General features: G+C 71.5%; 51 protein-coding genes and 2 pseudogenes. 20 read left to right on the top strand and 33 right to left on the bottom strand.

Features of this window, described 5'->3' with window-relative positions; translation table 11 throughout:
• Positions 1-78: 78 nt before the first annotated feature.
• The 3 genes from ACFYWX_RS45175 to ACFYWX_RS45165 form a co-directional block, all read right to left on the bottom strand.
• The gene (locus ACFYWX_RS45175) at positions 79-852 is read right to left on the bottom strand and encodes a class I SAM-dependent methyltransferase (RefSeq protein ID WP_389431274.1); all 774 of its coding nucleotides are present in this window, start codon (positions 850-852) and stop codon (positions 79-81) included.
• A gap of 67 nt (positions 853-919) precedes the next feature.
• A complete protein-coding gene (locus ACFYWX_RS45170) occupies positions 920-1,438 on the bottom strand; it encodes an EamA/RhaT family transporter (RefSeq protein WP_389431273.1) in 519 nt (172 codons plus the stop codon).
• 167 nt (positions 1,439-1,605) lie between these two features.
• Positions 1,606-1,920, bottom strand: a complete 315-nt coding sequence (locus ACFYWX_RS45165; protein WP_389431272.1) for an SH3 domain-containing protein — start codon at positions 1,918-1,920, stop codon at positions 1,606-1,608.
• 184 nt (positions 1,921-2,104) lie between these two features.
• Between ACFYWX_RS45165 and ACFYWX_RS45160 the strand changes: the two genes are divergently transcribed.
• On the top strand, positions 2,105-4,201 hold the full coding sequence (locus ACFYWX_RS45160; protein ID WP_389431271.1) for a PQQ-binding-like beta-propeller repeat protein: 2,097 nt from the start codon (positions 2,105-2,107) through the stop codon (positions 4,199-4,201).
• A gap of 119 nt (positions 4,202-4,320) precedes the next feature.
• Here the strand turns inward: ACFYWX_RS45160 and ilvD are convergent, their stop codons facing one another.
• The 4 genes from ilvD to ACFYWX_RS45140 form a co-directional block, all read right to left on the bottom strand.
• On the bottom strand, positions 4,321-6,174 hold the full coding sequence (gene ilvD / locus ACFYWX_RS45155; RefSeq protein WP_389431269.1) for a dihydroxy-acid dehydratase: 1,854 nt from the start codon (positions 6,172-6,174) through the stop codon (positions 4,321-4,323).
• Between the two features lie 154 nt (positions 6,175-6,328).
• Positions 6,329-6,934: a TetR family transcriptional regulator gene (locus ACFYWX_RS45150; protein WP_389431268.1), complete on the bottom strand. Its 606-nt coding sequence runs from the start codon at positions 6,932-6,934 to the stop codon at positions 6,329-6,331.
• Positions 6,931-7,755: a sugar phosphate isomerase/epimerase family protein gene (locus ACFYWX_RS45145; protein WP_389431266.1), complete on the bottom strand. Its 825-nt coding sequence runs from the start codon at positions 7,753-7,755 to the stop codon at positions 6,931-6,933. The genes ACFYWX_RS45150 and ACFYWX_RS45145 overlap by 4 nt, the downstream gene beginning before the upstream one ends.
• A 96-nt stretch (positions 7,756-7,851) precedes the next feature.
• Positions 7,852-8,784: a Ppx/GppA family phosphatase gene (locus ACFYWX_RS45140; RefSeq protein WP_389431264.1), complete on the bottom strand. Its 933-nt coding sequence runs from the start codon at positions 8,782-8,784 to the stop codon at positions 7,852-7,854.
• 72 nt (positions 8,785-8,856) lie between these two features.
• Here ACFYWX_RS45140 and ACFYWX_RS45135 point away from each other — a divergent pair, with 72 nt between their 5' ends.
• A complete protein-coding gene (locus ACFYWX_RS45135; RefSeq protein ID WP_389431262.1) occupies positions 8,857-9,726 on the top strand; it encodes a hypothetical protein in 870 nt (289 codons plus the stop codon).
• Between the two features lie 84 nt (positions 9,727-9,810).
• Here the strand turns inward: ACFYWX_RS45135 and ACFYWX_RS45130 are convergent, their stop codons facing one another.
• Complete coding sequence (locus tag ACFYWX_RS45130; RefSeq protein WP_389431261.1) at positions 9,811-11,514, bottom strand: hypothetical protein; 1,704 nt, start codon at positions 11,512-11,514, stop codon at positions 9,811-9,813.
• A gap of 185 nt (positions 11,515-11,699) precedes the next feature.
• Here ACFYWX_RS45130 and radA point away from each other — a divergent pair, with 185 nt between their 5' ends.
• Positions 11,700-13,109 (top strand): DNA repair protein RadA, encoded by a 1,410-nt coding sequence (gene radA, locus ACFYWX_RS45125; RefSeq protein ID WP_389431259.1) that lies wholly within the window; start codon positions 11,700-11,702, stop codon positions 13,107-13,109.
• An 81-nt stretch (positions 13,110-13,190) separates the two neighbouring features.
• Positions 13,191-14,315 carry a DNA integrity scanning diadenylate cyclase DisA gene (disA, locus tag ACFYWX_RS45120; RefSeq protein WP_389431258.1) on the top strand — a complete coding sequence of 375 codons (1,125 nt, stop codon included), beginning with the start codon at positions 13,191-13,193 and terminating at the stop codon, positions 14,313-14,315.
• Positions 14,316-14,410: 95 nt separating this feature from the next.
• On the opposite strand, the gene ACFYWX_RS45115 is transcribed toward disA, so the two are convergent.
• The gene (locus ACFYWX_RS45115) at positions 14,411-15,274 is read right to left on the bottom strand and encodes a hypothetical protein (RefSeq protein ID WP_389431256.1); all 864 of its coding nucleotides are present in this window, start codon (positions 15,272-15,274) and stop codon (positions 14,411-14,413) included.
• 174 nt (positions 15,275-15,448) lie between these two features.
• On the opposite strand from ACFYWX_RS45115, the gene ACFYWX_RS45110 reads away from it, so the two are divergent.
• Positions 15,449-16,090 carry a phosphatase PAP2 family protein gene (locus ACFYWX_RS45110; RefSeq protein WP_389431254.1) on the top strand — a complete coding sequence of 214 codons (642 nt, stop codon included), beginning with the start codon at positions 15,449-15,451 and terminating at the stop codon, positions 16,088-16,090.
• Between the two features lie 34 nt (positions 16,091-16,124).
• Here the strand turns inward: ACFYWX_RS45110 and ACFYWX_RS45105 are convergent, their stop codons facing one another.
• Both ACFYWX_RS45105 and ACFYWX_RS45100 read right to left on the bottom strand, forming a co-directional pair.
• Positions 16,125-16,778 carry a response regulator gene (locus ACFYWX_RS45105; RefSeq protein WP_389431253.1) on the bottom strand — a complete coding sequence of 218 codons (654 nt, stop codon included), beginning with the start codon at positions 16,776-16,778 and terminating at the stop codon, positions 16,125-16,127.
• Positions 16,775-18,478, bottom strand: coding sequence for a sensor histidine kinase (locus ACFYWX_RS45100; RefSeq protein ID WP_389431252.1), 1,704 nt, complete (start codon positions 18,476-18,478; stop codon positions 16,775-16,777). The genes ACFYWX_RS45105 and ACFYWX_RS45100 overlap by 4 nt, the downstream gene beginning before the upstream one ends.
• Before the next feature lie 38 nt (positions 18,479-18,516).
• On the opposite strand from ACFYWX_RS45100, the gene ACFYWX_RS45095 reads away from it, so the two are divergent.
• From ACFYWX_RS45095 to cseC, 5 genes are all read left to right on the top strand, one after another.
• Positions 18,517-19,470, top strand: coding sequence for an A/G-specific adenine glycosylase (locus tag ACFYWX_RS45095; RefSeq protein ID WP_389431250.1), 954 nt, complete (start codon positions 18,517-18,519; stop codon positions 19,468-19,470).
• Between the two features lie 324 nt (positions 19,471-19,794).
• On the top strand, positions 19,795-20,337 hold the full coding sequence (locus ACFYWX_RS45090) for a SigE family RNA polymerase sigma factor (protein WP_069773156.1): 543 nt from the start codon (positions 19,795-19,797) through the stop codon (positions 20,335-20,337).
• Positions 20,322-20,990 carry a hypothetical protein gene (locus tag ACFYWX_RS45085; protein WP_389431248.1) on the top strand — a complete coding sequence of 223 codons (669 nt, stop codon included), beginning with the start codon at positions 20,322-20,324 and terminating at the stop codon, positions 20,988-20,990. Before ACFYWX_RS45090 ends, ACFYWX_RS45085 begins: the two co-directional genes overlap by 16 nt.
• Before the next feature lie 112 nt (positions 20,991-21,102).
• Entirely contained in the window at positions 21,103-21,807 is a 705-nt protein-coding gene (gene cseB / locus ACFYWX_RS45080; RefSeq protein WP_389431247.1) for a two-component system response regulator CseB, read from the top strand.
• 10 nt (positions 21,808-21,817) lie between these two features.
• The gene (gene cseC, locus ACFYWX_RS45075) at positions 21,818-23,170 is read left to right on the top strand and encodes a two-component system sensor histidine kinase CseC (RefSeq protein WP_389431245.1); all 1,353 of its coding nucleotides are present in this window, start codon (positions 21,818-21,820) and stop codon (positions 23,168-23,170) included.
• Positions 23,171-23,188: 18 nt separating this feature from the next.
• Here cseC and ACFYWX_RS45070 read toward each other — a convergent pair whose 3' ends face one another.
• The 3 genes from ACFYWX_RS45070 to ACFYWX_RS45060 form a co-directional block, all read right to left on the bottom strand.
• The gene (locus ACFYWX_RS45070) at positions 23,189-23,623 is read right to left on the bottom strand and encodes a VOC family protein (RefSeq protein WP_389431244.1); all 435 of its coding nucleotides are present in this window, start codon (positions 23,621-23,623) and stop codon (positions 23,189-23,191) included.
• Positions 23,620-24,108 (bottom strand): helix-turn-helix transcriptional regulator, encoded by a 489-nt coding sequence (locus tag ACFYWX_RS45065; protein ID WP_389431242.1) that lies wholly within the window; start codon positions 24,106-24,108, stop codon positions 23,620-23,622. The genes ACFYWX_RS45070 and ACFYWX_RS45065 overlap by 4 nt, the downstream gene beginning before the upstream one ends.
• A 107-nt stretch (positions 24,109-24,215) precedes the next feature.
• Positions 24,216-25,814 (bottom strand): MDR family MFS transporter, encoded by a 1,599-nt coding sequence (locus tag ACFYWX_RS45060; protein ID WP_389431241.1) that lies wholly within the window; start codon positions 25,812-25,814, stop codon positions 24,216-24,218.
• 126 nt (positions 25,815-25,940) lie between these two features.
• Here ACFYWX_RS45060 and ACFYWX_RS45055 point away from each other — a divergent pair, with 126 nt between their 5' ends.
• On the top strand, positions 25,941-26,528 hold the full coding sequence (locus tag ACFYWX_RS45055; protein ID WP_389431240.1) for a TetR/AcrR family transcriptional regulator: 588 nt from the start codon (positions 25,941-25,943) through the stop codon (positions 26,526-26,528).
• Positions 26,529-26,539: 11 nt separating this feature from the next.
• Here the strand turns inward: ACFYWX_RS45055 and ACFYWX_RS45050 are convergent, their stop codons facing one another.
• On the bottom strand, positions 26,540-27,112 hold the full coding sequence (locus ACFYWX_RS45050) for a M23 family metallopeptidase (RefSeq protein WP_389431238.1): 573 nt from the start codon (positions 27,110-27,112) through the stop codon (positions 26,540-26,542).
• Between the two features lie 379 nt (positions 27,113-27,491).
• On the opposite strand from ACFYWX_RS45050, the gene ACFYWX_RS45045 reads away from it, so the two are divergent.
• Positions 27,492-30,506, top strand: a complete 3,015-nt coding sequence (locus ACFYWX_RS45045) for an NACHT domain-containing protein (RefSeq protein ID WP_389431237.1) — start codon at positions 27,492-27,494, stop codon at positions 30,504-30,506.
• 172 nt (positions 30,507-30,678) lie between these two features.
• A complete protein-coding gene (locus ACFYWX_RS45040) occupies positions 30,679-31,323 on the top strand; it encodes an HAD family acid phosphatase (RefSeq protein ID WP_389431236.1) in 645 nt (214 codons plus the stop codon).
• A gap of 63 nt (positions 31,324-31,386) precedes the next feature.
• On the opposite strand, the gene ACFYWX_RS45035 is transcribed toward ACFYWX_RS45040, so the two are convergent.
• Positions 31,387-33,912: an ATP-dependent Clp protease ATP-binding subunit gene (locus tag ACFYWX_RS45035; protein ID WP_389431235.1), complete on the bottom strand. Its 2,526-nt coding sequence runs from the start codon at positions 33,910-33,912 to the stop codon at positions 31,387-31,389.
• 431 nt (positions 33,913-34,343) lie between these two features.
• On the opposite strand from ACFYWX_RS45035, the gene ACFYWX_RS45030 reads away from it, so the two are divergent.
• On the top strand, positions 34,344-34,961 hold the full coding sequence (locus ACFYWX_RS45030; protein WP_389431234.1) for an SCO3374 family protein: 618 nt from the start codon (positions 34,344-34,346) through the stop codon (positions 34,959-34,961).
• Here the strand turns inward: ACFYWX_RS45030 and ACFYWX_RS45025 are convergent.
• The 11 genes and pseudogenes from ACFYWX_RS45025 to ACFYWX_RS44975 all read right to left on the bottom strand — a co-directional run bounded on the left by ACFYWX_RS45025 (position 34,940) and on the right by ACFYWX_RS44975 (position 43,464).
• Positions 34,940-35,275: an Lsr2 family protein gene (locus tag ACFYWX_RS45025; protein ID WP_389431233.1), complete on the bottom strand. Its 336-nt coding sequence runs from the start codon at positions 35,273-35,275 to the stop codon at positions 34,940-34,942. The genes ACFYWX_RS45030 and ACFYWX_RS45025 overlap by 22 nt on opposite strands.
• Positions 35,276-35,502: 227 nt before the next feature.
• Positions 35,503-36,036, bottom strand: a complete 534-nt coding sequence (locus tag ACFYWX_RS45020) for an amino-acid N-acetyltransferase (protein ID WP_389431232.1) — start codon at positions 36,034-36,036, stop codon at positions 35,503-35,505.
• Positions 36,037-36,045: 9 nt separating this feature from the next.
• Positions 36,046-36,471, bottom strand: coding sequence for a BlaI/MecI/CopY family transcriptional regulator (locus ACFYWX_RS45015; protein ID WP_389431231.1), 426 nt, complete (start codon positions 36,469-36,471; stop codon positions 36,046-36,048).
• Between the two features lie 156 nt (positions 36,472-36,627).
• Positions 36,628-36,807: a hypothetical protein gene (locus ACFYWX_RS45010; protein ID WP_389431230.1), complete on the bottom strand. Its 180-nt coding sequence runs from the start codon at positions 36,805-36,807 to the stop codon at positions 36,628-36,630.
• Between the two features lie 53 nt (positions 36,808-36,860).
• Positions 36,861-37,067 carry a hypothetical protein gene (locus ACFYWX_RS45005; protein ID WP_389431229.1) on the bottom strand — a complete coding sequence of 69 codons (207 nt, stop codon included), beginning with the start codon at positions 37,065-37,067 and terminating at the stop codon, positions 36,861-36,863.
• A gap of 1 nt (position 37,068) precedes the next feature.
• Positions 37,069-37,823 (bottom strand): annotated as a pseudogene (locus tag ACFYWX_RS45000) (hypothetical protein).
• A 183-nt stretch (positions 37,824-38,006) separates the two neighbouring features.
• Entirely contained in the window at positions 38,007-38,804 is a 798-nt protein-coding gene (locus ACFYWX_RS44995; RefSeq protein WP_389431227.1) for a type III pantothenate kinase, read from the bottom strand.
• A 16-nt stretch (positions 38,805-38,820) separates the two neighbouring features.
• On the bottom strand, positions 38,821-39,807 hold the full coding sequence (gene nadC / locus ACFYWX_RS44990) for a carboxylating nicotinate-nucleotide diphosphorylase (RefSeq protein ID WP_389431281.1): 987 nt from the start codon (positions 39,805-39,807) through the stop codon (positions 38,821-38,823).
• Between the two features lie 5 nt (positions 39,808-39,812).
• Entirely contained in the window at positions 39,813-41,540 is a 1,728-nt protein-coding gene (locus tag ACFYWX_RS44985; RefSeq protein ID WP_389431226.1) for an L-aspartate oxidase, read from the bottom strand.
• On the bottom strand, positions 41,537-42,538 hold the full coding sequence (gene panC, locus ACFYWX_RS44980) for a pantoate--beta-alanine ligase (protein WP_389431225.1): 1,002 nt from the start codon (positions 42,536-42,538) through the stop codon (positions 41,537-41,539). Before panC ends, ACFYWX_RS44985 begins: the two co-directional genes overlap by 4 nt.
• Positions 42,535-43,464, bottom strand: coding sequence for a Rossmann-like and DUF2520 domain-containing protein (locus ACFYWX_RS44975; RefSeq protein ID WP_389431224.1), 930 nt, complete (start codon positions 43,462-43,464; stop codon positions 42,535-42,537). The genes panC and ACFYWX_RS44975 overlap by 4 nt, the downstream gene beginning before the upstream one ends.
• Before the next feature lie 199 nt (positions 43,465-43,663).
• Here ACFYWX_RS44975 and ACFYWX_RS44970 point away from each other — a divergent pair, with 199 nt between their 5' ends.
• Entirely contained in the window at positions 43,664-44,881 is a 1,218-nt protein-coding gene (locus ACFYWX_RS44970; protein WP_389431222.1) for a threonine aldolase family protein, read from the top strand.
• Here ACFYWX_RS44970 and ACFYWX_RS44965 read toward each other — a convergent pair.
• Positions 44,871-45,086: a hypothetical protein gene (locus ACFYWX_RS44965; RefSeq protein ID WP_389431221.1), complete on the bottom strand. Its 216-nt coding sequence runs from the start codon at positions 45,084-45,086 to the stop codon at positions 44,871-44,873. The two genes, ACFYWX_RS44970 and ACFYWX_RS44965, sit on opposite strands and share 11 nt — an antisense overlap.
• A gap of 148 nt (positions 45,087-45,234) precedes the next feature.
• Here ACFYWX_RS44965 and ACFYWX_RS44960 point away from each other — a divergent pair, with 148 nt between their 5' ends.
• Entirely contained in the window at positions 45,235-46,341 is a 1,107-nt protein-coding gene (locus tag ACFYWX_RS44960) for a DUF5937 family protein (protein WP_389431220.1), read from the top strand.
• Positions 46,342-46,356: 15 nt separating this feature from the next.
• On the opposite strand, the gene ACFYWX_RS44955 is transcribed toward ACFYWX_RS44960, so the two are convergent.
• Positions 46,357-47,028 (bottom strand): response regulator, encoded by a 672-nt coding sequence (locus tag ACFYWX_RS44955; protein ID WP_389431219.1) that lies wholly within the window; start codon positions 47,026-47,028, stop codon positions 46,357-46,359.
• An 81-nt stretch (positions 47,029-47,109) separates the two neighbouring features.
• Positions 47,110-48,312, bottom strand: coding sequence for a sensor histidine kinase (locus ACFYWX_RS44950; RefSeq protein WP_389431218.1), 1,203 nt, complete (start codon positions 48,310-48,312; stop codon positions 47,110-47,112).
• 118 nt (positions 48,313-48,430) lie between these two features.
• Between ACFYWX_RS44950 and ACFYWX_RS44945 the strand changes: the two genes are divergently transcribed.
• Positions 48,431-49,429, top strand: a complete 999-nt coding sequence (locus ACFYWX_RS44945) for an SAM-dependent methyltransferase (protein ID WP_389431217.1) — start codon at positions 48,431-48,433, stop codon at positions 49,427-49,429.
• A gap of 26 nt (positions 49,430-49,455) precedes the next feature.
• Here the strand turns inward: ACFYWX_RS44945 and ACFYWX_RS44940 are convergent, their stop codons facing one another.
• On the bottom strand, positions 49,456-50,607 hold the full coding sequence (locus ACFYWX_RS44940; protein WP_389431215.1) for an NADH-quinone oxidoreductase subunit D: 1,152 nt from the start codon (positions 50,605-50,607) through the stop codon (positions 49,456-49,458).
• 31 nt (positions 50,608-50,638) lie between these two features.
• Between ACFYWX_RS44940 and ACFYWX_RS44935 the strand changes: the two genes are divergently transcribed.
• Both ACFYWX_RS44935 and ACFYWX_RS44930 read left to right on the top strand, forming a co-directional pair.
• Entirely contained in the window at positions 50,639-51,184 is a 546-nt protein-coding gene (locus tag ACFYWX_RS44935; RefSeq protein WP_389431214.1) for a PH domain-containing protein, read from the top strand.
• Positions 51,181-52,518, top strand: coding sequence for a PH domain-containing protein (locus ACFYWX_RS44930; RefSeq protein ID WP_389431212.1), 1,338 nt, complete (start codon positions 51,181-51,183; stop codon positions 52,516-52,518). The genes ACFYWX_RS44935 and ACFYWX_RS44930 overlap by 4 nt, the downstream gene beginning before the upstream one ends.
• A gap of 56 nt (positions 52,519-52,574) precedes the next feature.
• Here ACFYWX_RS44930 and ACFYWX_RS44925 read toward each other — a convergent pair whose 3' ends face one another.
• Together ACFYWX_RS44925 and ACFYWX_RS44920 are read right to left on the bottom strand one after the other, a co-directional pair.
• Positions 52,575-53,885, bottom strand: coding sequence for a hypothetical protein (locus tag ACFYWX_RS44925; protein ID WP_389431210.1), 1,311 nt, complete (start codon positions 53,883-53,885; stop codon positions 52,575-52,577).
• Positions 53,886-54,030: 145 nt separating this feature from the next.
• The gene (locus ACFYWX_RS44920) at positions 54,031-55,158 is read right to left on the bottom strand and encodes an alpha/beta hydrolase (protein WP_389431209.1); all 1,128 of its coding nucleotides are present in this window, start codon (positions 55,156-55,158) and stop codon (positions 54,031-54,033) included.
• A 219-nt stretch (positions 55,159-55,377) separates the two neighbouring features.
• Between ACFYWX_RS44920 and ACFYWX_RS44915 the strand changes: the two are divergent.
• Positions 55,378-55,790: pseudogene (locus tag ACFYWX_RS44915) on the top strand (hypothetical protein); the annotation flags it as partial.

The raw sequence follows: 55,790 nt of genomic DNA, 5'->3' as shown, positions 1-55,790 counted from the left end.
GGAGCTGGGCGGGCTGCGGCGTGTCGGCCACGCCTGCGCGGCGGCCCTGGAGGGGCGGGCCGCCGCGCGGCGCGGGCGTCAGGGGGTGGCGACGATCAGCAGGACGTCGTAGACCTCCTCGACCATGCCTTCGGGGAAGAGCTTCAGGAGGTGCTCGCGCTCCCGGGCGAGGAAGCCCTTCGTCGCCTTCTCGCCCTGCACCAGGAAGATCGAGTGGCTGCCTATGTTGGCGAGGTGTGTGTCGAGGGGGATGGTGCGGCTCCAGCGGACGACGCGGTGCTGGTGGGCGGGGACGGTCGGCGCGCCCTCGAAGGCGAGCGCCGTCCTGCTCGCGGACGCGCCCTGCTTGTTGCCGTGCTCGCCGTCGAAGTGGTGCCTGATGCGGTCCGCCTGCTCGCTGATCCACGGCACGTCGACCGGGTCCACGTTCCACCACAGGGCCAGCGCGCCGCCCGGACGCAGGACCCGCCGCGCCTCCGGCAGCGAGCGGGACGGGTCGGTCCAGTGCCAGGCCTGGGCGTAGGTGAGGAAGTCGGCGGAGGCGGTGGCGAGCGGGAGGGCGTTGCCGTCGCCGCGGACGAGCGGTACGTGCGGGAGGGTGCAGTGCAGTTGGGCCGCCATGCCGTCACGGGGCTCCACGGCGATCACGTCGGCGCCGCGGGCGTGCAGCAGGGCGGTCGCGATGCCCGTACCGGCGCCGATGTCCGCGACGCGGGCGCCTGTGAGGGGGCGGCCGGCCAGGTCCTCGATCGCGTCGAAGAGGGCGGACGGGTAGGAGGGGCGGTTCGCGGCGTACTGCGCCGCGGCGGCGTTGAAGGAGTGGGCGCGGGTGGTGTGGGAGGTGGCCGTCATGGGGCCATGGTGGCGCGGGTGGGCGGGCCCGGGGGTGGGATTTTGGTGAGAAGAGCGGGCGCGGGGGCTAGGACTGGCGGCGGCGCTTCTTCGACGGGTTGCCCGAGCGGCGGGTGGAGCGGCGGTCGTACTCCTTGCGTGCCGTCTCGTACTCCTCGCGGTGCAGCTTCTCGCCGGGGGCCTCGGTGAGGGAGCGGAAGAAGTAGGCGAGGAGCGAGCCGACGAAGCCGATGGCCAGCAGGCCGCGCAGGGAGGCCTGGCGGTCGGGGTCGGGGCGCTTGCCGAAGCCGCCCCAGGTGTGGCCGAAGGCGAGGGCGCTGCAGACGGCGAACATCACGACGACGAGGAGGGTGACGAAGCTGCCGGTGTCCGCGATGCGCAGGCCGTCGAGGGCGAGGCGCAGGACGAGGCAGGACGCGACGGCCGCGGCGAGGGAACCCGCCGCCACGCCGGCACGGCGGGCGGCGTAGCCGTTGTCGTGGTTCACCCACGTGGTGCCGAAGAAGCGCAGGGGCTCGGGGCGGGGGCCGGTGGGGGCGGCCGGGGAGCCCGGGCGGGTGTCCGGCGTGCCGGTTTCGTCGCTCACGGGTCGATTATGACTCTGGTGTGCGAACCGCCGTGGCGCAGGCTCCCGTGGACGGCTCTCATGTGCGAACCGCCGTGGCGCAGGCTCCCGTGGACGGCTCTCATGTGCGAACCGCCGTGGCGCAGGCTCCCGTGCCGACCCGGGATGCCTGCGCCCGCGTGGGTGCGTCAGCCGCAGCGCGATGTCACGTAGCCGTCGGCGCCCGTCTTCACGTACGCGTCGGAGACGAACTCGCCGTTGCCGATGTTGTCCCAGATGTTCGAGGTGCCGTACGGGCCGGTGACGCTCGAGCCCGGGGTCTGGCAGTAGATCGGGACGTAGGCGCCCTCGGCGAGGGTGCGGACGAGGCTGTAACCGGTGCCGGGGCCGCTGCGGACGTTGAGGCGGACGCCTGGGGCCACCGGGTAGTAGTGGACGGCCGCAGCCGTGACCGCCGTCGCGCCCTCGGCCCCTTCTCTCTCTTCCACATGGTCGACAGACATGAGAAAACCTCCCCCGTTGAGCCCCATGACCGACATGGGGTCCCGTTGATTCCCCTGAAACACGACATGAAACACATGTGCGCAACTCGTACGCGGAGGCTAGCAAGTCGCCTCGGTCTCATACGAGTCATCGACTAGGCTCCGTGCGTCGCGCGGGCGGACGAACAGCACGGGGGTGGGTCCCATGGCGCCACGGCAGGACACTGGAGCGGGCGCGGAAGCGGAACTTCCCGAATACGCCGGTCACTACCACCTGGAGTCATGTCTGGGCTCCGGTGGCATGGGCATCGTCCACCTGGCCCGCAGCACGTCGGGCATGAAGCTCGCGGTGAAGGTCGTACACGCCCAGTTCGCCAAGGACCCAGAGTTCAGGGGGCGGTTCCGGCAGGAGGTGGGCGCCGCGCGGAGGGTCAGCGGGGCCTTCACCGCGCCCGTCGTCGACGCCGACCCGGAGGCCGAACGGCCCTGGATGGCCACGCTGTTCATCCCGGGGCCGACCCTCTCCGAGCATGTGAAGCGGAACGGGCCCATGGCACCCGCCCAGTTGCGTCGGCTGATGGCCGGGCTGGCGGAGGCGCTGCGCGACATCCACCGGGTCGGTGTCGTGCACCGGGATCTGAAGCCCAGCAACGTACTGCTCGCCGATGACGGGCCAAAGGTCATCGACTTCGGTATCTCGCGGCCGAAGGACAGTGAACTGCGCACGGAGACCGGGAAGTTGATCGGTACTCCGCCCTTCATGGCACCGGAGCAGTTCCGGCGGCCGAGGGAGGTCGGATCGGCCGCCGACATCTTCGCGCTCGGGTCGGTGCTGGTGCACGCGGCGACGGGACGTGGGCCGTTCGACTCCGACAGCCCGTACGTCGTCGCCTACCAGGTCGTGCACGACGAGCCGGACCTCACCGGCGTCCCGGAGAGCCTCGCGCCGCTGGTACTGCGCTGCCTCGCCAAGGAGCCCGAGGACCGGCCCACGCCGGACGAGCTGATGCGCGAACTGCGGTCGGTGGCGGCCTCGTACGACACGCAGGCGTTCATACCGGGGCAGCGGTCCCTCGAGACCGACGTGCCGGAGCCGCCGGAGCCCGAGGAACCGCGCCGTGCTTCCGGCGGGTGGCTGCGCAGGAAGGCGGTGCTCACCGCCGGTGCCGTGGTGCTCGTCGTGGGCGGTGTGCTGGGCTCGGTGCAGTGGTTCGGCGGGGAGACGAGCGAGCCGAAGCCCGCCGCGCCCAAGGCCGTGCCGGCCGCGTTCCAGGCCTGGGAGGCGAAACCGGTCTCCACGGCCGCGGGTGTGCGGCAGTGCTCCCACGGCGCCGGGAAGCTGATGTGCGCCCAGCCCGGGCTCGTCTTCGCGCTCGACCCGGCCGACGGTTCCCTGCTGTGGAAGCACTCCGTCGCCACGAACCGCTGGAGCGGGCCGCCGGTCCTCGCGGGCGGGCTCGTACAGCCGTCGGTGGACCACGGGCAACGGCTGGAGGCGCTCGATCCGGCGTCGGGCAAGCCGCGGTGGCAGCGGAAGGTGCCCACGTACAGCGCATTGCGGCCGGTCGGCAGCGTGCTGCTGGTCACCGGTGCCGACGGGATCGTCACCGGCGTGGACGCCGCCTCCGGCGACACCAAGTGGAAGCGGACGCTGCCGGGGCAGAGCTCGCCGTCCTTCGCCTCCTTCGCCGGGGACCCCCTCGCCTACGCGGCGAGCGCCACCGCCGACGGGAAGCGGACGCGGGTCACCGCGGTGGACCCGGCCACCGGGGACGTGCGCTGGGAGGCGCTGCTCAAGGGGACGCTGGAGCCGGTCGGGTCGCAGGGCGGGTCGGTGTTCTTCCTGTCCGTCGACAACGTCTACTCACGTGCGCAGGCCGTCGTGCGCTACACCCCGGCGACGAAGGCCTCGCGCCGGGTGAAGCTGCCGGTCCCCCGCCAGGACGCCCAGGTGAGCGTGCGTGGGAACGTGGTGCACATCCTGGCGATGGGCGGCTCGCTGGAGGCCGTGGACGTCGACGCGGGCAAGCAGCTGTGGCATCTGGAGACGTCCGTGAGCCGTGGCTCGGCCCCGGTCGCCGACGCCGCGCACGTGTACGTCACGGCGGCCGACGGGCGGCTGCTCGCCGTCGACGCCCGCACCGGGAGGCTCGTCGGGCAGACGCCGCCCCGGCTGGGCACCGACGCCGACTGGGTCGCGGCCACGCTGCCCGTGCCGGTGCTCGCCGGGGGGCGCGTCTTCGCGAGCGCGCCGGACGGCACGGTGTTCGGGGTGGACGGGCGGGATCCGGCGGGGTGGTGACACGGGACCCGGCGGGGTGGTGAAACGGGGCCCGGCGGGGTGGTGGCATACGTGAGGGCCGCCCCGGTGGGGACGGGGCCCTCAGCCATGCGTAGGTGTCTCAGCTATGCGTAGGTGTCTCAGCCCAGCTTGCTGACGTCCCGCACCGCGCCCTTGTCCGCGCTGGTCGCCATCGCGGCGTAGGCGCGCAGGGCGGCGGAGACCTTGCGGTCGCGGTTCTTCGGGGCGTAGACCCCGTTCAGCGCCTCCTCGCGGCGGGCCAGTTCGGCGTCGTCGACGAGCAGCTCGATCGTACGGTTGGGGATGTCGATGCGGATGCGGTCGCCGTCCTCGACGAGGGCGATGGTGCCGCCGCCGGCCGCCTCGGGCGAGGCGTGGCCGATGGAGAGGCCGGACGTGCCGCCGGAGAAGCGGCCGTCGGTGATCAGCGCGCAGCTCTTGCCGAGGCCGCGGCCCTTCAGGTACGAGGTCGGGTAGAGCATCTCCTGCATGCCGGGGCCGCCCTTGGGGCCCTCGTAGCGGATGACGACGACGTCGCCTTCCTTGATCTCCTTCAGCAGGATCTTCTCGACGGCCTCCTCCTGCGACTCGCAGACGACCGCCGGACCCTCGAAGGTCCAGATCGACTCGTCGACGCCGGCCGTCTTCACCACACAGCCGTCGACCGCCAGGTTGCCCTTGAGGACCGCGAGGCCGCCGTCCTTGGAGTACGCGTGTTCGGCGGAGCGGATGCAGCCGCCCTCGGCGTCCTCGTCGAGAGCCTCCCACCGCTCGGACTGGGAGAAGGCCTCGGCGGAGCGCACGCAGCCCGGGGCCGCGTGCCACAGCTCGACGGCCTTGGGTGACGGGGAGCCACCGCGCACGTCCCACGTCTTCAGCCAGTCGGCCAGGGACGGGCTGTGGACGGAGTGCACGTCCTCGTTGAGCAGGCCCGCGCGGTGCAGCTCGCCGAGGAGGGCGGGGATGCCGCCGGCGCGGTGCACGTCCTCCATGTAGTACGTGCGGTCCTTCGCGACGTTCGGCGCCACCTTGGCCAGGCAGGGCACGCGGCGCGAGACCTCGTTGATCTCCTCCAGGCCGAACGGGACGCCCGCCTCCTGGGCCGCGGCCAGCAGGTGCAGGATCGTGTTGGTCGAGCCGCCCATCGCGATGTCGAGGGCCATCGCGTTCTCGAAGGCCGCGAAGGTGGCGACGTTGCGCGGCAGGACCGTCTCGTCGTCCTGCTCGTAGTAGCGGCGGGTGATGTCCATGACCGTGTTGGCGGCGTCGACGTACAGCTGCTTGCGGGCCGTGTGGGTGGCCAGGACCGAGCCGTTGCCGGGGAGGGAGAGGCCGATGGCCTCGGTGAGGCAGTTCATCGAGTTGGCGGTGAACATGCCCGAACACGAGCCGCAGGTCGGACAGGCGTTCTCCTCGATACGGAGGATGTCCTCGTCCGAGATCTTTTCGTTCACGGCCTCGGACATCGCGTCGACCAGGTCGAGCGTGCGGACCGTGCCGTCGACCAGTGTGGCCCGGCCGGACTCCATCGGGCCGCCGGAGACGAAGACCGTCGGGATGTTCAGACGCAGGGCCGCGTTCAGCATGCCCGGGGTGATCTTGTCGCAGTTGGAGATGCAGATCAGGGCGTCGGCGCAGTGGGCCTCGACCATGTACTCCACGCTGTCCGCGATCAGGTCGCGGGAGGGCAGGGAGTAGAGCATGCCGCCGTGGCCCATGGCGATGCCGTCGTCGACGGCGATCGTGTTGAACTCGCGCGGGATGCCGCCGGCCTCGACGATCGCCTCGCTGACGATCCGGCCGACCGGCTGGAGGTGGGTGTGGCCCGGCACGAACTCGGTGAAGCTGTTGGCGACCGCGATGATCGGCTTGCGGCCGATGTCCGCACCGGGTACACCGGAGGCGCGCATAAGGGCGCGGGCGCCCGCCATGTTGCGGCCGTGGGTGACTGTGCGGGACCTCAGCTCGGGCATCGTCGCTCGCTCCTTCAAGGACTGCAGAGACTGCGATCAGAGAATTCTGACTGGTACTGAGCCTACGCCGGTCATCCAGAGGGCGGACAGGTTGTCCGGAATGCGGGATGTACGTCTCACCCTCGGAAGTGCGTTCCACCGTGGCCCGCTGGGCTCAAGGCGCGGTCAGGTGCCCCTGGACCACCGGTGCCACCCGCGCGACGATCTGCTCCAGGTCCGCCGACGCCAGCGGCTCCACCTTGATCACGTACCGCAGCATCGCGCACCCCACGAGCTGCGCGGCCGCGAGCTCGGCGCGCAGCTCCGCGTCGGGGAGGTCGAGCTGGGCGGCGATGCGGCGCAGCAGCTGCGCGGAGATCAGCCGGCGGAAGACGGCGGCCGCGGTCTCGTTGTTCACCGCGGAGCGGACGATCGCCAGCAGTGGCTTACGGGTGGTGGGGTTCTCCCAGACGCCGAAGACGAAGCGGGTGAGCCGCTCCCCGACCCCGTCCAGCGGACCGTCGGCGACCGCCTCGGGCGCGTTGAGGGCTGGCGCGAAGGCGACCTCGATGGCGGCCTCGAAGACCTGCTCCTTGGTACCGAAGTAGTGGTGGACCAGTGCGGAGTCCACCTCGGCCGCCTTGGCGATGCCACGCACGGACGTCTTGTCGTAGCCGCGCTCGGCGAACTCCTCGCGGGCCGCGGTCAGGATGCGGTCGCGGGTGTCGCCGGCCTCCGTACGCGGCGGGCGGCCACGGCGCCTGGCGGTGGCCCCGGTCATCGCCGCGGCACCTTCGCTCCGGCCGCCAGATGCAGGCGGGTGAAGGCCAGGGCCTCGGCGAGGTCGGCCTCGCGCTCCGCGCTCGACATGGCGCGGCGGGTGTTGACCTCGATGACGACGTGACCGTCGAAACCGGTCACGGCGAGACGTTCCAGCAGCTCCGCGCAAGGCTGGTTGCCGCGGCCGGGGACGAGGTGCTCGTCCTTCGCCGACCCCTTGCCGTCCGCGAGGTGCACGTGGCCGAGGCGGTCGCCCATGCGGTCGACCATCTGGAGGGCGTCGGTGCGGGCCGTGGAGGAGTGGCTGAGGTCGATCGTGAAGTGCCGGTAGTCGTCCTTCGTCACGTCCCAGTCGGGTGCGTAGGCGAGCATCTCGCGGTCGCGGTAGCGCCAGGGGTACATGTTCTCGACGGCGAACCGTACGTCCGTCTCGTTCGCCATCCGCCAGATCCCGGCGACGAAGTCACGCGCGTACTGGCGCTGCCAGCGGAACGGAGGGTGCACGACGACCGTGGACGCGCCGAGCTTCTCCGCCGCCGCCCGGGCGCGCTGGAGCTTGACCCACGGGTCGGTGGACCACACGCGCTGGGTGATGAGCAGGCAGGGGGCGTGCACGGCGAGGATCGGGACCTGGTGGTAGTCGCTGAGTCTGCGCAGCGCGTCGATGTCCTGGCTGACCGGGTCGTTCCACACCATGATCTCGACACCGTCGTATCCCAGGCGCGCGGCGATCTCGAAGGCCGTCGCCGTCGACTCCGGATAGACGGAAGCCGTCGACAGGGCGACCTTCGCATCCGGGACGCGGACCACTGGTTCTGCCACGAGGGACAGGGTACGGGGTGCGACCGGGGTGAAGCCGGGCTCCGATGGGCCGTTGTGGCCTTCGTCATGGTCGGCGACATTTCGCCGAACCGGTGTCTACACCGAGCCCATGTGATCAAGTCGCCGCAGGATCACGCCCTCGCGCAGGGCCCACGGGCAGATCTCCAGTGTCTCGACGCCGAAGAGGTCCATCGCGCCCTCGGCCACCAGGGCGCCCGCGAGGAGCTGGCCCGCGCGGCCCTCCGAGACCCCGGGCAGTTCCGCGCGCTGGGCGGCCGTCATGGCGGACAGGCGCGGCACCCAGGCCTCCAGGGACTCCCGCTTGAGATCGCGCTGGACGTAGAGGCCCTCGGTGGAGCGGGCGGCGCCGGCGAGGCGGGCGAGCTGCTTGAAGGTCTTCGACGTGGCGACGACGTGGTCGGGGGCGCCGAAGCGGCTGAACTCGCCGACCGTACGAGCGATCTCGGTGCGCGTGTGCCGGCGCAGCGCCCGTATGTCCTCGGGGTCGGGCGGGTCGCCGGGCAGCCAGCCGGCCGTGAGCCGGCCCGCGCCCAGGGGCAGGGAGACCGCGGTGTCGGGCTCCTCGTCGATGCCGTACGCGATCTCCAGGGAGCCGCCGCCGATGTCCAGGACCAGCAGTTTCCCGACCGACCAGCCGAACCAGCGGCGGGCGGCGAGAAAGGTGAGCCGGGCCTCCTCGGCGCCGGTGAGGACCTGGAGCTCGACACCGGTCTCGGCCTGCACGCGCGCGAGGACGTCGTCGGCGTTGCTGGCCTCGCGCACGGCGGAGGTCGCGAACGGCAGCAGGTCCTCGACGCCCTTGTCCTCGGCGGCCTGGAGCGCCTCGTGGACGACCGAGACCAGCTTGTCGACCCCCTCGGGGCCGATCGCCCCGTCCTCGTCGAGGAGTTGGGCGAGGCGCAGTTCCGCCTTGTGCGAGTGTGCGGGCAGCGGGCGTGCGCCTGGGTGTGCGTCCACCACCAGCAGATGCATCGTGTTCGATCCCACGTCGAGGACACCGAGTCTCATGGAGGGAAACGCTACTGCCCAGGAGGCCGTGGGCCGTCCCCGAAGCGGCCTCTGTCGTCTTACCCTGGACGGGTGCCAAAGACGAAAAAGGCGAAAACCGACAAATCAACCGACGGTTCTTCGCGGGCGAAGTCGGCGAAGTCACCGAAGATGTCGAAGACGTCGAAGAAGGCCCCGGCAGGGGACGAGACGGGCCTCGACTTCGCACGCGCATGGGTGGAGTTCCCGGATCCGGCGGACGACGAGCAGATCTTCCGCTGCGATCTGACCTGGCTGACCTCGCGGTGGAGCTGCATCTTCGGAAGCGGCTGCCAGGGCATCCAGGCGGGCCGCGCCGACGACGGCTGCTGCACGCTGGGGGCCCATTTCTCCGACGAGGACGACGAGAAACGCGTCGCCGAGCATGTGGCGAGGCTCACTCCGGAGATCTGGCAGCAGCACGACGAGGGCACGGAGAACGGCTGGGTCTCGAAGGACGAGGAGGGCTCCCGGCAGACCCGCCCGTTCAACGGCTCCTGCATCTTCCAGAACCGGCCCGGCTTCGCCGGCGGCGCGGGCTGCTCGCTGCACATCCTGGCGCTGCGGGAGGGTCGCGAGCCGCTGGAGACCAAGCCGGACGTGTGCTGGCAGCTGCCGATCCGGCGTACGTACGACTGGATCGACCGGCCCGACGACACCCGGGTGCTGCAGGTGTCGATCGGTGAGTACGACCGTCGCGGCTGGGGCCCCGGCGGTCACGACCTCCACTGGTGGTGCACCTCGGCGACCTCGGCACACGGCGCCGGCGACCCGGTGTACGTGTCCTACCGCGCCGAACTGAGCGAGTTGATGGGCAAGGCCGGCTACGACCGTCTCGTGGAGCTGTGCGAGGCGCGGCTGGCGTCGCAGCTGCCTCTGGTGGCACCGCATCCGGCGGACCCTGCCGGGCCCGTCGGCGCGTAGGACCGACGGGTCGGTGGGGTGAGGGGCGTGTGCCGCCTCTCCCCTGCCGCTGCCGCCTGCCCCGTCGCCTGTCCCCTGCCGGCATCAGCCACCGGAGGGGCTCGGTGTGCCGCTCTCGCTGGGGGAAGGTGTGGGGTCTCCCGTGGCGGGTGGGGTCGAGGCGTCGGGAGTGGGCTGTGGGGACTGCGGTGGGGCCGTCGGGGTGGGATCCGTGGTGGGGGGGGTCGTGGGGGTCGGGTCCGGGTGGGGTGGGGGTGGGTCGCCGGGGCCCGTGGGGTCGGGGTGGGGGCCGGGAGCGGTGCCGTAGCCCTCGATGGAGACGACGGCGCCTGCCGGGGAGATCGCCACGCGCGCGTGCCAGTGCCCGGAGGGCTCGCGCAGAGGGTCGACGTACACCTTGATCGTCAACGACTCACCGGGCTCGAGCGTTCCCGAGGAGCGGCTCAGGTAGAGCCAGGCCGCCGAGGTGGACGCGGACCAGCGCACGGGCGCGTCACCGGTCGCGGTCAGGGTGACGAAGGTGGTGTCGCCGTTGTTGCCGGCCTCCACCGACAGCCGTCCCGCCCCGTTCCTGTGGGCGCCCGGGGCACTGATCACCTCCACGGACACGTCGGGCTCGTCGCCCTTGCCGAGGCGGCGGCCGGGCTGGGTGCTGACGTTGCCGGCGTTCTCGTACTCGCCCGCCGCCTCCCCGTCGAGGCTGTCGGTGCCCTGGAGCTCGCTCGCGCTGGCCGCGCGGCCGTCCATGCCCTCGGCGGTCGGCGTGCCCCGGTAGGCGGCCCACAGGGCGAGCACGGGGGCGGCGACGACGGTGGCCACGACGGTCGTCGTGACGGCACGCGCGCGCAGGCGGTCCCTCCGGGCGGCGCGGTCCTTGGGGTCCATCGGGAAACCGCGCCGGTCGAAGCGGGGCACGGCGGTGCCCCGCGCGCGCGGGAGGTGCGCCAGGGCGAGGTGCAGCGCCGCGCGGGGCGCCTCCAGGACGGGCAGCTCGGCGGGCGTGACGGTGGCGCCGGGCCAGCGACCCGGGGCCGCGCGCTCGGCGGTGCGGCGGCATCGCGGACAGTCGTCGACGTGCCGGACGAGCTCGCAGCGCAGGGCCGAGCCGAGCACCAGCTGGTTGTCGCCGGCGAGACGGGCCGCGCCGGGACAGGTGCCGGTCTCGACGACGGCGAGGGCCGCGCGGGTGCGCTCGACCTCGCAGGCGGCGGAGGCGAGCAGGTCGCGGGCTGCGGCGAGGCCCATGCCGAGGACGGCGGCGACCTCGTGGGCGGCCAGATGGTGGCGCACGGCGAGTTCGAGCGCCTCACGCTGCTCGGGCGTGGTCCCCGCGGCCTCCGGCCAGGCGAGCTGGGCGAGTTCACGCCGCCGCTCCTCCTGGACCTCTGCGGGGACGGACGGTCCCGCGGGCTGCGCGGCCGGCAGCCGGTGGGCGCCGCGCCGGCCCGCCGCGTGTGTGGCCTGACGTCTCTGCTTGGCCTCGGCCAGCTTGCGCAGGCACGCCCAGCGGGCCAGCGCGTACAGCCAGGCCCTGCGGTCACCGGCGGCCTCCGGGCCGCGCTGCCCGCGCCGCTCGGCGAGCGCGACGACGTCGCCGAGGGCGGAGGTGGCCGCGTCGTGGTCGCACAGCACGGACAGGCAGTAGGTGAACAGGCCGTCCAGGTACGGCTCGTAGCGCGCGGGCGGCCACTGGGCCACCGTGCGCGCCGCACCGCGATCGCGCGCCTCACGGTGCGCCCGGTGTGCGCCGGTGGTGCGGGTCGAGGTCTGCGGACTGCTGCTCATCACCCGTGCGACCGTAGGTGGGGAGACATGTCCCCATCTCGCCCCTTGAGCACTTTTAATTCGTACGGGTGAAACGATCCCTCATACGGCTACTGGAACGGTTTATTCCGTTTTTTCGGGTCTCACGCGTGGACGGGAGAGGCCCGGCGCCGCCCGCGCTGTCAGTGCCGGCGGCTACGGTTCCGTCCATGGCTGCCCGTACGAAGACCACCAAGGACCGCCCGTCCTACCGCTGCACGGAGTGCGGCTGGCAGACGGCCAAGTGGCTCGGCCGCTGCCCCGAGTGCCAGGCGTGGGGGACGATCGAGGAGTACGGCGCGCCCGCGGTCCGCACGACGACACCGGGGCGGGTCACCACCTCCGCCGTGCCCATCGGCGAGGTCGACGTCCGTCAGGCCACCGCCCGCTCCACCGGTGTGCCGGAGCTGGACCGGGTGCTCGGCGGTGGACTGGTCCCCGGCGCGGTGGTCCTGCTCGCGGGCGAGCCCGGCGTCGGCAAGTCGACGCTGCTGCTCGACGTGGCGGCCAAGTCGGCGAGTGACGAACACCGCACGCTGTATGTGACGGGCGAGGAGTCGGCGAGCCAGGTCCGGCTGCGCGCCGACCGCATCAGGGCCATCGACGACCACCTGTATCTCGCCGCCGAGACCGACCTCTCGGCCGTGCTCGGCCACTTGGACGCGGTGAAGCCGTCGCTGCTGATCCTCGACTCCGTGCAGACGGTGGCCTCCCCGGAGATCGACGGCGCACCGGGCGGCATGGCACAGGTGCGGGAGGTCGCGGGCGCCCTGATCCGGGCCTCCAAGGATCGCGGGATGTCCACCCTTCTTGTGGGCCATGTCACCAAGGACGGCGCCATCGCCGGACCGCGCCTCCTCGAACACCTCGTGGACGTCGTCCTGCACTTCGAGGGCGACCGGCACGCGCGCCTGCGTCTCGTGCGGGGCGTCAAGAACCGCTACGGCGCGACGGACGAGGTCGGCTGCTTCGAACTGCACGACGAGGGCATTACCGGCCTCGCCGACCCAAGCGGACTTTTCCTGACTCGTCGTGACGAACCGGTCCCCGGCACCTGCCTGACGGTCACCCTGGAGGGCCGCCGCCCCCTGGTCGCCGAAGTCCAGGCGCTCACGGTCGACTCGCAGATCCCCTCCCCCCGGCGTACGACGTCCGGGCTGGAGACCTCCCGCGTCTCGATGATGCTCGCGGTGCTCGAGCAACGGGGCCGGATCAGCGCCCTCGGCAAGCGGGACATCTACTCCGCGACGGTGGGCGGAGTGAAGCTCTCGGAGCCCGCCGCGGACCTGGCGATCGCCCTCGCCCTGGCCTCCGCCGCAAGCGACACCCCCCTGCCGAAGAACCTCGTCGCGATCGGCGAGGTGGGCCTCGCGGGCGAGGTCAGACGGGTCACGGGCGTCCAGCGCCGACTCTCGGAGGCACACCGTCTGGGCTTCACACACGCGCTCGTGCCGGGCGACCCCGGCAAGATCCCTGCCGGTATGAAGGTCCTGGAAGTCGCCGACGTGGGGGACGCCCTGCGGGTGCTGCCGCGCTCCCGTCAGCGAGAGGCCCCGCGGGACGCGGAGGAGCGCCGGTAGACTTTGCCCTGGTCTCGCCCGTCCGTACGAACCGAGTGCGCGAAACGGGAGCACCCCAGAACCCGCGACCGGAGGAGTGCAGTGGCAGCCAACGACCGGGCGGCAGCTCCCGGAAAGTCCGGTGGGAGCTCCGGTGCCGACGGCCTGATGCGCGCCTCGCTGAGCGCGGTGGCTCCCGGCACGGCGCTGCGTGACGGCCTCGAGCGGGTCCTGCGCGGCAACACCGGCGGCCTCATCGTGCTCGGCTTCGACAAGACCGTCGAGACGATGTGCACGGGCGGTTTCGTCCTGGATGTCGAGTTCGCGGCGACCCGGCTGCGCGAGCTGTGCAAGCTCGACGGCGGCATCGTGCTCTCCTCCGACCTGTCGAAGATCCTCCGCGCGGGCGTGCAGTTCGTGCCCGACGCGACGATCCCCACGGAGGAGACGGGCACCCGGCACCGTACGGCGGACCGGGTCTCCAAGCAGGTCGGCTTCCCGGTGGTCTCGGTCTCGCAGTCCATGCGGCTGATCGCCCTGTACGTGGACGGTCAGCGCCGTGTCCTGGAGGACTCGGCGGCGATCCTGTCCCGCGCCAACCAGGCCCTGGCGACCCTGGAGCGCTACAAGCTCCGCCTGGACGAGGTCGCGGGCACGCTGTCGGCGCTGGAGATCGAGGACCTGGTGACGGTCCGGGACGTCTCCGCGGTGGCGCAGCGTCTTGAGATGGTGCGCCGCATCGCCACCGAGATCGCCGAATACGTGGTCGAGCTGGGCACCGACGGCCGGCTCCTCGCCCTCCAGCTCGACGAGCTGATCGCGGGTGTGGAGCCCGAGCGCGAGCTGGTCGTGCGGGACTACGTCCCCGAGCCGACGGCCAAGCGCTCCCGCACGGTCGACGAAGCCCTGTACGAGCTGGACGCCCTCTCCCACGCCGAGCTCCTCGAACTGTCCACGGTCGCCCGCGCGTTGGGCTACACGGGCTCCCCCGAGGCCCTCGACTCGGCGGTCTCCCCCCGCGGCTTCCGCCTCCTCGCCAAGGTCCCCCGCCTGCCCGGCGCCATCATCGACCGGCTGGTGGAGCACTTCGGCGGCCTCCAGAAGCTGCTGGCCGCGAGCGTCGACGACCTCCAGACGGTGGACGGCGTCGGCGAGGCCCGCGCCCGCAGCGTCCGCGAGGGGCTGTCCCGGCTGGCGGAGTCGTCGATCCTGGAGCGGTACGTCTGACCCACGGCCGCGAACCTCGCGGCCGTGCACTCCCGCTTGGTCCGGGACCTGCCCGGCCGGTCATGCCGCAGACGGACAGGGCTTAAGGGCCTGTCCTAGTCGGCGGACAGCACGAACGACGTCTGTGCCTTCGCGAAGCCCGGCGCCTTCGACTCCAGCAGGTAGGTCCCCGCGCCCGCCGACCCAGCGGGAGGCGTCGCGCACTCCGAGGCGCTCGGCTTGCGGTCCCACTTCACGGTGTAGGTGATGCTGGTGCCCGCGGGGACCCGGTACAGCAGGCTGCCGGAGACCTTGGGGCAGTCCGCCGAGGACCAGTAGTCGTCCTCGCTGCCCGCCTGAGTGATGGTCAACACCGAGTTCTTCGGGCCGAGATCGACCTTGCAGTCATGTGCGGAGGAGTTCTTCGCGACCAGCTGGAAGGCCGGCGTCTGGTCGGGCGAGTACGTGTTGTGGACGCTGCGCAGGGTCAACGTGACCACGCCTGCTGTGCAGTTGGGCAGGGTCGATCCGGCCGGCAACGCCGTCCCCGTGCCGCCGGAGCCGACGGTGACCTCGCCCGCCCCGCCGGACCCCGCGGAGCCCGATCCGCTCCCGCCGGAGCCCCCGGAGCCGGAGCCCGAACCCGAGCCGCTTCCGGAGCCGTCGTCGGACCCAGAACCGGACCCGGAGCCGGAGCCCGAGTCGGATCCGGAGCCGCTGGAGTCCCCTCCGCCCGACTCGTCGCGTCCGCCCGGGGCTTGGCTGATCGCGGGCCCGGAGCTGGACGGGCCCGGCGTGATCGTGGGCGCGGGATTCTTGCCGTCGGAGCCGTCGCCCTGGTTCTTCCCGTCCCCTCCGCCGGAGACGACGATCCAGGTGACCACCAGGGCCAAAAGGGCGACCACAGACAGCAGTACGGCCCTCCGCCGCCAGTAGATGGTGGAGGGAAGCGGCCCGACCGGATTGCGCAGAGATCCCACGGCGCAAACTGTACGAGAGATCACCCAGTTCGCTCGCCTCACATGCCGCCGGGAGCACAACTTTTCACGATCATCATTCCGCGAACTGCCGCCCCACCCCTGTCTTTCGTCAGGTGCGGCACGCGACGATCGCAGGGTGTGACGGCGACGACCGGTCGCCTACCGTCCGTGACCATGAACTCCGAGGACGCCGGGCTCTACCGCGACATCACCGACTTCGCCCATGACACGCCCGGGTGGGTACAGCACTTGACCGAGACCTGGACGGAGGCCGGACTCCTGCTGTTCGCCGCGCTGTTCGTCACGGCATGGTGGCGGTCCCGCCGCGGCACGCCCCAGGCCTTCGCGATCGCGGTCCTTGCACCTCTGGCCACTGCTGTGGCGTACGTCTGCAGCGAGGTGCTGAAGACGGCCGTCACCGAGGAGCGTCCGTGCCGCGCGGTCGCCGACGCTGCTGCCTCCCTGACACCCTGTCCGCCGCACGGCGACTGGTCCTTCCCCAGCAACCACGCCACGATCGCGGGTGCCGCCGCCGTCGCCCTGGCGCTCGCCCGACGCGCGCTCCTGTGGCTGACGGCCCCGCTGGCCCTCCTCATGGCCTTCTCCCGGGTCTTCGTCGGCGTGCACTACCCGCACGACGTCGCCGCGGGGCTCCTGCTCGGCGCGGTCGTCGCCACCGTCGCCGTACGCCTGAGCACACGTCCGGCGGTGCGGGTGGCGGAGGCGATGCGGGGCTCCTCTGCGGCCCTCGTACGGTGGTTCACCGGGCCCGGGCCGTACCGCGGCGCCGCGTACGCGTCGGCGGGCCGGCGCTGAGCCCGCCCCACACGTCGGCAGGGCGCGCCGGGGCTCAGCCCTCCACCAGACCCGCCTCGTACGCCACGATCGCCGCCTGCACGCGGTTGCGGACGCCGAGCCGGTCGAGGACCGCGCTCACGTACGCCTTCACGGTGCCCTCGACGAGGTGCAGCCGACCGGCGATCTCCGGGTTGGACAGTCCCGCTCCGACCAGCGCGAGGACCTCACGTTCGCGCGGGCTGAGCAGCCCCACGCGCGCGCGTGCGTCCGACTCACGGGCGAGCCGTCCGCCGCCGAGGCCGTCGACGACGTAGCGGGCCACCTTCGGCGACAGGAAGGCGGCGCCGCCCGCGACCGCCCGTACGCCCGCTATCAGCTCGTACGGGTCGCCGGACTTGAGCAGGAATCCGGTGGCGCCGCCGCCGAGCGCCCGGGCCACGTACGCCTGTTCGGAGAACGTGGTCAGCATCGCGACGGCCGTGCCGGGCACGGTCCGTACGATCTCCTCCGCGGCGGCGAGGCCGTCCAGGCGGGGCATGCGGATGTCCAGCAGGGCCACGTCCGGGCGGTGGGCGCGGGCCAGTTCGACCGCCTCGTGTCCGTCCCCGGCCTCGGCGACGACCTCCGTCTCCCCGCCGCTCGCGAGGATGGCGCGCACCCCCGCCCGTACCATCGCCTCGTCGTCGGCCAGCAGTACGCGGATCATCCTGCGAACTCCCTGTACTCCTCGCGCCCCTCGCCGGACAGACCGGCTCTGGGGACCACGTCCTTGGCGACCAGGCGCCCCTCGTCGTCGAAGCACAGTCTGAAGTGGTCGACGGAGACGAGGAGTTCGCCGCTGGCCCGGTAGTAGCGGCAGTGGGTGCCCTTCGGCGGCGTCGGCGCCCGTTCCGTGGGCGGGTCCGTCACGGCGCGCTCCGGCAGTACGCGCGCGAGTTCCTCGGCCGACGCGCCGGGGCGCAGTTTCGCGTACGCGGCGGGCGCCAGTACCGAGTGGGTCTTGGTGTAGGCGTACCAGCCGAAGCCCCCGCCGAGCAGGACGACTCCCGTGCAGGCGGCGCCCGCGAGGGCCAGGACGACACGGCGGCGGGCCCGGGTGAAGGGAGCCGAGGGGGCGGGGCGGGCCGTGGGCGGCGCGGGCTGTGCGGGGACGTGGGCCCGGACCCGGAAGCCGTCCTCGTGCGGGCCGGCCGCGAAGTCGCCGCCCAGCGCGGTCACCGCGGCGCGCAGGCCGCGCAGACCCGAGCCGCCCGAGGACGCCGAACCCTCCTGTGTGGGGCGTCCGTTGGTGATCGTTACGGTCGTGCCGTCGTCGTCCTCGGCCGCCGCCACGGTGACGGGGGCGCCCGGCGCGTGGCGGGCCGCGTTGGTCAGGGCCTCGCGGACCACCCCGTACAGGATCCGCTCGGTGACCCCGCCGGGCGTCACGGTCGTGGCGGCTTCCGTCGGCTCCCAGCGCACCGGCAGTCCCGACTCGGCGGCGCGGGCCACGAGTTGTTCGACGCTCTCGCCGGCGGGGGTCAGGGGTGCCGGCTCGTCGTCCTCGCGCAGGACGCCGATGATGCGGTGGAGGCGGTCCGTGGCGTCGGCGGCGGCCGCGCGCAGGTCGGCCACGGCGGTGCGATGGTGCTCCGGGAGGTCGGCGGCGACCTGGAGGGCACTCGCGCGCAGGGCGATCAGGCTCAGTTCGTGTCCCAGGGAGTCGTGCATGTCCTGGGCGATCCGCGCACGTTCCCGCAGTCGGGCGCGCTCCTCGGCGCCTCGCCGCTCGCCCTCCAGCCGGGCGGCCCGGTTCCAGCCCGCCTCGGCCAGCTCGCGGCTCTGCCGCCAGTAGCGGCCGCCCAGCCACGGGAAGACGCAGCCGAAGAGCAGCGTGGCCATCAGGACCACCCATTCCGGCGCCGGGTCGATCCCGACGAGTGCGGTCTTCGCGGTGCCCGCGCAGGCGACGGCGGCGAAGACGAGGGCCGCGGGGCGCGCCCGGTCCGCGCGCAGGCCGAGCAGCAGGGCGAGGACGCCCAGGGCAAGGCCGTAGGACACGTTGAACAGGGCGGGGGCGGCGGCCAGGTTCAGGGCGGCCGTCAGGGCGAAGGCCGCCAGAGGCCGGCGTCGGGCCACGGCGACGGCCACGGCGAGCACCCCGAGCCCGGCCCCCTGCTGCCAGGCCGGGCGCGGCTCGTTCAGCCCGAGGCGGTCCGCGCTGAGCGCGGGGAGCGCGAGGACGGCCCACAGGAGGGCAGCGCCGACACGCGGGGGAGGACGTTCCATCCGCCCGACGCTACAAGCGGTGGGCGGGGCGGCACTGCTGTCGATCGTCAGGTGCTGCAGGGGGCGGATGGGGTTGTGCGGTGTGACGTACCGGCGTGTGCGGGCGACCGCGAACCGCCGGACCGGGGTGGCGGTCAACGCATGTGTGCCCCTCGTCGTGGGAGGATCGGAAGGTCATGACTGCGCCCACGAAGCCCCCGCACAGCAGCCCCGCCGACGCCGTCTCCGGCCCGCGACGCGGCGAGGACCCGTCCCCCGGAGAGAGCCTGCACGCCCCTGTCATCGACTGGTTCGAGGAGCACGCCCGCGATCTGCCGTGGCGGCGCCCCGAGGCCGGTGCGTGGGGTGTGATGGTCAGTGAGTTCATGTTGCAGCAGACGCCGGTGAGCCGCGTCCTGCCGGTCTACGAGCAGTGGATGGTCCGCTGGCCCCGCCCCGCGGACCTCGCCCAGGAGGCGCCCGGCGAGGCGGTGCGCGCCTGGGGCCGGCTCGGCTACCCGCGCCGCGCCCTGCGCCTGCACGGCGCCGCGGTCGCCATAACGGAGCGGCACGGCGGAGACGTACCGTCCGACCACGCGCAGCTGCTGGCGCTGCCCGGCATCGGCGAGTACACGGCTGCCGCCGTGGCCTCCTTCGCGTACGGGCGGCGGCACGCGGTCCTGGACACCAATGTGCGGCGCGTCTTCGCGCGCGCGGTCACCGGCGTGCGGTACCCGCCGAACGCCACCACCGCCGCCGAGCGCAGGCTGGCGCGCGCGTTGCTGCCCGAGGACGAGGGGATCGCCGCGCGCTGGGCCGCCGCCTCCATGGAGCTCGGCGCCCTGGTGTGCACGGCGAAGAACGAGACGTGCCACCGCTGTCCGATCGCCGCGCAGTGCGCCTGGCGGCTCGCGGGCAAGCCGGAGCACGAGGGTCCCCCGCGGCGCGGGCAGACGTACGCGGGCACGGACCGTCAGGTCCGCGGCAAGCTGCTCGCCGTACTCAGGGAGGCCCACGCGCCGGTCCCACAGGCCGCGCTCGACCGGGTGTGGCACGAGCCGGTGCAGCGCGCGCGGGCCCTGGACGGGCTCGTCGCGGACGGGTTGGTGGAGCCGCTGCCGGGCGGGCTCTATCGGCTGCCGCTGAGCTGACGCACAGACACATCACAGGCGTACGGGCCGTCGTAACGGCGTCCCGGACCGCCAAATCACCCCATAAGCATGGTAAACGGTGTGTCGCCTTACCCGTTTCCTGCTTTCGTTACACAACCGACGGACAGCCGAGCGCTGTCCGCAGGCTGCTTCGGACAGCCCCGTGACAACCGCTCCGTAGCTTCTTTCTCGTGCCGACAGGCACGGGACGGTGGCGGACCACACGGCCACACAGGCAGACCACACGCACCGCGAGCCGTCCCCCAATGAAGTGAAACCCGGCCGACGAACAGGCCGGGAAACGGGGAGCGGAGGCGGTCGATCATGGCGCAGGGCGAGGTGCTCGAATTCGAGGAGTACGTCCGCACCCGGCAGGACGCGCTGCTGCGCAGTGCCCGCCGGCTGGTCCCGGACCCGGTCGACGCCCAGGACCTCCTCCAGACGGCGCTGGCGCGGACGTACGGCCGCTGGGACGGCATAGCGGACAAGCGGCTGGCGGACGCCTACCTGCGCCGCGTGATGATCAACACGCGGACCGAGTGGTGGCGGGCCCGCAAGCTGGAGGAGGTGCCCACCGAGCAGCTCCCGGACGCCTGCGTGGACGACTCCACCGAGCAGCACGCGGACCGTGCCCTGCTGATGGACGCCATGAAGGTGCTCGCTCCGAAGCAGCGCAGTGTCGTGGTGCTGCGACACTGGGAGCAGATGTCCACGGAGGAGACGGCCGCCGCCCTCGGCATGTCGGCCGGAACGGTCAAGAGCACGCTGCACCGGGCGCTCGCCCGGCTCCGCGAGGAGCTGGAGGCCCGCGATCTGGACGCACGCGCGCTGGAGCGTGAGGAGCGGGAGCGTTGCGCGGCGGCCTGACCGGGGCCGGGCCCACACCGGCCCGAGGAACCTTCCAGGCGGCGATCACGGCGGTGGCCGTGCTCGCCGCCCTCGCCCTTTTCGTCGCCGCGTGCGCCACCGGCGGCACCGGAGCCCGTGACGAGGGACCGGCCCACGCGGACACGGTGGTGGGCGGCGCGGCGTCGCCCGCGGCGATACCCTCCTCCCCCACCCCGACCCCCGACCGGGGGAAGGCGGTCCGGCTCGTCAAGGACGACCCGCAGGTCTCGGCGGAGGTCAAGCGCGAGCTGAAGCCGTGCGTCGCCGACAAGTACCCGGTCGAGGTGTCCTACGGCGAGCTCACCGGGGGAGCCGCCGAGGACATCGTGGTCAACGTGCTCACGTGCAGCGACGCGGTCGGCGTCGGATCGTACGTGTACCGCGAGTCCGACGGCCGGTACGAGAACGTCTTCAAGGCCGAGGAACCCCCGGTCTACGCGGAGATCGACCGGGGCGACCTGGTCGTGACCAAGCAGGTGTACGAGAGGGGCGACCCGGTGTCGGATCCCTCCGGCGAGAACGTGATCACGTACCGCTGGGCGGCGGGCCGCTTCGCCGAGAGATACCGCACGCACAACGACTACAACAACACCGTCGGCGAGGATCCCACCGTGGCACCCGAAAGCAGTTGAGCAACAATTTCCCGACTGCGTGAACCGATCGGCCCACTCGATCCGATGCATGGGTGAAGGCAGGCGACACGAGACCCGCCCCGAGACCGACACGAGGACTGAGAGCACCGGGATGGCAGACCAGACCCACGTCCTGTTCGTCGAGGACGACGACGTCATCCGCGAGGCCACCCAGCTCGCCCTGGAGCGGGACGGCTTCGTGGTCACCGCCATGCCCGACGGGCTGTCGGGCCTGGAGGCGTTCCGGGCGGACCGCCCCGACATCGCGCTGCTGGACGTCATGGTCCCCGGCCTGGACGGCGTGAGCCTGTGCCGGCGCATCCGGGACGAGTCGACCGTGCCGGTGATCATGCTGTCGGCGCGCGCGGACTCCATCGACGTCGTGCTGGGCCTGGAGGCGGGCGCCGACGACTACGTGACCAAGCCGTTCGACGGCGCCGTCCTGGTCGCCCGGATCCGCGCGGTGCTGCGCCGCTTCGGGCACGCGGCCGGCGGCGACCGGCTGGACGAGGGCGGCTCGGCGGCGCCGGGTGGCGTGCTGAGCTTCGGTGACCTGGAGGTCGACACCGAGGGCATGGAGGTGCGCCGCGCGGGACAGCCGGTGGCCCTGACGCCCACGGAGATGCGGCTGCTCCTGGAGTTCTCCTCCGCGCCGGGCACGGTGCTCTCGCGCGACAAGCTCCTGGAGCGGGTGTGGGACTACGGCTGGGGCGGGGACACCCGCGTGGTCGACGTCCATGTGCAGCGACTGCGGACGAAGATCGGCCAGGACCGTATCGAGACGGTCCGTGGCTTCGGCTACAAGTTGAAGGCCTGAGCGGGGCGACATGCGGGGGATCTTCCGGCACCTGGATCCGACGCGCGGAGGGCGCGTGGAGCACGTGGGCATGCGTACGGGCCTGAGGTGGAAGCTGAGCGCGGCGATCGCGCTGGTCGGAGCGCTGGTGGCGATCGCGCTCAGTCTGGTCGTGCACAACGCCGCCCGGGTGTCGATGCTGGACAACACGCGTGACCTCGCCGACGAGCGGGTCCGGATCGCCCAGCGCAACTACGAGCTGTCGGGGCGGCCGAACTTCCCCAGCATCAAGATCGACGACCCGGATCTTCCGTCGGAGCTGCGGCAGAAGGTCGAGGAGGGGCGCCGGGCGACGTTCGTGTCCGACCGGGCGGGCGGTGGGCCGGACATCTGGGCGGCCGTGCCGGTCAAGGACGGTCATGTGCTGTCCCTGCACACCGGGTTCACCGACCGCAGCACCGACATCCTCAAGGACCTCGACCAGGCCCTGGTGATCGGGTCCATCGCGGTCGTCTTCGGCGGCAGCGCGCTGGGAGTGCTCATCGGCGGGCAGTTGTCACGCCGGCTGCGCAAGGCTGCGGCCGCGGCGAACCAGGTCGCCCGGGGCGAGACGGACGTGCGGGTGCGGGACGCGATCGGCGGGGTCGTGCGGGACGAGACCGACGACCTCGCGAGCGCGGTGGACGCGATGGCGGACGCGTTGCAGCTACGCCTGGAGGCGGAGCGCCGGGTCACCGCCGACATCGCCCACGAGCTGCGCACTCCGGTGACCGGTCTGCTGACGGCGGCCGAGCTGCTGCCGCCCGGCCGGCCGACGGAGCTGGTGCTGGACCGGGCGAAGGCGATGCGCACCCTCGTGGAGGACGTCCTGGAGGTGGCCCGGCTGGACGGCGCGTCCGAGCGGGCCGAGTTGCAGGACATCGTGCTGGGCGAGTTCGTGGCCCGCCGGGTGGCGGCGAAGGACCCCGCCATCGAGGTGCGCGTGGTGCACGAGTCGGAGGTCACCACCGACCCGCGGCGCCTGGAGCGGGTGCTGTTCAACCTGCTGGCCAACGCCGCGCGGCACGGCAAGCCGCCGATCCAGGTCACCGTCGAGGGCCGGGTCATCCGGGTCCGCGACCACGGCCCCGGCTTCCCCGAGGACCTCCTCGCCGACGGCCCGAGCCGCTTCCGCACCGGCAGGAGCGACCGCTCCGGCGCGGGCCATGGCCTCGGCCTGACCATCGCGGCGGGTCAGGCACGGGTGCTGGGCGCCCGGCTGACGTTCCGCAACATCCGGCCGGCCGGCGCGCCCGAGCACATACCCGCGGAGGGCGCGGTCGCCGTCCTCTGGCTGCCGGAGCACGCGCCGACGAACACGGGGAGCTATCAGACGCTGCCCTGACCGGCCGTGGGTGGTGGCTCAGCCGAAGTCCTTCGAGAAGTCGAGTTCCGCACTGCGCTCGGTCAGCGAGAACCAGTTGCCGTTGTCGTCGCGGAAGATCGCCTCGATGCCGTAGGGACGCTCGGCCGGCTCCTGGATGAACTCCACACCGCGCGCATTGAAGGTCGCGTAGTCACCGCGGCAGTCGTCCGAGTGGAAGGCGCCCCCGCCGATGACCCCCTTGCCGACCAGCTTCTTCAGCGCCTCGGCGGATTCGGGGTCGAGGCCGGGCCCGTCCAGGCTCATCAGGGCCAGCTCGACGTCCGGCTGGTCCTTGGCGCCCACGGTGATCCACGTCATGTCGCCGAGGGCGAGCTCGGTGCGCACCTCGAAGTCGAGCTTCTCGGTGAAGAAGGCCTTGGTGCGCTGCTGGTCGAAGGTCCACACGGTGGCGATGCCCAGTCCCTTGATCATGGCTCTGCGCTCTCCTCTGGTGCTTGCTCTGGTGCTTGCGGTTCCTGTTCGTCACCGTAGGCAGCGGGAGAGCCGGGGCGCTTCTTCAAAGTTGCCCTCCTGAATCCCCCGGCCCAGAGCATCGCGTAACACCCGGGGATGAGAGAGGCGCCGCGGCCCACGTGCCTGCCCCGGTATTCGCTCGGCGTGAGCCCGGTCCGTGCCTTGAAGCGGGTCGAGAAGGTGCCGAGGCTGCTGAAGCCGACCAGGTGGCAGATCTCGGTGACCGTCAGGTTGGCGCCACGCAGCATCTCCTCGGCACGCTCGATACGGCGGTGCGTGAGGTACTGGCCGGGTGTCTCGCCGTACGCCTCCTTGAACGCCCTTACGAAGTGGAAGCGCGAGTACCCGGCGTGCGTGGCCACCGCGTTCAGGTCGAGCTCCGGGTCGGCCCAGTCATGGTCCATGGCGTCCTTGGCGAGCCGCAACTGCCGCACTTTGTCCATGGGGCCGATGGTGGCACGCGGGACCGACACGGGCGCCGGCACGGCACGGGGCATGACGAAGGCCCCCGGGGCGGACACGCGCCGGGGGCCTTCGGGGTTCGGTCGGGTCAGACGGCCTCGACCACGGGCGGCTGTGCCGATGCCGTGCCGTCCGCCGATCCCTCGTCCGCCTTCTGCGGTCCCGCCCCCTTGAGCGGAACCTCCTTCACGAACACGGCCGCCGCCAGCGCGCCCACCGCCACGATCGCTCCCAGCAGGAACGCCGAGTGGGTACCCGCCGACACCGCGTGCTGGTAGGCGTCCCGAGCCGCCTCCGGCAGCTTCGCCAGGCTCGCCGCGTCGAGCTGGGCGGACTGCTCGGTCACCTTCGAGCCCAGCGCGCCGCCCCGCTCGGCCATGACGTCCTGGACGCGGTGGTTGAACAGCGCGCCCATGATGGCGACACCGAAGGAAGAGCCGAGCGTACGGAAGAGGGTGGTCGACGAGGAGGCGACACCCATGTCCTTCATCTCGACGCTGTTCTGCGCGACCAGCATGGTGATCTGCATCAGGCAGCCCATGCCGAGACCGACGACGGCCATGTACACACCGGACGTGAGCCGGCTCGTGTCGGTGTCCATGAGCGACAGCAGGTACAGCCCGACGATCATCAGCGTGCTGCCGACCACGGGGAAGATCTTGTACTTGCCGGTGTTCGTGGTCACCCGGCCCGCGATCATCGAGGTGACGAGCATCGCGCCGAGCATCGGCAGGAGCAGCAGCCCGGAGTTGGTCGCGGAAGCGCCCTGCACGGACTGCTGGTACAGCGGCAGGAAGAGCGTGGCGCCGAACATCACGAAGCCGGTGATGAAGCCGATGATCGACATCAGGGTGAAGTTGCGGTTGCGGAAGATGTGCAGCGGCACGACCGGCTCGGCGGCGCGGGTCTGCCAGAAGACGAAGCCGACGAGCGCGGCCACGCCGATTCCGATGAGCTCCATGATCCGCGCGGAGCTCCACGCGTACTCGGTGCCGCCCCAGGTGGTGACGAGCACGATGGCGGTGATGCCGATGGTCAGCAGCGCGGCACCCAGGTAGTCGATCCGCGCCTTGGCCCGCTTCTTCGGCAGGTGCAGCACCGCGCTGATCGCGGCCAGCGCCACCACGCCGAGCGGCAGGTTGATGTAGAACGCCCAGCGCCAGCCCCAGTGGTCGGTGATGGTGCCGCCGACCAGCGGACCGCCGATCATCGCCAGCGCCATGACGCCGGCCATCATGCCCTGGTACTTGCCGCGCTCCCGGGGCGGGATCAGGTCACCGATGATCGCCATGACGCCGACCATCAGACCACCGGCGCCGAGCCCCTGAACGGCACGGAAGCCGATGAGCTGCCCCATGTCCTGCGCCATGCCGCTGAGCGCGGAGCCGATCAGGAAGAGCACGATCGACGTCATGAAGGCGCCCTTGCGGCCGTACATGTCGCCGAGCTTGCCCCACAGCGGGGTGGAGGCCGCCGTCGCCAGCGTGTACGCCGTGACCACCCAGGACAGGTGTTCGAGCCCGCCGAGCTCGCCCACGATCGTCGGCATCGCGGTGCCCACGATCATGTTGTCGAGCATCGCGAGCATCATGGTGATCATGAGCGCGAGCAGGACCACCCTTACGCTCTTGGGCTGTTTGTCCGAGACTTCTTGTGTGTTCGTGTCCACAGCTTGTGCGTCCGCCATCGTCTTCCACTCCCCCCGGCCACGGCCCACTTACTTGCCGCCCGGCTAGTTCAGTACACTCTGGAAAATAGACCTGGAACTAGCCGGGCGTCAAGTAAGTTTTGATGGGGGACGGGGAGCACGAGAATGGGCGGCACCATGGACAGCACCAAGCGGCAGCGGCGCGGCAACACGCGCCAGCGCATCCAGGACGTGGCGCTCGAACTCTTCGCCGAGCAGGGCTACGAGAAGACCTCACTGCGCGAGATCGCCGAGCGCCTGGACGTCACCAAGGCCGCGCTCTACTACCACTTCAAGACGAAGGAAGAGATCATCGTCAGCATCTTCCAGGATCTGACGAAGCCGATCGAGGAACTGATCGAGTGGGGCGCCGCCCAGCCGCACACCCTGGAGACCAAGCACGAGATCGTACGGCGCTACAGCCAGCACCTCGCCGACGCGGCACCGCTCTTCCGCTTCATGCAGGAGAACCAGGCGACGGTGCGGGAGCTGCAGATCGGCGACTCGTTCAAGGACCGCATTCGCGGCCTGCGCGACATCATCATCGACCCCGACACTCCCCTGGTCGACCAGGTCCGCTGCGTCAGCGCCATCTTCACGCTGCACGCCGGCATGTTCCTCCTGCAAGACCTCGAAGGCGACCCCGAGGACAAGCGCAGCGCTGTCCTGGAGGTCGCCGTCGATCTGGTGACGCAGGCGCACCAGGGCACCTGATCAGCGAGCGGTCAGACCTTCACGCCCTTGGAGTGCAGGAACTTGACCGGGTTGACGGCCGAGCCGTAGTTCGCGGTGGTGCGGATCTCGAAGTGCAGGTGCGGGCCACTGGAGTTGCCGGTGTTGCCGGACCGCGCTATCTGCTGACCGGTCTTCACGACCTGGCCGACCTTCACCTGGATGCGGGAGAGGTGGGCGTACTGGGAGTACGTCTTGTTGCCGTGCTTGATGACGATGGCGTTGCCGTAGGCGGGGCCGTCACCGGCGCCGTTGCCACCGGCCTTGACGACCGTACCGCCGTGCGCGGCCATGACCTTGGTGCCGCTCGGCACGGCGAAGTCCTGACCGGAGTGCTTGTGCGCCCACATGCCGCCGGCCTGGTTGAAGCTCGCGCTGAGCTTGTACTTCGCCACCGGGTCGATCCACGAGGCAGCCGACGCCGCCGCCTTGACGCCGGTGAACTCCGCGGCCGACGCGACCCCGGTTCCCAGCACGACCGACACACCGACGGCGGCGGCCACGCCGGCCACACGGGGGCGGAGCATGGACGAACGAGAAGAACGGGACGAGACGCGCTGGAACATCGAAACCTCATGGGGAAGGGGACAGAAGAAACCACCCGGCGGACGGGCATCCGCCGAATGGGTCATCCCTTGGTAACCCCGGGGCACACATAAGCCCAAACGTGTGACCTACGACGTAATCTAGTACTAAAGGTCTAGATTGCACGCTTCTTGATACAACGCCCATTCAGTACCGAACCGCCCAGAGCACGGGAATCACGGTCCGGGTCATAACCATAAAGTCCCTTTTGCTCATATTTTCGCTATCACTATTCCGCCTAGTACCGGACAAATCGCCTGTGCGGCATGTCACCGGCCCACGAGATCGAAAGACCCCGGAATGTGACGGGGGCTACGCTGAGCGCCTCAGGTCAACGGCCTTCGGGGGAAGGGGCGTCGGGTGGATCCCGCGGTCATCGGCACGCGCCTGGCATCGAGCGTGATGGGCCCGCTGGTGAAGCGGCTGTTCGTACGCCAGGACCCCGGCGCCGGGCTGGTCGACCGGCCCGTACGGCTGTCCGCGCTGGTGTCCTTCCGGGGCGAGAAGCGGGCGCTGACCGAGATGGACGTACGGAAGATCGCCGCCGTACTGGTCCGGCAGGCGGTGGAGTCGCCGGGTGAGCCGCCCTTCCCCGCGGACGAGGTGACCGCCGTCACCAACGCCCTCACCGCCAAGCTGCTCGCGCTGGGCGACCTCGACATGGACGACGTACAGGCCGTACGCCTGGGCCATCGCGAGCTGGCCCGCGAACTCCACCGCCGCTCCCCCACCCGCGACCTGACCTCCGACGCCTCCCTCTTCCTCGACTCCCTCACCGAGTGGTCCTGCGTCCACGTGGTGAACTTCTTCACCCAGCGGTCCACCTTCGTGGCGCGCACGCTGGTCGAGCAGAGCCGGGGGCAGGCCGAACTCATCGCCAAGCTCGACGAGTTGATCATCCGCACACCGCGCAGGGACACCCGCGACACGGCCTTCGAGCAGCAGTACCTCGCGTATGTCGGCCGCAAGCACGGCAAGTTGCTGATCTACGGGGTGGATCTGGTGAACTCGCCGGGGAAGTGGCCCCTGGACGTGGCGTATCTGAGTCTGGAGGCGTCGGCTCCCGCCGGGCTCGCCGAGGAGATCGTGTACTTCGACTCGGTGCGGCGCAGGACCCAGACGCTGCTCCAGGAGGCGGAGGCCACCGCCGAGCAGGCCACCTCCCCCACGGCGCGTCATGACGCACGGGAACGGGCCTGGAAGGCCAGACTCGCCCTGGACCACGCCACACACCGGGCGCAGACCCTCGCCGCGCGTCACGAGGCCTCCGCCACCCCCCGCCCCGCCGACGAGGCCCTCGCCGACCACGACCGGCTCTTGCTGCGCGGCGAGGCCGGCTCCGGCAAGACGACCCTCGTGCAGTGGCTGGCCGTCTCGGCCACCCGGCAGGAACCCGACGGCCGTATGGCCTACCTGCGCGACCGGATCCCGTTCGTACTGCCCCTGCGCACCCTGACCCGGCACGGCGGCCGCCTGCCCGCTCCCCGGGACTTCCTCGCCGCCGTCGGCGCGCCGCTCGCCGGAGAGCAGCCGGACGGCTGGGAGTCACGCGTACTCAACGCCAGACGCGCACTCGTGCTGGTCGACGGCATCGACGAGGTGCCCGAGAGTGAACGCGCCCTCGCCCGCACCTGGCTGGCCGACCTGATCGAGGCCTATCCGGGCAACCGCTGGCTGGTCACCTCCCGCCCGTCGGCCGTACGCGAGGACTGGCTCGCGGACGAGGGGTTCACCGAGCTCGCGCTCTCCCCCATGCGGCCGCAGGACGTGGCGTCGTTCATCAGCCGCTGGCACGCGGCCGCCCGCACCGGCGGCGGCCCCGAGGAGGACGCCGCCCTCACCGCGTACGAGACCCAACTCCTGCACGCCGTACGGGCCAAGCCGGACCTCGGGCGGCTCGCCACCAACCCCCTGATGTGCGGCCTGATCTGCGCCCTGCACCGCGACCGCCGCGGCTTCCTGCCCGTCGGCCGCAAGGAGTTGTACGAGGCCGCGCTCACCATGCTGCTCGCCCGCCGCGACCGCGAGCGCGGCCTGCCGGGCCCCGAGCTGCGCGAGGAGCCCCAGCTGCAGATCCTGCAGCGGCTGGCGTACTGGCTCATCAAGGACGGCCGCACGGAGATGGCTCGCGACCGCGCCCTCGCCGAGATCGGCAAGGCACTGCCGGCACTGCCCGAGATGGAGGCGCTCGGGCCCCCGGAGACCGTCCTCGCCCATCTCCTCGACCGCAGTGGCCTGTTGCGCGCGGCCTCCGCCGACACGATCGACTTCTGCCACCGCACGTTCCAGGACTTCCTCGGGGCCCGCGCGCTGCTCGACGAGGGCGCCTTCGGGATGGTCCACAAGCACGCGGCGGACGATCAGTGGGAGGACGTCATCCGCATGGCCGTGGCCCAGGGCCGCCCCCGCGACCGGGTGGAGATCCTGCGCGAGCTGCTGCGCGACGACTCCCCGCGCGCCCTGCTGCTGGCCGCGTCCTGCCTGGAACAGGCCACGGAGCTGGACCCGTCGGTACGGACCGAGATCGAGAGCGGTGTCGGGCGTCTGGTCCCGCCCCGCACCCTGGAGGCGGCCTACGAACTGGCCTCCGTCGGCCCCCTCATCCTCGACTTCCTCTCTCCGCCCGAGCGTCTGACGGCCCCTGCGGACGACACCGACCCCGACGAGTCGGCGCACCTCTGTGTCCTCACCGCCTCCCTGGTCGGGACCGACGCGGCGATTCCCTACCTCGCGCGCTTCAGCGACCACCCCTCCTGGCGCGTACGCAAGCAACTCTCCGGCGCCTGGCACCGGTTCGACACGGAGGTCTACGGCCGTGAGGTCGTCGCCCGCCTCCCCCACCACGACCTCTACCTGGTCGCCCACGCTCCGGCGGAACTCGCGGCCCTGCGCGACATGGGCGGACGCCCGTGGATGCAGCTGGAGGGCGACTTCCCGGCCGAGGCCCTCACGGACCACCTGAACCCGGGCCAGCTCACCCGGCTCGACCTGCGCGGCACCGTCTCGGACATGTCCGTGCTGGCCCGGTTCCCCCGGCTGGAGATCGTGGACATCACCGACTGCCCGGACGACACCCCGCTGGCGGCTCTTCGGGACCTGGCCGGCCTCCAGCAACTCGGCCTGTCCGCCCGGCACGCCAGCGCGGCCGCCCGCTCGGGGCTCGCCCTCGCGCAGGTCACGACCCTCTACCTCTACGACCTCGCCTCGGACCGCCAACTCGCCCCACTGCCGGGCGCCTTCCCCGCCCTGGAGACCCTCAGCCTCTTCGCCCGCCCGGGATACGACCCCCGGCAGGACCGCGATCTGCTGACCGGGCTGTTCCCCGACACGGCCGTGCGCGTGACCGAGGTGGCACGTCGGGCCAACCACGAGTGACGCCCACTCACAGTCCATTGTGAGCCTCGCCACAAACGCCGACCGACCCATGGGAGCGCTCTCCGACCTGCCGCTACCGTCCAGTAACCCGCTGGTTCCCCTCAAGCCACTCCCACCCACCAGCATGCCCACGACACCGGCAGCGCACGGACGCGAGAGGACCCCCACACACATGACCAGAGGCACCTGGACGCGCAGAATTGGCATGACCGCGATAAGCGCGGTGGCCGTCACGGCGATGGCCGTTCCCACCGGCGCCCAGGCCGCGACGGCCACCAGCACCTCCCCCGTCGCCGCCACCACCGTCACCGCCGCCGCGGATGACGTCGACTACGACACCTGGCAGAAGGACTGCCAGGCCGCCATGGGCCAGGCCCTGCCGTACCTCAAGCAGCGCATCGCCGCGACCAAGCCCGGTGAGAAGCAGGCGATCGTCCTCGACATCGACAACACGACGCTGGAGACCGACTTCGGCTTCAGCTACCCGCAGCCGGCCAACGAGCCGGTCCTCGACGTCGCCAAGTACGCCCAGGACCACGGCGTCTCGCTGTTCTTCGTCACCGCCCGCCCGGGCATCATCTCCGGCGTGACCGACTACAACCTCAAGTACGTCGGCTACAAGGTCTCCGGCCTCTACGTCCGCGGCTTCCTCGACCTCTTCAAGGACGTCGCCGCCTACAAGACCGCCCAGCGCGTCGACATCGAGAAAAAGGGCTACACGATCATCGCCAACATCGGCAACAGCGCCACCGACCTCTCGGGTGGCCACGCCGAGAAGACGTTCAAGCTGCCGGACTACGACGGGCAGCTGTCGTAACCCAGGGCATGCGAAGGGGGCCGGTGCTCGAAAGCACCGGCCCCCTTCGGGCGTTCGGACCGCTTACGCGTCCTTGCTCAGGTTCGGTCCGGCACCGCCGGCCGCCTGCTCGATCGGCGGGACGTCCGGCAGCGCCGACTTCTCCTCACCCCGGAAGGTGAAGGTCTTGGTCTCGCCCTCGCCCTCGGTGTCCACGACCACGATGTGACCGGGGCGCAGCTCGCCGAAGAGGATCTTCTCCGAGAGCGTGTCCTCGATCTCGCGCTGGATGGTGCGACGCAGCGGACGCGCACCCAGCACCGGGTCGTAACCCTTCTTGGACAGCAGCTCCTTGGCGGCCTGGGAGAGCTCGATGCCCATGTCCCGGTCCTTGAGGCGCTCGTCCACCTTGCCGACCATCAGGTCGACGATCTTGAGGATGTCCTCCTGCGTCAGCTGCGGGAAGACGACCACGTCGTCGACGCGGTTGAGGAACTCGGGGCGGAAGTGCTGCTTGAGCTCGTCCGAGACCTTGTTCTTCATGCGCTCGTAGTTCGACTTCTTGTCACCCGAGGCCGCGAAGCCCAGGTTGAAGCCCTTGGAGATGTCCCGGGTGCCGAGGTTGGTCGTCATGATGATGACCGTGTTCTTGAAGTCCACGACCCGGCCCTGGGAGTCGGTCAGGCGACCGTCCTCCAGGATCTGCAGCAGCGAGTTGAAGATGTCCGGGTGGGCCTTCTCGACCTCGTCGAAGAGGACGACGGAGAACGGCTTGCGACGGACCTTCTCGGTCAGCTGGCCGCCCTCTTCGTAGCCCACGTAGCCGGGGGGCGAACCGAAGAGACGCGACACCGTGTGCTTCTCGCTGAACTCCGACATGTCGAGGGAGATCAGCGCGTCCTCGTCGCCGAAGAGGAACTCGGCGAGCGCCTTGGACAGCTCGGTCTTACCGACACCGGACGGACCGGCGAAGATGAACGAACCACCGGGACGCTTCGGGTCCTTCAGACCGGCGCGCGTACGGCGGATCGCCTTCGACAGCGCCTTGACGGCGTCGACCTGGCCGATGACCCGCTTGTGGAGCTCGTCCTCCATGCGGAGCAGGCGGCTGGACTCCTCCTCGGTCAGCTTGAAGACCGGGATGCCGGTGGCCGTGGCGAGGACCTCGGCGATCAGCTCGCCGTCGACCTCGGCGACGACGTCCATGTCGCCGGCCTTCCACTCCTTCTCCCGCTTGGCCTTGGCGGCCAGGAGCTGCTTCTCCTTGTCGCGCAGGGAGGCGGCCTTCTCGAAGTCCTGCGAGTCGATCGCGGACTCCTTGTCGCGGCGGACGCCGGCGATCTTCTCGTCGAACTCGCGCAGGTCCGGCGGCGCGGTCATCCGGCGGATGCGCATCCGGGAACCGGCCTCGTCGATCAGGTCGATCGCCTTGTCCGGCAGGAAGCGGTCCGAGATGTACCGGTCGGCCAGGGTGGCGGCCTGGACCAGCGCCTCGTCCGTGATGGAGACGCGGTGGTGGGCCTCGTACCGGTCACGCAGACCCTTGAGGATCTCGATCGTGTGCGGCAGGGACGGCTCGGCGACCTGGATGGGCTGGAAGCGGCGCTCGAGGGCCGCGTCCTTCTCCAGGTGCTTGCGGTACTCGTCCAGCGTGGTCGCACCGATGGTCTGCAGCTCACCGCGGGCCAGCATCGGCTTCAGGATGGAGGCCGCGTCGATGGCGCCCTCGGCGGCACCCGCACCGACCAGCGTGTGCAGCTCGTCGATGAACAGGATGATGTCGCCGCGGGTGCGGATCTCCTTGAGCACCTTCTTCAGGCGCTCCTCGAAGTCACCGCGGTAGCGGGAGCCGGCGACCAGCGCGCCGAGGTCCAGGGTGTAGAGGTGCTTGTCCTTGAGGGTCTCGGGCACCTCGCCCTTGACGATGGCCTGGGCGAGGCCCTCGACGACGGCGGTCTTGCCGACGCCGGGCTCACCGATCAGGACCGGGTTGTTCTTGGTACGGCGGGACAGCACCTGCATGACCCGCTCGATCTCCTTCTCGCGCCCGATGACCGGGTCGAGCTTGGACTCACGAGCGGCCTGGGTGAGGTTCCGGCCGAACTGGTCGAGGACCAGGGACGTCGAGGGGGTGCCCTCGGCAGGCCCGCCGGCGGTGGCGGTCTCCTTGCCCTGGTAACCGGAGAGCAGCTGGATGACCTGCTGCCGCACCCGGTTGAGATCTGCGCCCAGCTTGACGAGGACCTGGGCGGCGACGCCCTCGCCCTCGCGGATCAGGCCGAGCAGGATGTGCTCCGTGCCGATGTAGTTGTGGCCCAGCTGAAGGGCCTCGCGGAGCGACAGCTCCAGGACCTTCTTGGCACGGGGGGTGAAGGGGATGTGCCCGGACGGGGCCTGCTGGCCCTGGCCGATGATCTCCTCCACCTGCTGGCGGACCGCCTCGAGCGAAATCCCGAGGCTCTCAAGGGCCTTGGCGGCGACACCCTCACCCTCATGGATCAGGCCCAGGAGGATGTGCTCGGTGCCGATGTAGTTGTGGTTGAGCATCCGGGCTTCTTCCTGAGCCAGGACGACAACCCGCCGCGCGCGGTCGGTGAACCTCTCGAACATCGTTAATCGCTCCTCAGAGCGGTCAGGCAGTGGGGGGAACTTCCCCTCCCTGTCCTTCCGCAGCTTAGTCCCGCAAGCGGGGACCGCTCATTCCAACTGCCGACACCGTCGATGGCCTCCTGACCCCGAACGCCGACATATGCTCCAACCCGATGGTGCGAGACGATGTTCCCGCAGGCCAGACAGTTACCCCAGTCGCCAGTACGCCGATGGCGAACGTGAGACGGCCTTTCCTACGAGTCGCCCCCTTCCCACTAGGGATGTCTTACCCGCTGGGACTGACACTCCATGCCGCACGCCCCGGTTCCCTCCGCTATGGGCGAACAACCTTGCGTCCCGCCACACCCCCGAGAGCCCCCTCGTTCGACACGCTGCGCAGCCAACTGGGCACCCAGCGTAACTCTGAGGCTCTTTCGACGGTTGGACTTGGCATGACTGGTTCAGTCCCCACGCTCTCCACCACCTCTCTCCCCGTCCCTCTTCCCCGTCGACCGCTCGATGCGACCGATCGGATCCGTCGGTGGTACGAGAACGAACTGGGGTGGGCGACGGTGCCCGGGAACCCGGGAGATTCGCTGAGGCTCGCCGTGGGCCTGCGCTTCGACGTGCTGGACGTGCCGGCCGAGGCGGGCGTCGCGGCCCTGCGGCGGCTGGGCCCCGGAGCGCCGGTGGCCGTGCGGGCCGACCGGATGCAGCTCCTGGTGGCCGTGGGCGGCGCGGAGGAGCTCCCGGGACTCCTGGACTGGCTGGAGTGGGGCGAGCTCCCGCTGGACCTGGTGCCGATCGGCGCGGGCGGGGCCATGGAGGCGCCGTCGCCTCCCGAGACGCCACCGTCTCCGCGGAGCAGGGCGGAAACGGCAGCGGGGGCCGCCATGTGGTTGCGGCCCCCCGTCCCGGGGTGCGAGGTCGAGACCTCGCTGCCGACACTGTCGGCCCTGGGGAGCGGTGGGGGCGCCCCCGATCTCGTGCGATGGGTGAACACGGTGGCGACACAATGCCACCGCATCCGGCTGCGGCGCGCGTGCGCTCAGCCGTTGGCCTTCTCGTAGGCCTCGCGAATGGTCGCGGGAACACGGCCGCGGTCGTTGACCTCGAATCCGTTCTCCTTCGCCCATGCGCGGATCTGCGCGGTGTCCTGGCTGCCGCCCGAAGCGGCGCGCGCCTTTCCACGCCCACCCGAAGCACGGCCTCCGGTGCGACGACCGCCCTTCACATAGGGATCGAGAAGGCTGCGCAGCTTGTCCGCATTGGCAGTCGTGAGATCGATCTCGTACGTCTTGCCGTCCAACGCGAACGTCACGGTCTCGTCTGCCTCGCCGCCGTCGAGGTCGTCGACAAGAAGGACCTGAACCTTCTGTGCCACCGGATTTCCTTTCATCGATAACGTGAGGGCTCGGGGTGCGCGGCGTCCCCGTTTCGCCGCCCCCTGTTATATGCAGTACTGCAGTACGTCGGAAAGCAAACCGCTTTTCCTGGAAAAACACAAACCCCCGACAGAGACCTGCAGTCCTCCCTCGGCCCGGAAACGTGCGCGTTTCGGACATAGGGCACCTCGGTCCGGGCGTCCGGGCGGAATACGTCCCTTGTCGATCACAGATGCAGAAGCATCCGGCTGTTGCCCAAGGTGTTCGGTTTCACTCGTTCGAGACCGAGGAACTCCGCGACACCCTCGTCATAGGAACGCAGGAGCTCCGCGTAGACATCGGTGTCGACGGGCGTCTCACCGATCTCCACGAAGCCGTGCTTGCCGAAGAAGTCCACTTCGAAGGTGAGACAGAAAACGCGGCGAACGCCCAGCCAACGCGCGGTGTGCACCAACTTCTCCAGCAACTGGTGACCGACCCCGGCGCCCTTCAGGCCCGGCTTCACAGCGAGAGTGCGGACTTCCGCGAGGTCTTCCCACATCACGTGCAGTGCGCCGCAGCCGACCACCTCGGCGTTGTCGTCACGTTCCGCGACCCAGAACTCCTGGATGTCCTCGTAAAGGGTCACCGTCGCTTTGTCGAGCAGGATGCCGCCGCGGACGTACGCGTCAAGGAGTCGGCGTACGGCGGGGACATCGCCGGTCCGGGCCCGCCGGACGGTGATGGCTTTAGCGGGGACTTCGGGGCTCACTGCGGACATGAGCGGACGCTATCGCCCGCGCGCCTCCGTTGCCGAGCCGGGGTTCTCCTCGGTGGCTTCAGGGGGTTGTGCGGGTTCGGGTGTTTCCGGACCCTGGACCATCCGTACGGCGTCCCGCAGGGCCTCTCGCTGTTCGTCGCTCATCATGCCGAAGAAGGCGACGAGAGCGGCGGCGGGGTTGTCACTCTGCGACCAGGCGTCGTTCATCAGGGCGGCTGCGTAGGCGGCCCTGGTGGAGACCGCCTCATATCGATAGGCCCGGCCTTCCGCCTCGCGGCGCACCCAGCCCTTCTGATGGAGATTGTCCAAAACGGTCATCACCGTGGTGTACGCGATGGACCGTTCCTGCTGAAGGTCTTCCAGGACTTCTCGAACGGTCACCGGGCGGTTCCACTTCCACACCCGCGTCATGACCGCGTCTTCGAGTTCTCCCAATGGCCGGGGCACACCTCAGAACAATAGTGGGAGATCTCGGCAATGGCGTGCCGGACGTGCACTTTCACCGGCAAACAGGAACAAAAAGGGGCGTACGGCTCGGATGAGGGCGGAGATTCGCCCTCATCCGAGCCGTACGCCCCTGAAGCGAGCGCGTCAGGCGTCGGTGCCGGCGGAGGCCTGCCTGGTGCCCTCCGTGCGCGCGAGCGCGGCGTCCACGGCGGCGTCCTCCTTGGCCTTGTTGGCGCCGCCCTGGGTCTTCACGATCACCCTGATCACACCGATGAAGAACACGGCCATCACGACCGGGGGCACGAGCGCGGAGACGTAGTCCATGGCTCCAGAGTAGCTATGGCGGGGTGGAGGGACGGCGTGGGGTGGGGAAGGAGTCAGCCCGCTGCCAGTTGCTGTGGGGGGTCGGAGGGGGGCGGGGCCGGCTTGCGGCGGGGGAAGACCTCGCCCGGGGTGGGGATCGGGCGGCGGGCCGGACCGGGCTCGGCGGGGGCCGGCTTGGGGGTGGCGGGGGCGGGAGCGGCCGGTTTCTCGGCGGGCTTCTTCTGCGGCTTCGGCGTGGGGCGTTCCGCCGGGTCGGACACGTCACCGTGACGGCCACCGGAACCGTGACGGCCACCGGAGACGCCACCGGGAACATCGTCGGAGATGCCCCGTGGATCGCCGCCGGAGATGCCCCGTGGAACGCCGCCGGAGACGCCCCGTGGAACGCCGCCGGAGACGCCCTGTGGAACGCCGTCGGAAAGGCCTCCGGGAAGGGCCAGAAGACGGGTGCGGGACGCCGGGACGGCCGGGGTGGGCTGAGCCGCCGGGCGGGGCGACCGGGTGGCCTGGCGGGGCGGCTGAGCGGCCTGGCGGGGCGGCTGGATGTCCAGGTGGGGTGGCTGGGCGGCCCGATGGGGCGGCGGCACGGCCTGGTGGGAAGCCTGGGCGGACCGGTGGGGCGGCTGGGTCGCCTGGCGGGGAGTGCGGAGGGTCGGGCGGGGGCGTGCGTCGCGTGCGGCGAGGGGCCGGCAGCGGGTCAGGAGGGCGGCCGCCGTGGGGTTGCCGCGCAGCGCACGGAGGGCGGCGAGGTCGTCGGGGCCGGGGCAGTACCCGGCGCCCAGCACCTCTTCCAGGAGTGCGAGGTACCCGGCGGCGGTGCCGGGCAGGGCAGCGCGGTACCGGGCCAGGTCGGCCACCAGGAAGGCCCTCAGCCGGGCGCCCTCGCGCATCGCCTCGTCCAGGGACTCGGCGAGACGGTGACAGTCCTGGATGTCCTCGGGCGAGGCGGGGCCGGGCTGAAGGGCGAGGGCGAGGGCGCGGCGGAGCACACGCAGCTCCTCCGCACCGAACGCCATGCCGCCGCGGGATCCGTATGGCGTGGGCATGCGGCGACGATACGCGCTAATCAGACAAATTCGACATAGGAGGGCGGGTGTGGCGCGGCGAGCCACCCGCCCGGACGGCCCTCACCGCTGCGTCAGCGCTGCTCAGGCCGCCGCGGAGGGGCCGGGACGGCAGCCCCCGCGCCCCGCCCGTCCTCAGAGCCGCGACACGTTCCGCTCGTACACCAGCCTCAGCCCGATCAGCGTCAGCCACGGCTCGTGCTCGTCGATCACCGACGACTCGCCCAGCACCATCGGCGCGAGCCCGCCCGTCGCGATCACCGTCACGTCGTCGGGATCGTCCGCCAGCTCGCGCGCCATCCTGCTCACGACCCCGTCGACCTGACCGGCGAACCCGTAGACGATCCCGGCCTGCATCGCCTCGACCGTGTTCTTGCCGATCACACTCCGCGGCCGGGCCACCTCGATCTTCCGCAGCTGCGCGGCCTTGACGCCCAGCGCCTCCACCGAGATCTCGATACCGGGCGCGATGACTCCGCCGACGTACTCCCCGCGCGCGCTGACCGCGTCGAACGTCGTCGCCGTGCCGAAGTCCACGACGACCGCGGGACCGCCGTACAGCTCGATCGCCGCCACCGCGTTGATGATGCGGTCGGCGCCGACCTCCTTGGGGTTGTCGAAGAGGATCGGCACCCCCGTCTTCACCCCGGGCTCGACGAGCACCGCGGGGACGTCGCCGTAGTAGCGGCGGGTCACCTCGCGCAGCTCGTGCAGCACGGACGGCACGGTCGCGCAGATCGCGATCCCGTCGATGCCGTCCCCCAGCTCCTCTCCGAGGAGCGGGTGCATGCCCATGAGTCCATGGAGCAGCACCGCCAGTTCGTCGGCGGTACGGCGCGCGTCCGTCGAGATCCGCCAGTGTTCGACGATGTCCTCACCGTCGAACAGGCCGAGCACGGTATGTGTGTTCCCCACGTCGATCGTCAGCAGCATGGCCGGCTCCCCGCTCCTACTCGGCCGCTCGGAGGTCCAGGCCGATGTCGAGGATCGGCGAGGAGTGGGTGAGGGCCCCCACGGCCAGGAAGTCGACGCCCGTGGCCGCGTACGCCGTGGCGTTGTCCAACGTCAGTCGGCCCGATGCCTCCAGCAGCGCACGCCCGCCGACGATGGCCACCGCCTCCTCGCACTCCAGGGGCGTGAAGTTGTCCAGGAGGATCAGGTCGGCGCCCGCGTCCACGACCTCGCGCAGCTGGTGCAGGGTGTCGACCTCGACCTCGATCGGCACGTCCGGGAAGGTCTCCCGTACGGCCTTGAAGGCCTGGGCGACGCCGCCCGCGGCGACCACGTGGTTGTCCTTGACGAGGGCCGCGTCCGAGAGGGACATGCGGTGGTTGACCCCGCCGCCGCAGCGCACGGCGAACTTCTCCAGGGCGCGCAGGCCCGGCGTCGTCTTGCGGGTGTCGCGCACGCGGGCCTTCGTGCCTTCGAGGGCGTCCGCCCACGCGCGCGTGGCGGTCGCGATGCCGGACAGGCGGCACATCAGGTTGAGGGCGCTGCGCTCGGCGGTCAGCAGGTCACGCGTGCGTGAGGTGACCGACAGGAGCTTCTGACCGGCCTCCACGCGGTCGCCGTCGTCGACGTGCCGCTCGACCTCGAACTCGTCGGAGCAGACCACGGAGATCACCGCTTCGGCGACCCTGAGGCCCGCCGCGACGCCCGCCTCGCGCGCGGTGAAGTCGGCGGTGGCCACGGCGTCCTCGGGGATGGTCGCGACGGTCGTCACGTCCACGCCGTGGTCGAGGTCCTCCTGGATGGCGACGTTGGCGATGTCCTCGACCTCGACGGGGTCGAGTCCGGCGTCGGCCAGGAGCTGCGCGAGCGCGGGGTCGAGCCCGCACTCTGCGTACTCTTCGTAGCCCTCGTCCGCGTCGGCGCCGCACGCACAGCCGTCGCCGCAGCCGCCGCTCTGGGCGAGGGGAAGGTCGGGGGTGGTCACTTCTGTCACTGCTCCTGGGGACGCTGAGCCGGCTGCTGCCGGGTCGGGGGGAAGTCTGCGCTATCGGTGGTCTGTACGGCGAGTGTCCGGTCCGGATTCAGCCGTACGACGATGTGGCGGCGCCACGCCGTGTCGTCGCGGTCGGCATGGTCCTCGCGCCAGTGGCAGCCGCGTGTCTCCTCGCGCAGCCGGGCGGCGGCGACCAGGACGCGGGCCACGCACAGGAGGTTGGTGGACTCCCAGGTGTCGACGCCGGGCTCGGCGGTCTTGCCGTTCTCTGCGAGCGCGTCGCGGGCCTCGGTGTGCAGCCGCTGGAGCTGGTCTGCGGCCTTGTCGAGGGAGCCGGCGGAGCGCAGGACGCCCGCGCCCTCCGTCATGATCCGCTGGATCGCGAACCGGGCCTCCGCACCCAGCAGGGGGTGCGCGGGCTGCTCGGGGTGCGGGACCGGTGTGGGCACACGCGCGTGGAGGCCGCTCTCCGTCCGGCCGTCCGCGATGTCGGCGGCGATGCGCTCGGCGTAGACCAGGCCCTCCAGGAGGGAGTTGGAGGCGAGCCGGTTGGCGCCGTGCACACCGGTGCAGGCGACCTCGCCGCACGCGTAGAGGCCGGGCACGGTCGTACGGCCGTGGTCGTCGGTGCGGACGCCTCCGGAGGCGTAGTGGGCGGCCGGGGCGATCGGGATGGGCTCGTGGACGGGGTCGATGCCGTGGGAGCGGCAGGCGGCGAGGATCGTCGGGAAGCGGTGCTCCCACATGTCGGCGCCGAAGTGCCGGGCGTCGAGGAACATGTGCTCGGCGTCCTGCTCGTGCATGCGGCGCATGATGCCCTTGGCGACGATGTCCCGCGGGGCGAGTTCGGCGAGCTCGTGCTGCCCCACCATGAAGCGCACCCCCTCGGCGTCGACCAGGTGGGCGCCCTCGCCGCGTACCGCCTCGGAGACGAGGGGCTGCTGCCCCTCGGCGTCCGGGCCGAGAAAGAGCACGGTGGGGTGGAACTGGACGAACTCCAGGTCGCTGACCTCGGCGCCCGCGCGCAGTGCGAGGGCCACGCCGTCGCCGGTGGAGACGGACGGGTTGGTGGTCGCGGAGAAGACCTGCCCCATGCCGCCGGTCGCGAGGACCACGGCGGGCGCGTGCACGGCGCCTACGCCGTCGTGCTGGCCCTCTCCCATGACGTGCAGGGTCACGCCTGCCGTGCGGCCGTCGGCGTCCGTGAGGAGGTCCAGGACGAGCGCGTTCTCGATGGTGCGCAAACCATGCGCGCGCACCGCCTCGACGAGTGCCCGGGAGATCTCCGCGCCGGTCGCGTCGCCGCCGGCGTGGGCGATGCGGCGGCGGTGGTGGCCGCCCTCGCGGGTGAGTTCCAGTCCTCCTTCGGCGGACTCGTCGAAGTGGGCGCCGGTCTCGATCAGCCGCCGTACCGCGTCGGGTCCCTCGGTGACGAGGAGCCGTACCGCGTCCTCGTCGCACAGGCCCGCGCCCGCCACCAGGGTGTCGTCGAGGTGCTGTTCGGGGGTGTCGCCCTCGCCGAGGGCCGCGGCGATGCCGCCCTGCGCCCAGCGGGTGGAGCCGTCGTCGAGACGGGCCTTGGTGACGACGACGGTGTTCAGACCGGCGGCCTCGCAGCGCAGGGCCGCGGTCAGGCCGGCGACGCCGGAGCCGACGACCACCACGTCCGCGGAGATCGACCACCCGGGGGCGGGGGCGTGCAGTCGTATGCCTGTGCTGGTCACGAGGCGGCTCCGAAGGTTCCGAAGGTGAGGGGGATGTTGTCGATCAGCCGGGTCGTCCCGACCCGGGCGGCGACGGCGAGAACGGCCTCGCCGGTGAAGTCGTCCCCGATCTCGGTGAAGTCGGACGGGTCGACCAGGGCCAGGTAGTCCAGGACGAGCGGCGGGGAGAGCCGGAGGGCCTCGTCGAGGACCAGGCGGGCGGCCGCTCGGACGGCCGCCGGGCCGCCGGGGACGGCCTGGGCGACGGCGTGGGCGTCGGCCGCCGCGCGGGACTCCCCCAGGGCGCTGAGCGCCTCGGCACGCGCGTGTGTGGCGGGCACCTCGCGGGCCCGCGCGCGCAGCGCCTCCTGGGCGGCGTGCCGGTCGCGGCCCGCGAAGAGCGCGCCGGACAGGGCGAGCGCGGTGTGCCGCTCCTGGGGCGAGAGGTAGCGGTTGCGGCTGGACAGGGCCAGGCCGTCGTCCTCGCGCACGGTCGGCACGCCCACGATCTCCACGCCGAAGTCGAGGTCGCGGACCATGCGGCGGATCAGCGCGAGTTGCTGGGCGTCCTTCTGCCCGAACAGGGCGACGTCGGGACGGGTGAGGTGCAGCAGCTTGGCGACGACGGTGAGCATGCCGTCGAAGTGGCCCGGGCGCGAGGCCCCCTCCAGGCGCTCCCCCATGGCGCCCGCGCTCACGCGGACCTGGGGCTCGCCACCCGGATAGACCTCGTCGACGGCAGGGGCGAACAGGGCGTCCGCGCCCGCCTGTTCGGCGATCTTGAGGTCGGCCTCCAGGGTGCGGGGATAGCGGTCCAGGTCCTCGCCCTTGCCGAACTGCAGCGGGTTGACGAAGACGGTGACGACGACCTCGCCGTCCGGCCCGGCGATCTCCCGGGCGGTGCGGACGAGGGTGGCGTGGCCCTCGTGCAGGGCGCCCATCGTCATCACCACGGCACGGCGGCCGACCCGCACGCGTGCGTGCAGCTCGTCGGCGGTGCGCAGCACGGTCGTGGTCATCCGGCTTCTCCCTCGGCGCCGTCGGTCTCGTTGGCGAGTACCCCGAGGAGGTCCTCGGCGAGCTCGGGCTTCAGCAGCCCGTGGGCGAGCGCCCGGTCGGCCGTCGCGCGGGCCATCGCCAGATAGCCGGCGACGGCCTGCGGGGCGTGCTTGCGCAGTTCGGAGACGTGCGCGGCGACGGTGCCCGCGTCCCCGCGCGCGACGGGGCCGGTCAGTGCCGCGTCGCCGGAGCGCAGCGCGTTGTCGAGGGCGGCGCCGAGCAGCGGGCCGAGCATCCGGTCGGGCGCGGCCACGCCGGCCGCGCGCAGCAGCTCCATGGACTGGGCGACCAGCGTCACCAGGTGGTTGGCGCCCAGGGCCAGCGCCGCGTGGTACAGCGGGCGGCTCTCCTCGGCGATCCACTCCGGTTCGCCGCCCATCTCGATGACGAGGGCCTCGGCGGCCAGCCGCAGCTCGTCGGGCGCGGTCACGCCGAAGGAGCAGCCCGCCAGGCGCTGGACGTCCACCCGCGTGCCGGTGAAGGTCATCGCCGGATGCAGGGCGAGCGGCAGCGCGCCCGCGCGCAGGGCGGGATCGAGGACCTTGGCGCCGTACCGCCCGGAGGTGTGCACGAGCAGTTGTCCCGGCCTTACGGCCCCGGTCTCGGCGAGGCCCGCGACCAGGTCGGGCAGGGCGTCGTCGGGAACCGTCAGCAGCACCAGGTCGGCGCGCTGGAGGACCTCGGCGGGCGGTACGACCGCCACGTCGGGGAGCAGTTCGGCGGCCCGCCTTCTGGAGGCGTCGGAGACCGCGGAGACGGCGACCGGGCGGTGTCCGGCGAGCTGGAGGGACGCGGCGAGCGCGGGGCCCACACGGCCGGCGCCGACGACGCCGACGGTGAGCCGCGCGGGGCGGTCCCTGGGGTCTGGCTGTTGGACTGTACTCACGCGACGGTGGCCTTCCCGTTCCAGCCCGCTCTGGGTACCGGACGATTTCTCGTCATGTTAACGCGATTGGTTCGAAGGGCCGATCGGTCGTCCACAGGCTGTGGGTAGTTCCACAGGGCGCCGGCCCCGGGTGGCATGTCGGGAAGGGCGGTGGAAAAGCGCGTGACCGCTTCCAGAGGGGCACGGCATGATCCCGGGCATGAGCGATGCGGCGGACCAAGGCGTGCGGGCGACGGAGCAGGTGGCGGGCGAGAGGGAGCAGCTCTCGGACGAGGAGTGGCGCAAGCAGCACCGGGAGCGGCGCATCAGCGCCCACCAGCGCTCGAAGCGCGTACTCTCGCGCGCCGGCTTTCTCGGCACGCTCCGTGAGCGCCTGGCGCTGCTGGAACACGCCCCGGACGTCTATGACCTCGACGAACGGTCGGACATCTACGGCAACGGCGTCGTCGAGGCCTTGGAGGAGAAGGTCGCGGGACTGCTCGGCAAGGAGGCCGCCGCGTTCTTCCCTACGGGCACCATGGCCCAGCAGGTCGCCCTGCGCTGCTGGGCGGGCCGCACCGGCAACCCGACCGTCGCCCTGCACGCGCTCGCCCACCCGGAGATGCACGAGCGCCACGCCTTCAGCCAGGTCAGCGGACTGCGTCCGGTGCACATCGGCAGCGAGCCCCGGCAGCCCACCGCCGAGGAAGTGCGCGACTTCGAAGAGCCCTTCGGTGCGCTGATGCTGGAACTGCCCCTCAGGGACGCCGGTTTCGTGCTGCCCACCTGGGAGGAGCTCACCGAGGTGGTGGCGGCGGCGCACGAGCGTGACGCGGTGGTGCACTTCGACGGCGCGCGCCTGTGGGAGTCGACCGTCCACTTCGGCCGTCCCCTGGACGAGATCGCGGACCTGGCCGACAGCGTCTACGTGTCGTTCTACAAGTCCCTCGACGGCTTCGGCGGCGCCGCCCTCGCCGGCCCGAAGACGCTGGTGGAGGAGGCGAGGGCGTGGCGGCACCGGTACGGCGGCATGGTGTTCCAGCAGTTCCCGACGGCGCTGGCGGCGCTCGTCGGCCTGGAGCATGAGCTGCCCCGGCTGCCCGACTACGTGCGCCACGCGCGCGTGGTGGCCGCCGCGCTGCGCGAGGGCTTCGCGGCGGCCGGGCTGCCCTGGACGCGCGTGCACCCGGCCGAGCCGCACACGTTCGAGTTCCAGGTCTGGCTGCCGTACGACGCCCGCACCGTCTCCGAGGCCGCGATCCGGACGGCCGAGGAGACGGGGACCACGCTCTTCGGCAACGCCTGGGACGCGACGGTTCCCGGCATGGCCTGGACGGAGGTCGGCGTACGGGCCCCCGGCCTGGCATGGACGGCCGACGATGTGCGGGCGGCGGTCGCGGAGTTCGTCGACCGGCTGACCGAGGAGGTCAGCAGGTAGAGCGCCGCCAGGGCCGCGGCCACCGGCCGATGGCCTGCCGTGTCCGGCCGCGGGCCGGGCGTCCGGCGACGACCGCGCGGAACTGCCGGTGGCCGCGCAGCTCGCGCGCGACCTGCCAGTCGTTCGCGCCGGGCGCGGGCGGTGCCGGCTCGCCGAGCTGCCGTGCGCGGTAGGTGTCGAGGAAATACTGCTGGGTGATGGTCATGGCGGATCGCCTTCTCGGGACGGGTGATCGGGCTCCGCGGCTGCCCCGGGCGTCCCACACTGCGCCAGTACGGCGGTGACGTCGCGTCGATTGACGGCCGCTGTCAATCGAGGGCGGCGCTGTCAGTGGCGGAGTGCACCATGAGGGCATGAGCGTGGACATCGACATCGCGGGGCTGCGGCCGGACAGGGTGGCCGTCGTGCTCTCGCCCTTGGCGGAGCTCGGCATGGCGCTGCACGCACTGGCGGAGCCGGGCCACCATCCGCGTCTGCAGGGCTGGGCGACGAGCGTGACAGCCGGGCTCGACTCGCACCTGGCGGACCGCATGTGTGAGGCGGACTTCCTGTGGCGGACGACGTTCTCGGACCTGTTCATCCCGTGTGCGGGCATCCCCGGCAGGAGCACGCTCCCGGGCGCCACCCTGGCCGAGGAGCTGGACCTGCTCGACAAGCTGACGGACGAGCAGTTCGTCGACGCGGCCCTGGAGTTCACCTGCGCCCTGCCGTACTACGCGCACGGGCCGGCCACGCTCGCCGACCCCGACGTGCGGCAGCGGGCCCTGGAGCTGGCCGCGTCGCGCGGGCCGCAGCAGGTGCGGTTCACTGAGCGGCTGCTGAACGACCCGCCCCGCATCAGGGCCTGGCTGCGGCAGTTCCTGGAGGACTGCGACCAGGCCTTCTTCGCTCAGACGTGGTCCCGGCTGGGCCACCAGCTCGCGGCGGACGCCCGCCACAAGACCGACCTGCTCCGGCGCAGGGGCCTGGGTGAGGCGCTGGCTTCGGTGTCCCCGGCGGTGACGCTCCACGAGGCCGCCGCGCGGATCTCGGTCGACAAGCTGGCCAGCGGCCACACCGCCACCGGGGACGGCGGCCTCCTGCTCATCCCGACGAGCCTGGGCTGGCCGCATCAGAGCGTCCTGTACCGATACGGATGGCAGCCGGTGCTGCACTATCCGGTCGGGTCGCCGGAGCTCGCGGCCCCGCCGTCGGTCGAGCAGCTCACCCTGCGGATGACCGCCCTGTCCCACCCCGTCCGCATGCGCATCTGCCGTCATCTGGCCCGCAGCGCGTACACGACCAGCGAGCTGGCCCAGCTGCACGGCATGACCGCCCCCGAGATATCCCGCCATCTGAGCGTCCTGAAGAAGGCCGGCCTGATCACCACCCGCCGACGCGGGCGGTACGTCCTGCACCAGTTGGACGTCACGGTGGTGGCCCGACTGGGCAGTGACTTCCTGGAGGGGATCCTCAGGTAGGGCTGTGGTGCGGGGTCAGCCGTGGCCGCCCGCTCGCACGAGCCCGGTCTCGTACGCCAGGACCACCACCTGCACCCGGTCCCGCAGCCCCAGCTTGGTCAGGATGCGGCCCACGTGGGTCTTCACGGTCGCCTCGGACAGCACGAGGCGGGCCGCGATCTCCCCGTTGGACAGGCCCTGGGCGACCAGCACCATGACCTCGCGCTCGCGGTCGGTGAGCCGCTCCAGCTCCTTGTGCTGGGGATCCTTGCCGGTGCTGGGCAGCATCGGCGCGAACCGGTCGAGGAGGCGGCGCGTGGTGGACGGCGCGACCACGGCGTCGCCGCTGTGCACGGAGCGGATGGCGGTGAGGAGTTCGCCTGGCGGCACGTCCTTGAGCATGAAGCCGGAGGCGCCCGCCTTGAGCCCGGAGAAGGCGTACTCGTCGAGGTCGAAGGTGGTCAGGATCAGCACTTTCGGCGGCTCGGGCTCCGAGCAGATCCGGCGGGTCGTCTCCACCCCGTCGAGCTTGGGCATGCGGACGTCCATCAGCACGACGTCGACGGCGGTGGAGCGCAGCACCTGGAGGGCCTCGACGCCGTCACCCGCCTCCGCGACGACCTCCATGTCCGGCTGGGCGGCGAGCACCATCCGGAACCCGGTGCGCAGCAGCACCTGGTCGTCGACGAGCATCACGCGGATCGTCATCGGAGCCTCTTCCGTGTCCATGGGTGGTCGTGAGGTGTCGCTGGGGTTGTGACAGGTGTCAACAGGGGGCGTGCGTCGGCGTCAATGCGCCGGTTTGAGCGGGAGCAGGGCGCTGATGCGGAATCCTCCGCCCGGGCGCGGGCCCGCGTCCAGGGTGCCGCCGACCATGCCGACCCGTTCCCGCATGCCGATCAGGCCGTGGCCATGGCCGTCGGCGCCGCCTTCCTCGTACAGCTCGTGCGGGGCGCCCTTGCCGTCGTCCTCGACGAGCAGGCCGAGACCGTCGTCGAAGTAGACCAGGCGCACGCTCGCGCCCGCGTTCGGCCCGCCGTGCTTGCGCGTGTTGGTGAGCGCCTCCTGGACGATGCGGTACGCGGTGAGCTCGACTCCGCTGGGCAGCGGGCGCGGGGTGCCCTCGACCCTGAAGTCGACGGGGAGGCCGGAGCTGCGGCACTGCTCGACCAGGTCGTCGATCTGCTCGACGTCGGGCTGCGGAACGTACTCGCCGCTCTCCTGGTGCTCGCCGGTGCGCAGCACGCCCAGCAGGCGGCGCATCTCGGCGAGGGCCTGGCGGCCGGTGGAGGAGATCGTCTCCAGCGCCTTCTTCGCCTGGTCGGGCGCGGCGTCGAGGACGTAGGCGGCCCCGTCGGCCTGCACGACCATCACCGAGACGTTGTGAGCGACCACGTCGTGCAGCTCACGCGCGATCCGGGCGCGCTCGGCGGCGACCGCCACCTTCGCCTGCGCTTCGCGCTCCTTCTCCAGCCGGGCGGCGCGCTCCTCCAGCTGCGCGAAGTAGGCGCGGCGGGTGCGGATCGAGTCGCCGAGCACCCAGGCGAGGGCGAAGGGCACGGTCAGGAAGACCACTTCCGCGAGGTTGCCGAGCGCGCTGCTCTGCTCGTTCGGCCAGCGCAGGTGCGCCAGGGCGGCCGCGCCCAGGCCCACGGCCAGCGCGAGCCGGGAGGCCCAGCGGGCGCCGGTCGCGGCCACCGTGTAGACGATCACGAGCATGGCGAAGTCGGCCGGCCCCGTGGTGACGTTCAGCACCAGCTGTGCCGCTCCGACCGCGATGGTCAGCAGCAGCATCATCTCCGGCATACGCCGACGCAGCGCGATCACCAGGCACAGCAGGAGGACGACCGGCACGATCGCCACCGGGGAGTCGGTACCGACGGCCTCCTGATGGGCGGTCTCGCGGACCAGCGAGATCCCGAGCAGGAAGACGGCCCAGAGGCTGTCGACCCAGGTCGGGTGCCGTCGGAGGAAGTCGTAGAGGCGCTGCACGTAACCCAGCGTAGGGAAGCCTGGTGAGTGCAGGGGTCAGCCGGAGGGCCGATCCGTACCGGGCGCGCGTACTCCCCAAGGTGGAGTTTTGTTGATTGCGTGCCCTTAGCCTTGCCCGGTGAGTTCAGGGACGACCGGTCAGTGGCGTGGTTGGCGGGCGGCGACGGAGGCCGCTCTGTACGGGCCGGGCGGCTTCTACCGCAGGCCCGAGGGGCCGGCCGGGCACTTCCGTACGTCCGTGCACGCGTCCGCGCTGTTCGCGCAGGCCGTGGCCCGGCTGCTGGGCCGGGTCGACGACGCCTTGGGCAGGCCCGCGACTCTCGGCTTCGTCGACATGGCGGCGGGGCGGGGCGAGCTGGCCGCCGGGGTCCTCGCCGCACTGCCCGCCGACGTGGCCGCCCGCACGCGCGCGTACGCCGTCGAGGTCGCCGACCGCCCCGACGGCCTGGATCACCGGATCGAGTGGTCGGCGGAGCCCCCGCGCGGGATCACGGGGCTGCTGTTCGCCAACGAGTGGCTGGACAACGTGCCGTTGGAGGTCGCCGAGGTGGACCCCGCGGGCGTGCCGCGCCGGGTGCTCGTACGGGAGGACGGCGAGGAGCGGCTCGGGGAGCCGGTCGCCGGTGCTCAGGCGCGGTGGCTGGAGCGGTGGTGGCCGCTGCCGACCGAGCAGGGGCTGCGGGCCGAGATCGGCCTGACCAGGGACGAGGCGTGGGCCTTGGCGGTCGCGTCCGTCGACGGGGGGCTGGCTGTCGCCGTCGATTACGCGCACACGGCGGACGCGCGGCCCCTGTTCGGGACGCTCACCGGCTTCCGGGAAGGGCGCGAGACGGCGCCCGTGCCGGACGGGTCGTGCGACATCACGGCGCACGTCGCGCTGGACGCGTGCGCGCTCCCCGGCGCGCGCCTGCTCCCGCAGCGTGACGCGCTGCGCGCCCTGGGCATCGTCGGCGCACGCCCCCCGCTCACGCTCGCCTCCACCGACCCCTCGGCCTATGTACGCGCCCTCGCGAGCGCCGGAGAGGCCGCCGAGCTCACCGCGGCGGGCGGACTGGGCGACTTCGGGTGGCTGCTCCAGCCGGTTGGAATTGTGGACCCACTGGACCGGCCCCTCTGACACCTATGGACCGGCCCCTCTGACACCTACTTGTCGATGTCCCCGACCACGAAGAACATCGACCCCAGGATCGCCACCATGTCCGCGACGAGCGTGCCCGGCAGCAGCTCCGTGAGGACCTGGACGTTGTTGTACGAGGCCGAGCGCAGCTTCAGCCGGTACGGGGTCTTCTCACCCTTGCTGACCAGGTAGTAGCCGTTGATGCCGAGCGGGTTCTCGGTCCACGCGTACGTGTGCCCCTCGGGCGCCTTGAGGACCTTCGGAAGCCGCTGGTTGATCGGCCCGGGCGGCAGTTCGGCGAGCCGGTCGAGACAGGCGTCGGCGAGGTCGAGGGCGTTGTGGGTCTGCTCCAGCAGGACCTCGAAGCGGGCCAGGCAGTCGCCCTCGGTCCGGGTGACCACCTTCAGGGTGTCCTGCAGTTCCCCGTAAGCGAGGTACGGCTCGTCGCGGCGCAGGTCGAAGTCGACGCCCGAGGCCCGCGCGACGGGACCGCTCACGCCGTACGCGTGCACGGCCCGGGGCGTGAGGGTGCCCACGTCCCGCGTGCGTCCCCGGAAGATCTCGTTGCCGAGCACCAGGTCGTCGAAGACGTCCATGCGCGAACGCACGGCGGCGACGGCGCCGCGCGCGCGGGAGGCCCATCCGGACGGCAGGTCTTCCTTGAGGCCGCCGACGCGGTTGAACATGTAGTGCATCCGTCCGCCGGAGACCTCCTCCATGACGTTCTGGAGCACCTCACGCTCACGGAACGCGTAGAAGACCGGCGTGATGCCACCCAGCTCCAGCGGATACGACCCCAGGAACATCAGGTGGTTCAGCACCCGGTTCAGCTCCGCGAGCAGGGTCCGCGTCCACACCGCGCGCGTGGGGACCTCCATGCCGAGCATGCGCTCCACGCCGAGGACCACGCCCAGCTCGTTCGAGAAGGCCGACAGCCAGTCGTGACGGTTGGCGAGCATGATGATCTGCCGGTAGTCGCGCGCCTCGAAGAGCTTCTCCGCACCGCGGTGCATGTAGCCGATCACCGGCTCGGCGTGCGTGATGCGCTCGCCGTCCAGCACGAGCCGCAGCCGCAACACGCCGTGCGTGGACGGATGCTGGGGCCCGATGTTGAGCACCATGTCGGTGCTCTCCGCGGCACCGCCGATCCCGACCGTGGTCTCCGTCGTAGGAGTCATGGACACAGTCTCCCCTACGTACGCTGACCGTATGGAAACGGGGAGCCCGCGCGACGCGGGACCGGGGGGCGCGGCGGAGGCGGGCGGGGCGGGGACGGCCGAGGGGGCCGGGACCGAGCCGGCATGGACCGGACTGCCACCGCGCCTGCTGCGGATGCGACGGCTGTTGCTGGTGGTGTGGACGGGACTCGCGGCCCTCGCCGCCGGGCTGCTGCTCGGACTGTTCGCCGGGCCGGCCTGGGCGGCGTTCGCCCTGCTGCCGCTGACGCTGACGGCCTGGGGCTGGGTGATGCTCGACCGCAACTGGCGCTCCTGGCGGTACGCCGAACGCGCCGACGACCTGCTGATCAGCCGGGGCGTGCTGTGGCGCGAGGAGACGGTGGTGCCGTACGGCCGGATGCAGCTGGTCGAGGTCACCTCCGGGCCCGTCGAGCGGCACTTCGGGCTGGCCAGCGTGCAGCTGCACACCGCGGCCGCGGCGACCGACGCCACCATCCCGGGCCTCGACCCGGCCGAGGCGGAACGGCTGCGCGACCGGCTCACGGAGCTCGGCGAGGCCCGATCGGCGGGGCTGTGACGGCGCCGGGCGTCGAGGACGCCGTACGCCCGGCCGCTCCCGTGTCCGAGCGGCGGCTGCATCCCGTGACGCCGCTACGGCGGGCGTGGGCGCCGGTGGCCGTGGTCATCGGGTGGGCTCTGCACGACCCGGACCAGGCACAGCGCCAGCTGACCCGGCTGACCACCACCACGCTCCTGATCGCCCTCGCGGTGATCGTCCCGGCGGCCGCCCTGTACGGCTTTCTGACCTGGTGGTTCACCCACTTCGCGGTGACGGACGCCGAACTGCGCATACGGACCGGCCTGGTGTTCCGGCGCACCGCGCACATCCGGCTCGAACGCATCCAGGCCATCGACATCACCCAACCGCTGCTCGCGCGGGTCGCGGGCGTCGCGAAGCTCCGGCTCGACGTCGTCGGCACCGACAAGAAGGACGAGCTCGCCTTCCTGGGCGAGGACGAGGCCCGGGCGCTGCGTGCCGAACTGCTCGCGCGGGCGGCCGGTTTCGCGCCCGAGACCGCGCACGAGGTCGGCGAGGCGCCGTCCCGTCAGCTGGTGCGTGTACCCGCGCGGGATCTCGCCGTCTCGCTCGTGCTGACCGGCGCGACCTGGGGCACGCTGGCCGCCGCGCTCGTCGTACCGCCGGTGCTGTGGCTCGCCACCCACAGCGTGTGGACGGTCCTCGCGACCGGCGTGCCGCTGCTCGGCGCGGCGGGGGCGAGCAGCGTGGGGCGGTTCGTCGCGGAGTACGACTGGACCGTGGGCGAGTCCCCGGACGGGCTGCGGATCGACCACGGGCTCCTGGACCGCACGCACGAGACGGTGCCGCCGGGGCGGGTGCAGACCGTACGGCTCGTGCAGCCGCTGCTGTGGCGGCGGCGCGGCTGGGTGCGGGTGGAGCTGGACGTGGCGGGGTCGTCCAACTCGGTGCTGGTGCCGGTCGCCCCGCGCGAGGTCGCCGAGTCGGTCGTCGCGCGCGTGCTGCCCGGCGTGACCGTGCCGCCGGCGGTGTCGCTGTCGCGGCCACCGCGGCGGGCGGGCCGGTGCGTGCCGGTGTGGTGGCGCGGCTACGGGATCGCGGTCACCGACGCGGTGTTCGCGGCCCGGCACGGGCTGCTGCGGCGGAGCCTGGCGCTCGTGCCGCACGCGAAGGTGCAGAGCGTACGGCTGTCGCAGGGGCCCTGGCAGCGACTGTGGCGCCTCGCCGACGTGCACGTGGACACCGGCGCCAACAAGACGGTGACCGCGCGCCTGCGGGACGCTCAGGAGGCCGCGGTGTTGCTGCGAGGGCAGGCGGAGAGGTCACGTACGGGGCGCAGGGACGCGCGGCCGGACCGGTGGATGGTGTCGTAGAGATACCGCGCGCGCGGGGGACGGCGTCTCCTTGGAGGCCGCCCCCTGTTCGGGCCTCAGGACACCGCGCTGCGCAGCCCCTGGAGGTCGATCTGCTCCGTCTCGTCGTGCGCGGTCAGGTCGATGACCTGGCCGATGCCCCGGGACTCCTCGTCCGCCGGCTTGAACTCCGCCTCGGCGTCGGCCTTGTGGAGGGCGAGGGCCTCCTGGCCGACGACGTCGGCGAGGTCCTCGTTCTGCACAAACTCCAGAGCGGCGGACGGCGTGGACGTCTTCGTACCGAAGAAGTCGAATTCGCCCTCGATCGTCGGACGCCGCACGGGCGTGGCCGGTACGACGGCCACCGCCGTCGGCACGGTGTAGTGCCCCGAGGACCGCTGTGTGGCCGCGGGCGCCGAGGTGGCGGTGGCCTCCCCGACTGCCTTTTCGGCGGCCGGAGCGGGCTTTTCACTCTTGGCGGCGTCCGTGGATATGGCGTCCGTGGATACGGCGGTCGCGCGCGTGTGCCCGTCGACCGCCTCGGACTGCCCCCGCGCCTCGTCCTCCTGCGCGGCCTCCGTCTCGCCCGCGCCGGTGTCGGCGGACGCGGTCTTCGCGGCGGCAGCGGTCTTCGCGAGCTCCACCTCGCCGGAGTCCTCGTCCTTCGGGGCGGTGTCGCCGTCGAAGCGGCTCAGGGCGACGGCCGCCCGCAGGAACAGCTTGGAGCCCTCCGGGGAGAAGACCGCCGAAGCGGCCGGCTTCCCCTCGACGGCCTCGACGGCCTCGGCGACATCAGCGGCTTCCGTGCCATCGACGGCCTCCGCGACCTCGGCGGCCTCCGCCACCTCAGCCACGGCGTCGGCCTCGGCACCCTCGGCCTTCTCGTCCGACTTCTGTGCACCCGGCGGCAACGCGCGCGCCGTCGACGAGTCCCCGCTCTCTATCTCGAGCAGGCGGCGGCCCTCCAGGGCGCTCGCTCGCTCGGTCTCCGCCGTGGCGTACCGCCGCAGCAGGGCCGCGTGCTCGTTGCGCAGGCCCGCCAGCTCCCCGCGCTTGGAGCGCAGTCGCTGTTCGAGCTTGACGCGCAGTTCGCGCGACTCCTCGAGGTCGGTCTCCAGTTCGGCGACGCGTTCCTCGTACCGCCACTCATCGCTCGCACGCGCACGCGTGAGGTCTGCGACCTGTTTACCGGCCTGCGCGTCCCAGTGGCGCATGACGACCGCGCCGAGGACGGCGGTCGTCGCGGCGGCCGCGGCCAGACCGCGCAGCACCATCGGCTCCGTGAACACCCACGGGGCCAGGGCGCAGACGAGGGAGACGCCTGCGATCGCCGAAGGGGGCAACAGCCTGTGCAAAGGTGGGGAATGGCGGTGACGTCCACGTGGCATGGCCAGAAACTTACCGCGCGTAGGCGAATGATGGTGCCCCGCCCCGTAAAAACGCAGCCATACCGATGCCTTCACATCACATCAGGAATCCCGTCTTCCGGGTAACCCCGCCAGGTGGGCCCCATCCGGGAATTCAAGATCGATTTCAGTGACCGTCGAGCCGCCCGCTGATCCACTCCAGCGTCGCCGGTATCTCCCGCCGCCAGGTGTTGAAGTTGTGCCCGCCGCTGTCGAGGATGATCGACGAGATCCGGGTCGACCCCTTGGCCTTCACACGGTCTATGAACCGCAGCGTGTCCTTGTAGTTGGATTCCCCGACCTTGCTGCTGGTGACGAGCAGTGAAGTGTCCGGCGCGGGCATGTGCTTGAGGTACCACCACAGGTCCGCGCGGTTGCGCAGCCCCTTGTCGCCCTGGAAGAGGTCACCCGTCGTCGCGTCGATCGGCGCCTTGTAGTAGGGCGACAGGCCCGCGCCCGCCGCGAACACGTCGGGATGGTGCATGGCGAGCTTCAGCGCGCAGTAACCCCCCGTGGAATCGCCGATGATGCCCCAGGTGCCGGACTTTTTGCCCACTCTGTAGTGGGCCGTCACGGCTTCGGGAAGGTCCTTCGCGAAGAACGTGTCCGTCTGCGGCCCACCAGGAATGTCCACACACTCGGTGTCCCGCGGCGGCGCCACCGTCGGCCGCAGCATCACCAGGATCATCGGCTGCATACGGCCGTCCTTCGCGAGCCGCTGAGCCGTGCGCGGGAAGTGCAGCTTTTCCACGAGCGCCTTGGCCGTCCCCGGATAGCCGGTGAGCACGACGGCCGCCGGGAACGTGCGCGTGCGGTACTGCGGCTGGAAGTACTCCGGCGGCAGATACACGTACGCGCGCGTGGCTATGCGCGACGTCCGGCCGGCGATGTCGACCTCCTGGACCTGTCCGCCGGTGTGCGGCCGCACACCTTTCACTCCCTCGACGCGCCGGGCGTCCCGTACCTGGAGCAGCCCGCCCGAGCGCCCGCCCGTCGCGTGGTCGACCACCACGCCCTGGTCGGTCTCCTGTCCGAACAGGTCCGCCCAGCTGGCGTAGAAACCGAAGGCCTGGTTGGCGGCGAGCCCCACCGAGGCGAACAGCGCCAACTGGATGGCGAGCAGCAGACCGACACGCCCGCTGACGGCCCGCCAGTTCCGCCGTGCCAGCCGGGGCCACAGCCACACCGTGCCGACGAACAGCAGGACGGCGACCAGAATCGCCAGGACCAGCACTTTCTTGCTCGTGAGACCCATGGGGTGCTGCCGCACCTTTCCGCCCGGACCCGCACTCCTTCGCAAGGACTTGTTCCGGGCTTTCCTTCGCCTTTGAAGCGACTTTGACGAAGAGAGTGAACCTCTCTCCCGTAGACACCGTCCTAGAGGGCGCAATGTCGCCGGATGCCCGAATCGGGCCCGGATTCAAGGTCTCTCGCAGAACTACGGGATGCGATGTCTGTCAGGGAAGATGGGGAAATGTCGGACGGGGTTCCGAACCGATCAAGTCGGGTGCGACGCATGTTCCAGGGGCCGCGCCCCGAGTCCGTTCCCGCCCTCGTCGGCAGAGCCTGCGCCCTCGTGGGCCTGCTGGACATCGCCGCGGGCGTGTTCCCGCGGTTCCGGCACAGCCGTATGCACACGCTCGCCGAGGTGCTGCCCGGCGCGCTGGGCCCGTTCGCGGCCGCGCTCTCACTGAGCACCGGTGTCCTGCTCCTGCTGCTCGCACACGGCCTCAAGCGCGGCAAGCGGCGGGCGTGGCGCGCCGCGGTCGCCCTGCTGCCGGCGGGCGCGGTGGCCCAGTTCACGTACCGGCACTCGCTCCTGGGCGCGGTGATCTCGCTGGCGCTCCTGGCGCCGCTGCTGCTGCACCGGGACCAGTTCACGTCCCT

The sequence above is a fragment of the Streptomyces sp. NPDC002888 genome (assembly GCF_042888465.1).
GTDB lineage: Bacteria > Actinomycetota > Actinomycetes > Streptomycetales > Streptomycetaceae > Streptomyces.
Note: the sequence above shows the minus strand (reverse complement) of the source record. Positions and strands in the feature narration are given on the sequence as shown.

What these genes read in the sequence shown, in the direction of transcription:
- ACFYWX_RS45175 (WP_389431274.1), bottom strand. Translation starts at nt 852, where the DNA reads ATGACGGCCACCTCCCACACCACCCGCGCCCACTCCTTCAACGCCGCC.
- ACFYWX_RS45165 (WP_389431272.1), bottom strand. Translation starts at nt 1,920, where the DNA reads ATGTCTGTCGACCATGTGGAAGAGAGAGAAGGGGCCGAGGGCGCGACG.
- ACFYWX_RS45160 (WP_389431271.1), top strand. Translation starts at nt 2,105, where the DNA reads ATGGCGCCACGGCAGGACACTGGAGCGGGCGCGGAAGCGGAACTTCCC.
- ilvD (WP_389431269.1), bottom strand. Translation starts at nt 6,174, where the DNA reads ATGCCCGAGCTGAGGTCCCGCACAGTCACCCACGGCCGCAACATGGCG.
- ACFYWX_RS45150 (WP_389431268.1), bottom strand. Translation starts at nt 6,934, where the DNA reads ATGACCGGGGCCACCGCCAGGCGCCGTGGCCGCCCGCCGCGTACGGAG.
- ACFYWX_RS45140 (WP_389431264.1), bottom strand. Translation starts at nt 8,784, where the DNA reads ATGAGACTCGGTGTCCTCGACGTGGGATCGAACACGATGCATCTGCTG.
- radA (WP_389431259.1), top strand. Translation starts at nt 11,700, where the DNA reads ATGGCTGCCCGTACGAAGACCACCAAGGACCGCCCGTCCTACCGCTGC.
- ACFYWX_RS45110 (WP_389431254.1), top strand. Translation starts at nt 15,449, where the DNA reads ATGAACTCCGAGGACGCCGGGCTCTACCGCGACATCACCGACTTCGCC.
- ACFYWX_RS45105 (WP_389431253.1), bottom strand. Translation starts at nt 16,778, where the DNA reads ATGATCCGCGTACTGCTGGCCGACGACGAGGCGATGGTACGGGCGGGG.
- ACFYWX_RS45095 (WP_389431250.1), top strand. Translation starts at nt 18,517, where the DNA reads ATGACTGCGCCCACGAAGCCCCCGCACAGCAGCCCCGCCGACGCCGTC.
- ACFYWX_RS45090 (WP_069773156.1), top strand. Translation starts at nt 19,795, where the DNA reads ATGGCGCAGGGCGAGGTGCTCGAATTCGAGGAGTACGTCCGCACCCGG.
- cseB (WP_389431247.1), top strand. Translation starts at nt 21,103, where the DNA reads ATGGCAGACCAGACCCACGTCCTGTTCGTCGAGGACGACGACGTCATC.
- cseC (WP_389431245.1), top strand. Translation starts at nt 21,818, where the DNA reads ATGCGGGGGATCTTCCGGCACCTGGATCCGACGCGCGGAGGGCGCGTG.
- ACFYWX_RS45070 (WP_389431244.1), bottom strand. Translation starts at nt 23,623, where the DNA reads ATGATCAAGGGACTGGGCATCGCCACCGTGTGGACCTTCGACCAGCAG.
- ACFYWX_RS45065 (WP_389431242.1), bottom strand. Translation starts at nt 24,108, where the DNA reads ATGGACAAAGTGCGGCAGTTGCGGCTCGCCAAGGACGCCATGGACCAT.
- ACFYWX_RS45060 (WP_389431241.1), bottom strand. Translation starts at nt 25,814, where the DNA reads ATGGCGGACGCACAAGCTGTGGACACGAACACACAAGAAGTCTCGGAC.
- ACFYWX_RS45055 (WP_389431240.1), top strand. Translation starts at nt 25,941, where the DNA reads ATGGGCGGCACCATGGACAGCACCAAGCGGCAGCGGCGCGGCAACACG.
- ACFYWX_RS45050 (WP_389431238.1), bottom strand. Translation starts at nt 27,112, where the DNA reads ATGTTCCAGCGCGTCTCGTCCCGTTCTTCTCGTTCGTCCATGCTCCGC.
- ACFYWX_RS45040 (WP_389431236.1), top strand. Translation starts at nt 30,679, where the DNA reads ATGACCAGAGGCACCTGGACGCGCAGAATTGGCATGACCGCGATAAGC.
- ACFYWX_RS45035 (WP_389431235.1), bottom strand. Translation starts at nt 33,912, where the DNA reads ATGTTCGAGAGGTTCACCGACCGCGCGCGGCGGGTTGTCGTCCTGGCT.
- ACFYWX_RS45030 (WP_389431234.1), top strand. Translation starts at nt 34,344, where the DNA reads ATGACTGGTTCAGTCCCCACGCTCTCCACCACCTCTCTCCCCGTCCCT.
- ACFYWX_RS45020 (WP_389431232.1), bottom strand. Translation starts at nt 36,036, where the DNA reads ATGTCCGCAGTGAGCCCCGAAGTCCCCGCTAAAGCCATCACCGTCCGG.
- ACFYWX_RS45010 (WP_389431230.1), bottom strand. Translation starts at nt 36,807, where the DNA reads ATGGACTACGTCTCCGCGCTCGTGCCCCCGGTCGTGATGGCCGTGTTC.
- ACFYWX_RS44995 (WP_389431227.1), bottom strand. Translation starts at nt 38,804, where the DNA reads ATGCTGCTGACGATCGACGTGGGGAACACACATACCGTGCTCGGCCTG.
- panC (WP_389431225.1), bottom strand. Translation starts at nt 42,538, where the DNA reads ATGACCACGACCGTGCTGCGCACCGCCGACGAGCTGCACGCACGCGTG.
- ACFYWX_RS44970 (WP_389431222.1), top strand. Translation starts at nt 43,664, where the DNA reads ATGAGCGATGCGGCGGACCAAGGCGTGCGGGCGACGGAGCAGGTGGCG.
- ACFYWX_RS44965 (WP_389431221.1), bottom strand. Translation starts at nt 45,086, where the DNA reads ATGACCATCACCCAGCAGTATTTCCTCGACACCTACCGCGCACGGCAG.
- ACFYWX_RS44960 (WP_389431220.1), top strand. Translation starts at nt 45,235, where the DNA reads ATGAGCGTGGACATCGACATCGCGGGGCTGCGGCCGGACAGGGTGGCC.
- ACFYWX_RS44955 (WP_389431219.1), bottom strand. Translation starts at nt 47,028, where the DNA reads ATGACGATCCGCGTGATGCTCGTCGACGACCAGGTGCTGCTGCGCACC.
- ACFYWX_RS44940 (WP_389431215.1), bottom strand. Translation starts at nt 50,607, where the DNA reads ATGACTCCTACGACGGAGACCACGGTCGGGATCGGCGGTGCCGCGGAG.
- ACFYWX_RS44935 (WP_389431214.1), top strand. Translation starts at nt 50,639, where the DNA reads ATGGAAACGGGGAGCCCGCGCGACGCGGGACCGGGGGGCGCGGCGGAG.
- ACFYWX_RS44925 (WP_389431210.1), bottom strand. Translation starts at nt 53,885, where the DNA reads ATGCCACGTGGACGTCACCGCCATTCCCCACCTTTGCACAGGCTGTTG.
- ACFYWX_RS44920 (WP_389431209.1), bottom strand. Translation starts at nt 55,158, where the DNA reads ATGGGTCTCACGAGCAAGAAAGTGCTGGTCCTGGCGATTCTGGTCGCC.